The sequence below is a fragment of the Acidimicrobiia bacterium genome, from assembly GCA_040289475.1.
Taxonomy (GTDB): Bacteria; Actinomycetota; Acidimicrobiia; order ATN3; family PSLF01; genus PSLF01.
Map to the genome: position 1 here is coordinate 131,283 of PSLF01000001.1, position 55,562 is coordinate 186,844.

The 55,562-nt window shown below is 55.5% G+C and carries 45 protein-coding genes and 1 tRNA gene; 34 read left to right on the top strand and 12 right to left on the bottom strand.

What is annotated here, in order from left to right; translation table 11 throughout:
- The first annotated feature begins 214 nt into the window (after window positions 1-214).
- Window positions 215-1,594 (top strand): replicative DNA helicase, encoded by a 1,380-nt coding sequence (gene dnaB, locus C4318_00610; protein ID MER3453650.1) that lies wholly within the window; start codon window positions 215-217, stop codon window positions 1,592-1,594.
- Between the two features lie 13 nt (window positions 1,595-1,607).
- On the opposite strand, the gene C4318_00615 is transcribed toward dnaB, so the two are convergent.
- On the bottom strand, window positions 1,608-1,931 hold the full coding sequence (locus tag C4318_00615) for a hypothetical protein (protein ID MER3453651.1): 324 nt from the start codon (window positions 1,929-1,931) through the stop codon (window positions 1,608-1,610).
- A 149-nt stretch (window positions 1,932-2,080) separates the two neighbouring features.
- Between C4318_00615 and C4318_00620 the strand changes: the two genes are divergently transcribed.
- The 4 genes from C4318_00620 to C4318_00635 all read left to right on the top strand — a co-directional run bounded on the left by C4318_00620 (window position 2,081) and on the right by C4318_00635 (window position 5,579).
- Entirely contained in the window at window positions 2,081-3,295 is a 1,215-nt protein-coding gene (locus C4318_00620; GenBank protein ID MER3453652.1) for a hypothetical protein, read from the top strand.
- Window positions 3,043-3,852: a hypothetical protein gene (locus C4318_00625; GenBank protein MER3453653.1), complete on the top strand. Its 810-nt coding sequence runs from the start codon at window positions 3,043-3,045 to the stop codon at window positions 3,850-3,852. Before C4318_00620 ends, C4318_00625 begins: the two co-directional genes overlap by 253 nt.
- 163 nt (window positions 3,853-4,015) lie before the next feature.
- The gene (locus tag C4318_00630; GenBank protein ID MER3453654.1) at window positions 4,016-4,606 is read left to right on the top strand and encodes a phosphoheptose isomerase; all 591 of its coding nucleotides are present in this window, start codon (window positions 4,016-4,018) and stop codon (window positions 4,604-4,606) included.
- A gap of 76 nt (window positions 4,607-4,682) precedes the next feature.
- Window positions 4,683-5,579 (top strand): orotidine-5'-phosphate decarboxylase, encoded by an 897-nt coding sequence (locus tag C4318_00635; protein MER3453655.1) that lies wholly within the window; start codon window positions 4,683-4,685, stop codon window positions 5,577-5,579.
- Between the two features lie 320 nt (window positions 5,580-5,899).
- Here the strand turns inward: C4318_00635 and C4318_00640 are convergent.
- Window positions 5,900-5,970 (bottom strand) — tRNA-Gly (locus tag C4318_00640).
- Window positions 5,971-6,117: 147 nt separating this feature from the next.
- On the opposite strand from C4318_00640, the gene C4318_00645 reads away from it, so the two are divergent.
- Entirely contained in the window at window positions 6,118-6,690 is a 573-nt protein-coding gene (locus tag C4318_00645; GenBank protein MER3453656.1) for a dCTP deaminase, read from the top strand.
- Window positions 6,691-6,716: 26 nt separating this feature from the next.
- Here C4318_00645 and C4318_00650 read toward each other — a convergent pair whose 3' ends face one another.
- The 4 genes from C4318_00650 to C4318_00665 all read right to left on the bottom strand — a co-directional run bounded on the left by C4318_00650 (window position 6,717) and on the right by C4318_00665 (window position 14,226).
- Complete coding sequence (locus tag C4318_00650; GenBank protein MER3453657.1) at window positions 6,717-9,116, bottom strand: hypothetical protein; 2,400 nt, start codon at window positions 9,114-9,116, stop codon at window positions 6,717-6,719.
- 6 nt (window positions 9,117-9,122) lie between these two features.
- Complete coding sequence (gene asnB, locus C4318_00655; GenBank protein ID MER3453658.1) at window positions 9,123-11,087, bottom strand: asparagine synthase (glutamine-hydrolyzing); 1,965 nt, start codon at window positions 11,085-11,087, stop codon at window positions 9,123-9,125.
- 146 nt (window positions 11,088-11,233) lie between these two features.
- The gene (locus tag C4318_00660; GenBank protein ID MER3453659.1) at window positions 11,234-12,055 is read right to left on the bottom strand and encodes a hypothetical protein; all 822 of its coding nucleotides are present in this window, start codon (window positions 12,053-12,055) and stop codon (window positions 11,234-11,236) included.
- The gene (locus C4318_00665; protein MER3453660.1) at window positions 12,052-14,226 is read right to left on the bottom strand and encodes an iron-sulfur protein; all 2,175 of its coding nucleotides are present in this window, start codon (window positions 14,224-14,226) and stop codon (window positions 12,052-12,054) included. Before C4318_00665 ends, C4318_00660 begins: the two co-directional genes overlap by 4 nt.
- Window positions 14,227-14,569: 343 nt before the next feature.
- Between C4318_00665 and C4318_00670 the strand changes: the two genes are divergently transcribed.
- From C4318_00670 to C4318_00690, 5 genes are all read left to right on the top strand, one after another.
- Complete coding sequence (locus tag C4318_00670; GenBank protein MER3453661.1) at window positions 14,570-15,190, top strand: hypothetical protein; 621 nt, start codon at window positions 14,570-14,572, stop codon at window positions 15,188-15,190.
- A 179-nt stretch (window positions 15,191-15,369) separates the two neighbouring features.
- On the top strand, window positions 15,370-16,149 hold the full coding sequence (locus C4318_00675) for a hypothetical protein (GenBank protein ID MER3453662.1): 780 nt from the start codon (window positions 15,370-15,372) through the stop codon (window positions 16,147-16,149).
- Window positions 16,143-16,922 (top strand): glucose-1-phosphate cytidylyltransferase, encoded by a 780-nt coding sequence (rfbF, locus tag C4318_00680; GenBank protein MER3453663.1) that lies wholly within the window; start codon window positions 16,143-16,145, stop codon window positions 16,920-16,922. The genes C4318_00675 and rfbF overlap by 7 nt, the downstream gene beginning before the upstream one ends.
- Entirely contained in the window at window positions 16,915-18,459 is a 1,545-nt protein-coding gene (locus C4318_00685; GenBank protein ID MER3453664.1) for a hypothetical protein, read from the top strand. Before rfbF ends, C4318_00685 begins: the two co-directional genes overlap by 8 nt.
- Window positions 18,452-19,426 (top strand): hypothetical protein, encoded by a 975-nt coding sequence (locus C4318_00690; GenBank protein ID MER3453665.1) that lies wholly within the window; start codon window positions 18,452-18,454, stop codon window positions 19,424-19,426. The genes C4318_00685 and C4318_00690 overlap by 8 nt, the downstream gene beginning before the upstream one ends.
- 54 nt (window positions 19,427-19,480) lie before the next feature.
- Here the strand turns inward: C4318_00690 and C4318_00695 are convergent, their stop codons facing one another.
- A complete protein-coding gene (locus C4318_00695; GenBank protein ID MER3453666.1) occupies window positions 19,481-20,299 on the bottom strand; it encodes a class I SAM-dependent methyltransferase in 819 nt (272 codons plus the stop codon).
- Between the two features lie 208 nt (window positions 20,300-20,507).
- Between C4318_00695 and C4318_00700 the strand changes: the two genes are divergently transcribed.
- Genes C4318_00700 through C4318_00745 form a run of 10 tightly spaced genes read left to right on the top strand, consistent with a single transcriptional unit; the run spans window position 20,508 to window position 31,098 of the window.
- Window positions 20,508-22,340 carry a molecular chaperone DnaK gene (locus C4318_00700; protein MER3453667.1) on the top strand — a complete coding sequence of 611 codons (1,833 nt, stop codon included), beginning with the start codon at window positions 20,508-20,510 and terminating at the stop codon, window positions 22,338-22,340.
- A 2-nt stretch (window positions 22,341-22,342) separates the two neighbouring features.
- Window positions 22,343-22,804: a molecular chaperone gene (locus C4318_00705; protein MER3453668.1), complete on the top strand. Its 462-nt coding sequence runs from the start codon at window positions 22,343-22,345 to the stop codon at window positions 22,802-22,804.
- Window positions 22,794-23,432: a nucleotide exchange factor GrpE gene (gene grpE, locus C4318_00710; GenBank protein MER3453669.1), complete on the top strand. Its 639-nt coding sequence runs from the start codon at window positions 22,794-22,796 to the stop codon at window positions 23,430-23,432. The genes C4318_00705 and grpE overlap by 11 nt, the downstream gene beginning before the upstream one ends.
- Window positions 23,433-23,459: 27 nt before the next feature.
- Window positions 23,460-24,608, top strand: a complete 1,149-nt coding sequence (gene dnaJ, locus C4318_00715; protein ID MER3453670.1) for a molecular chaperone DnaJ — start codon at window positions 23,460-23,462, stop codon at window positions 24,606-24,608.
- Window positions 24,605-25,042, top strand: a complete 438-nt coding sequence (locus tag C4318_00720; protein MER3453671.1) for a hypothetical protein — start codon at window positions 24,605-24,607, stop codon at window positions 25,040-25,042. Before dnaJ ends, C4318_00720 begins: the two co-directional genes overlap by 4 nt.
- Window positions 25,039-26,238, top strand: a complete 1,200-nt coding sequence (locus C4318_00725) for a hypothetical protein (protein ID MER3453672.1) — start codon at window positions 25,039-25,041, stop codon at window positions 26,236-26,238. Before C4318_00720 ends, C4318_00725 begins: the two co-directional genes overlap by 4 nt.
- On the top strand, window positions 26,216-27,442 hold the full coding sequence (locus C4318_00730; GenBank protein ID MER3453673.1) for a hypothetical protein: 1,227 nt from the start codon (window positions 26,216-26,218) through the stop codon (window positions 27,440-27,442). Before C4318_00725 ends, C4318_00730 begins: the two co-directional genes overlap by 23 nt.
- Window positions 27,439-27,633, top strand: a complete 195-nt coding sequence (locus C4318_00735; GenBank protein ID MER3453674.1) for a hypothetical protein — start codon at window positions 27,439-27,441, stop codon at window positions 27,631-27,633. Before C4318_00730 ends, C4318_00735 begins: the two co-directional genes overlap by 4 nt.
- Complete coding sequence (gene clpB / locus C4318_00740; GenBank protein ID MER3453675.1) at window positions 27,615-30,239, top strand: ATP-dependent chaperone ClpB; 2,625 nt, start codon at window positions 27,615-27,617, stop codon at window positions 30,237-30,239. The genes C4318_00735 and clpB overlap by 19 nt, the downstream gene beginning before the upstream one ends.
- A gap of 16 nt (window positions 30,240-30,255) precedes the next feature.
- Window positions 30,256-31,098, top strand: coding sequence for a hypothetical protein (locus tag C4318_00745; GenBank protein MER3453676.1), 843 nt, complete (start codon window positions 30,256-30,258; stop codon window positions 31,096-31,098).
- Here C4318_00745 and C4318_00750 read toward each other — a convergent pair.
- The gene (locus C4318_00750) at window positions 31,095-31,958 is read right to left on the bottom strand and encodes a hypothetical protein (protein MER3453677.1); all 864 of its coding nucleotides are present in this window, start codon (window positions 31,956-31,958) and stop codon (window positions 31,095-31,097) included. The genes C4318_00745 and C4318_00750 overlap by 4 nt on opposite strands.
- A 43-nt stretch (window positions 31,959-32,001) precedes the next feature.
- Here C4318_00750 and C4318_00755 point away from each other — a divergent pair, with 43 nt between their 5' ends.
- The 6 genes from C4318_00755 to C4318_00780 all read left to right on the top strand — a co-directional run bounded on the left by C4318_00755 (window position 32,002) and on the right by C4318_00780 (window position 40,666).
- Window positions 32,002-32,685 carry a hypothetical protein gene (locus C4318_00755; GenBank protein ID MER3453678.1) on the top strand — a complete coding sequence of 228 codons (684 nt, stop codon included), beginning with the start codon at window positions 32,002-32,004 and terminating at the stop codon, window positions 32,683-32,685.
- Window positions 32,682-33,806, top strand: a complete 1,125-nt coding sequence (locus C4318_00760) for a UDP-N-acetylglucosamine 2-epimerase (non-hydrolyzing) (protein ID MER3453679.1) — start codon at window positions 32,682-32,684, stop codon at window positions 33,804-33,806. The genes C4318_00755 and C4318_00760 overlap by 4 nt, the downstream gene beginning before the upstream one ends.
- A 10-nt stretch (window positions 33,807-33,816) precedes the next feature.
- A complete protein-coding gene (locus tag C4318_00765; GenBank protein ID MER3453680.1) occupies window positions 33,817-35,091 on the top strand; it encodes a hypothetical protein in 1,275 nt (424 codons plus the stop codon).
- A 228-nt stretch (window positions 35,092-35,319) separates the two neighbouring features.
- The gene (locus tag C4318_00770; protein MER3453681.1) at window positions 35,320-36,633 is read left to right on the top strand and encodes a hypothetical protein; all 1,314 of its coding nucleotides are present in this window, start codon (window positions 35,320-35,322) and stop codon (window positions 36,631-36,633) included.
- Window positions 36,630-38,378 carry a hypothetical protein gene (locus C4318_00775; GenBank protein MER3453682.1) on the top strand — a complete coding sequence of 583 codons (1,749 nt, stop codon included), beginning with the start codon at window positions 36,630-36,632 and terminating at the stop codon, window positions 38,376-38,378. The genes C4318_00770 and C4318_00775 overlap by 4 nt, the downstream gene beginning before the upstream one ends.
- Before the next feature lie 5 nt (window positions 38,379-38,383).
- Window positions 38,384-40,666 carry a hypothetical protein gene (locus tag C4318_00780; protein ID MER3453683.1) on the top strand — a complete coding sequence of 761 codons (2,283 nt, stop codon included), beginning with the start codon at window positions 38,384-38,386 and terminating at the stop codon, window positions 40,664-40,666.
- Window positions 40,667-40,730: 64 nt separating this feature from the next.
- On the opposite strand, the gene C4318_00785 is transcribed toward C4318_00780, so the two are convergent.
- Window positions 40,731-42,242: a hypothetical protein gene (locus C4318_00785; GenBank protein MER3453684.1), complete on the bottom strand. Its 1,512-nt coding sequence runs from the start codon at window positions 42,240-42,242 to the stop codon at window positions 40,731-40,733.
- Between the two features lie 191 nt (window positions 42,243-42,433).
- Entirely contained in the window at window positions 42,434-45,244 is a 2,811-nt protein-coding gene (locus C4318_00790; GenBank protein ID MER3453685.1) for a hypothetical protein, read from the bottom strand.
- Window positions 45,245-45,634: 390 nt separating this feature from the next.
- Here C4318_00790 and C4318_00795 point away from each other — a divergent pair, with 390 nt between their 5' ends.
- From C4318_00795 to C4318_00825, 7 genes are all read left to right on the top strand, one after another.
- Window positions 45,635-46,915: an adenylosuccinate synthase gene (locus C4318_00795; GenBank protein ID MER3453686.1), complete on the top strand. Its 1,281-nt coding sequence runs from the start codon at window positions 45,635-45,637 to the stop codon at window positions 46,913-46,915.
- A 97-nt stretch (window positions 46,916-47,012) separates the two neighbouring features.
- Complete coding sequence (locus C4318_00800; GenBank protein ID MER3453687.1) at window positions 47,013-48,311, top strand: phosphoribosylamine--glycine ligase; 1,299 nt, start codon at window positions 47,013-47,015, stop codon at window positions 48,309-48,311.
- 56 nt (window positions 48,312-48,367) lie between these two features.
- Window positions 48,368-49,684, top strand: a complete 1,317-nt coding sequence (locus C4318_00805; protein MER3453688.1) for an adenylosuccinate lyase — start codon at window positions 48,368-48,370, stop codon at window positions 49,682-49,684.
- Window positions 49,685-49,724: 40 nt separating this feature from the next.
- Window positions 49,725-50,621 carry a phosphoribosylaminoimidazolesuccinocarboxamide synthase gene (locus C4318_00810; GenBank protein MER3453689.1) on the top strand — a complete coding sequence of 299 codons (897 nt, stop codon included), beginning with the start codon at window positions 49,725-49,727 and terminating at the stop codon, window positions 50,619-50,621.
- 96 nt (window positions 50,622-50,717) lie between these two features.
- Window positions 50,718-52,442 (top strand): hypothetical protein, encoded by a 1,725-nt coding sequence (locus C4318_00815; GenBank protein ID MER3453690.1) that lies wholly within the window; start codon window positions 50,718-50,720, stop codon window positions 52,440-52,442.
- 224 nt (window positions 52,443-52,666) lie between these two features.
- Entirely contained in the window at window positions 52,667-52,882 is a 216-nt protein-coding gene (locus C4318_00820; GenBank protein ID MER3453691.1) for a hypothetical protein, read from the top strand.
- Complete coding sequence (locus C4318_00825; protein ID MER3453692.1) at window positions 52,879-53,172, top strand: hypothetical protein; 294 nt, start codon at window positions 52,879-52,881, stop codon at window positions 53,170-53,172. The genes C4318_00820 and C4318_00825 overlap by 4 nt, the downstream gene beginning before the upstream one ends.
- A 60-nt stretch (window positions 53,173-53,232) precedes the next feature.
- On the opposite strand, the gene C4318_00830 is transcribed toward C4318_00825, so the two are convergent.
- Window positions 53,233-53,766 carry a hypothetical protein gene (locus C4318_00830; GenBank protein ID MER3453693.1) on the bottom strand — a complete coding sequence of 178 codons (534 nt, stop codon included), beginning with the start codon at window positions 53,764-53,766 and terminating at the stop codon, window positions 53,233-53,235.
- Window positions 53,767-53,816: 50 nt separating this feature from the next.
- The coding region (locus C4318_00835; GenBank protein MER3453694.1) for a hypothetical protein at window positions 53,817-55,562 on the bottom strand (1,746 nt) is incomplete at its 5' end.

Here is a 55,562-nt window from a genome sequence, read left to right on the forward strand (position 1 = left end):
ATAAATTCCAAAGTTCTCGTACTAGCGACTCACACTGGTTTCGTGGCATATAAGAAGTGCGAGAAAACTAGGTTCATGCATCTTGCCTCGGAGTAATACCCCTTGATGTCACGGTACCGGTCTACCATGAGTGGGTGTCAGGAATTCGTCTGAGCCGATGCACTATCTCGACGCGCAGGAAGGTAAAGAAAAGAGCTAAGAAAGGCCGCTGATATTGGCAGTAGACACGAGAGGTAGTGAAACAACAACAAGAGGCGATCTATCTCCGCGGATCCCGCCACACAGCCTGGAAGCCGAGGCGTGCGTGCTAGGTTCTATCCTTCTAGACTCCGAAGTACTGGCCGAAGTCGCTCACCTGATCAGAGAAGACGACTTCTGGAGTCCGGCTCACCGAGAAATTTACGCTGCTATGTGTTCGCTCGATCGCAAGTCCGCGCCGGTCGATCTCGTGACGGTTGCCGAGGAACTTCGTCTAGCGGGAAAACTTGAAAAAATCGGGGGAACCGAAACCCTAGCTGCCCTCGTCGAAATGACGCCCTCTCCAGTGAATGCTCCCCAGTACGCAAAAATTGTCGCCGACTATGCAAGACTCCGTCGCCTACTCTCTGCCACTCACCAAATTCAGGAGCTGTGTTACTCACCGGGGGGTGAAACAGCAGATGTAATCGACTACGCCGAAACACTCATATTCGAGGTCACAAAGAGTGAAGGTGCCGAGCTGTTTGCAACGGTTCACGATCTATTGGGCGAGGCCATAGATCGCTTGGAACATCTCTACCAACGGGAGCACTCTCTAACGGGGATCCCATCTGGGTATTCAGACCTTGACCAGATCACGTCCGGCTTCCAGCCCTCCAATCTAGTTGTGGTAGCCGCCCGGCCGTCGATGGGCAAGACTGCCTTCGTTCTTGGTCTGGCGCAAAACGCCGCCCGCCTTACCAGAAAAGCCGTCGCGATCTTTAGTTTGGAGATGTCGAAGTCCGAGCTAATCCAGAGACTCCTGGCGGCGGAGGCGATGATTGACCTCAGTCATATACGCACTGGAAGAATAAGCGACACCGAGTGGAAAAAGTTGATGTCTGCGGCGGGACGACTCGCAAATGACCCGATGTACATCGACGACACCGGCGCCATTACCCTAATGGAACTACGAGCGAAATGTCGGCGTCTCGCAGCGAGAAAAGATCTCGGGCTGATCGTGGTCGATTACATGCAATTGATGGAGACGGGAACCTTTCGACGAGAACACAATCGCCAGCAGGACATTTCTGAAATTTCCAGAGGTCTTAAGCTACTCGCCCGGGAGCTATCGGTCCCGGTGATCGCCGTCAGCCAACTCAACCGAGCTCCAGAGCAACGCAATCCGAAGACGCCGCTCCTTTCCGACCTGCGTGAATCTGGAGCGATAGAACAGGACGCCGATCTGGTGATATTCCTTTACCGGGACTCCTATTACAACGAAGACTCCGCCGAGAAAGGGCAGGCGCAGGTCATAATTGCAAAACACCGCAATGGCCCCACGGCTAAGATCAATCTCGCATTTGTCGAGGCTTGCACTAAATTTGCCGATCTCGCCAAAGTGCAGGTTCACTAGTTAGAAACGCCCGTTATCGCAATAGTGGTTGGCACTCGATGTTGGGAATCGACCGCCTTGTGCCGGAGATCATGCTCGGGGTAGGGCTTGCGGTCCTGAGCGGAAGCTTGCTCGCTTGGGTGAGAGCAGGCAAGGGCAACTCAAAGCCGTTTGCAATGAAAAACCCTTCGTCCAGGCCACGGCAGCAGGAATTCGAGTTGTCGGGGATAACCACGTCCGCCGAGGCAACCAGACCACCACAGAGCCAGCCTATAAATCGCAGCAGGACCTTGTTTTTCATGTTTGCAGGCTTCGTGACCGCGGTGTGGTCGCTGGCAACAATCTTGGGTCGGACCACCTAAACGCGTGGCTCCCCCAACAGCGCGCCTTGCCCGACTTTGTCGCGCTCTTTGACATCGCAATCAGTGCTGTCCGGCGAAGAACGCATCGACAACTTACAATTCGAGTATGAGATCGATTCCCCTTGAATGACGTCGAGGAGCTACCTTGGTCAATCGGACTGCCGCAATACGAGCACGGGCACCTCTTAGGATCTCCTTCGCAGGAGGAGGTACCGATGTACCACCCTACCCAGAGACCGCCGGAGGCTGCGTTCTCTCCGCAACCATAGATTTCTATGCCTACGCCTCTTTGATTCCGGGAGGGAATCGAGACGAGTTCGAAGTAGAGTCTCCCGATCTTGGCACCGTCTTCCGCATGCAAAGCCGCGCCCGAGCGACTTCACCCGACTCCAGAGCACTCTTGGGCGCCACTAACATAGCAGGAAATGCCATCCCCGATGCCGCGCGCCCTAACGATTTCTTTGTATCGACCAGCCGCACATCCAGCAGCGTCGGCTCGCCCGCGCCAGGAATTCGAGCTAGCCGATCCACTGGCTGGCGAGGTGGAGTCAGTTCGGATCGCTGCGAACTAGTAAAGGCTGTCCTCGACGAGTTCCCCCAACATCGAGAGCAACTTCGCCACGGGCGGCTTGTTCTGCACTCCGACGCCCCACCCGGATCCGGCCTGGGGTCGTCATCTGCCCTCATCGTGGCAATGACTGCTACCCTGGCGGAGAAGACCGGCGAGGCCCTGGGTCCTTACGAGATCGCAGCGCGCGCTGCAAAGATCGAGCGCGAAAACATGGAGGTTCCCGGGGGCTACCAGGATCACTATGCGGCCGCTTTTGGGGGTTTCAACTTCATCGAGTTCGATGTCGAAGGCGCCCTGGTGCATCCCCTCGCCTTGAGAGCCGAGACAGTCGACGAGCTCCATGCGAGCTTGGTTTTGTGCTATACGGGAAAGACCAGAATCTCCGGACACATTTTGCAGCGCCAGATACAGGCGTACGAGGCTAAAGAAGAGCGGTCTGTCGAGGCCCTTGAGCGAATCAAACAGATTGCGATCGAAATGCGATCCGCTCTGTTGAAGGGCCGCCTCAGCGACTTCGCAGAGGGTCTGTCGGCGGGATGGGAGGCCAAAAAGCAGCTTGCGGAGGGGATAACAGAAGACGACATCGACGCTCTTTACGAGTTCGGCCTAGACAACGGAGCGGTAGCAGGAAAAGTGCTGGGAGCTGGCGGGGGCGGATACTTTTTGTTTTTCTGCCCCGTGGAGAAAGCTGCTCGCCTCCGAGCGGCCCTAGAGGAGAGAGGGAACAGGGTAATGCCTTTCTCGTTCGAAAGGCGGGGGGTGCAAACGTGGCGCGCGCCGTATTTCTAGACAGAGACGGTACGCTTATCGAAGACCTCGAGTACCTCTCCGACCCGGAAGCGGTTCGAGTTTTGCCTGGCGCGGGAGCAGCGCTCTCCAAGCTCGCATCGGCAGGATTCGAACTAGTTGTAGTGTCAAATCAATCTGCTGTAGCGAGAGGCATCGCTACCCCAAGAGATATCGAAGCAATTGAGCAGCGGATCACCGCGTTGCTGGAGATCGAGAAGGTGTGCATAACCGCTTGGTACTACTGCTTCCATCACCCAGAAGCTCTTGTAGAGGGGTGGCGGGCAATCTGCGACTGCCGGAAGCCTAGACCGGGAATGATCTACAAGGCCGCCGAGGATCTCTCCATCGACCTGCGACAAAGCTTCCTCATAGGTAACATGTGGAGCGACATAGTGGCAGCCAATCGGGCCGGCGTCCGGGGGATTTTGATCGAGAGCACTCCAGCCAAGACTGCAGTCGATCCTTACGTCGAAAGCACGGAAGCGGTCCCGTGGTCGGTAGCCCGCGACCTCTTTGACGCGGCCGAGAAAATCTTGGCCGAAGACGCGCCAAGTTGAAACTGACTAATCGCTACCTGAGCGCCAAGCCTATACGAGATCTAAGAGAGCTAGCATTTTAGGAATGACAGATCAGCAACAATCGGCTCCCGAACAGCCTCTCTTCGACATGACCGAAATAGTCGGAACGAAGCTCGCGTCTCTCAGAGATGCCTTAGCTCAGATGGATCCGCACGAATTGAACAATGCCTCCCAGCCCTCGGGATTCATTGACTCGCTAATCCAAGCGGGGAAGATGGCCGTGGATGCCCTCAAAAGTGGAAACAAGCTTATGGCAGCGGGAAACGGGGGGAGTGCAGCAGAAGCCCAGCACTTGACAGGAGAGATAGTTGGAAGGTTCCGGCGAGACAAGCAGCCGTTGCCAGCTATATGCCTTCACGCTGACACCTCATCGCTCACCGCGATAAGCAACGACTTCGGATACGACACTGTCTTCGCTCGACAAGTTCATGCGTTCGGCAGCCCTGGAGATGTGCTTTTTTTGTTGTCCACTAGCGGCCGATCCAACAACCTCGTCGAGGCTGCTCTGGCCGCTCGCTCGCTCGGTGTTGGCTGTGTGGCGCTGCTAGGCTCGGGCGGTGGGGAGTTGGCGAGCGTCTGCGACGTAGCGGTTCGAGTACCTTCCTCTGACCCTCAAGTCGTCCAAGAGGTTCACCTCTTCGTTGTGCACTGCATAGCCTGGGCCATAGAAGAGGCCTTCACCGGGAGCAACCCTGCCAGCCAGAAAATGGATCTGAGCACCAAAGATTCGTAGTGATCTATTAGTGCTCCGAGTTAGAGTAGCGCCTCAGGGGGGAGCGGGGTGGCTGTCGCCACCCCAGTAGGGGAGGATCGCTTCTAGTGGGGTCGAGCATACTACGAGGCATCTGAGATTGGGTGAAAACCAACCTTCTTTAGATCGATCGGCCTTAAAAAGCAGGGTAATAGTGGCGCTTGACGTCACTTCTCGGCAACAGGCTGCGGAGGTCGTCGAGGCGCTTGGACAAACCTGTGATTTTTACAAGGTCGGGCCGGTTCTTTTTTATCGAGAGGGGCCAGCGATTTTGGAGTGGCTGCGCTCACAAAAAAAATGCATTTTTCTAGACCTCAAAGCACACGACATTCCATCGGTTGTCGAGTCGGCTACTCACGCCGCAGCAGAAATGGGGGTGACCTTCTTTACCGCCCATGTTGCAGATGGCTCGGCAGCCGCAGCCGTCAAAGCCTCTCGCGATGCCGAATCGGTGGTAGGACACAAGGTGTCGGTTCTGGGCGTCACCGTATTGACGAGCACTCGCTCGTCCGATGTACAAGGAAACTCCACCGAGAGTTCCTTCGAGACGCTTTTGTCCTCCAGGGTCGAGCAGGCAGTCTCTTCGGGTTGTGACGGTATTGTCGCGGCTGCATCAGATATTCCTCTCATGGCAGACCTGCTCCCGCAGAGCATGCTGAAGGTCTGTCCTGGAATACGTCCACGTACCCCGCGCCTTCGAACAGAAGACGATCAGGCACGAACAGCTACTCCATCGGAGGCAGCAGCGATGGGAGCCGATTTCATAGTAGTAGGCCGTTCCGTCCTCGAAGCCTCCGATCCGCTCCAAGCGTTCCTCAACATACGCGATGAGTTCGCAAGCCTCCTAGGAACTGGAAGAACCCTCCGATCTTCGCGCACACCCTTCGATAAACCGACCCCGGAAAGGCAGCCCTCAGAGCTGCCCCGGCCCGACTTTCGTCACCTCAAGGAGTAGATGCCCCGTGAATATGGGAATCCAAGGAAAGGTCGCCACAGTCACTGCATCTACAGCAGGGCTGGGATTCGCTTCGCTTCTGCGAATGCGCTCCTGCAAGAAGGGGCTTGCGTCGTGCTCAATGGTCTGCGACGCCTCAAACTTTCGAAGATCCTGCCCCGCTTCTCTTGTTCCCAGCAGTAGATCTCGTCCAAAAAGTGTTTCCCGCTATGAAAGATTTGGGTTGGGGAAGGATAGTCTTTATAACCTCTGGTGCCGTTCGGAAACCGCTATACCCGTAGACGGTGGGCTCCTCTGGGGCCATTTCTGAGTCATGACCGAGCGGATGAGGGGAATCGAACCCCCGTCTCAAGCTTGGGAAGCTTGCGTTCTACCTCTGAACTACATCCGCAATCGTGCTCGCACGTACGTCAAAACTCGGACAACTCTTCAGAGTATTTGCCCAACGCCCGATAGTCCACGACAATTGGGCGGCACAGCCTTTGTATTTCACTTCGGGCCCTTCGTTGTTTGCGGAAAGGTAAGGAGCGGTGAGAGAGTGATCCTCTCCGATAAGTCGATTCTTGAAGCGATCGAGTCGGGACGCATAGAGATCGACCCGTTTTTTAAAGACTGCATCCAGCCCAGCTCAGTTGATTTGCATCTCAGCCCAGCCTTTCGAGTGTTTCATAATGCTCGCAAGCCCTTCATAGACCTGAAGCTACCCCAAGACGATCTCACAGAAGAGATGGTCGTACCCGCTGGCGAAGCCATGATCCTCCACCCTGGGGAGTTCGTTCTGGGATCGACCGTCGAACGCATCCGGCTCCCCGACGATTTGGTCGCCCGGCTGGAAGGAAAATCGAGTCTGGGTAGACTAGGCCTTTTAATTCACTCGACAGCAGGATTCGTGGACCCAGGCTGGAACGGAACTCTTACCTTGGAGCTGTCCAACGTGGCTAATTTGCCCATAACTCTTTACCCAGGGATGAAAATTGGACAGGTTTCCTTCTACGAACTTTCTACTCCCGCGCTCCACCCCTATGGAAGCGAGGAGGCCGGTTCTAAGTACCAAGGACAGACAGGACCGGTCCCCAGCCGGTTCTATCGCGAGTTCAAGCAGGATGGGTAGGCAGAAGGCAAATTGCACCTTCCTGGTCAAAATCCGCTGATCCCGGCATATGCCTTCGATACCGGATAAGGAGAATGTTCTCCGAGGGAAGCACCTATAGCCCAATCGAGAATTACGACGGTCCAAGTCCCATGACTGCGAGCAACAGGGCTGGAAGATATACCTCCGCCCGCTCCAACTCGACTCGCCAGCCTTTTACCGACCAAATCACCACACGCCTTTGCGGCCTCGGATCCCTCTGCTATTAGAACCAATCTCCAGAAAGCAGTTCCCCCCTTCGTCCACCTCCCGCAAAACGCCGCCGGGTACGCAGCAAGGCAAGCTCCTTCGGCAGCCCATGCCGCGCCAAACAGAGACGATGAAGGAACCAGGGATTCCACCCCTAGTGCGTACGGGCCGTTGTGCGCCCGTGCAGATCTATAGGCCTTGCGTAGCTCTGGAAAAGCGCTGTACACCAAAGTTCCTGGGTCGTTCAAGACGGAGTGTCCGTGGATTTGTAGAACTGCAGAGAGCTGGTCAGCGTGTGAGTGTCCGGCCCATCCCCTCTGACCCGGAGGACCACACCTAATTACTGCATACAGGCCGCTGCCTCTGTAGACATACAGCCCGGACTGGGCGTAGCGCCAAAGTCGAGGCGCAGTTTTTGTAAGAGATACTGCGTCGATCAAATCGGCAGCGCCACACAGAGCAGTTCCGAGAAAGGAACCGACCCCAAAAGACACTCCGAGCCCATCACTTCCGAACACCCATAACCTCTTGGACTTTTCCTCGGCGCGGTCCCATCCCTCGCCCAGAAGGCGTATGTGAGGCCAGTAAGCGAATACAGACGCGTTGTTCGGGTCGGACCGAGTGTCGAACAGGATTAGATCGCCCGTGGAAGAAGCAGGGCTTTCATCGCGTGGATCGGAATTCAAGCATACCCACTTCCATTTAGCAGTTGGCTTGGGCCGGCAGTTACCCAGCATGGATCCTGCAACGGCAGCATCTACCGATTCTTCAAAGACGCGGTGCAACCTCGGCGTATATCCAGTCACTCGCGCCAATGCCCCTAAGGCTCCCAGCGAATAAGCTCGGTCCCACATCGACAAGTCGGACTCGGGCAATGCTAGGGAGCGCTCGAGGACGAAAAAACGTCCTCCATCGAAGTCGCCGATAGCGGGTATTCGCCCGAAATCGTCTGTGATTACGTCCACGAACTCACAAGCTTTTGCCAATCTTTCGGTGGCCTCTTCGAGTCCGACAGTGTCCGACGCCCTCCTCCATGCCACCGCAATCCCGTAAGCGGCTGCCTCTGCGGCAAAGAGGTGGTAGCCCGTCGAGCCCTCGAAGTTCGAACCGTCCTCGAAAAACTGGTTGATCACTTGCCGGCAAAGTTCGGTCGTGGCGCCTCGTAAAACGTCCCCGAAACAAAGCTTCCCCAAACGCAAAGACTCATCGAAGACGGCAGATCCAATCACCAAGCCGCAAAGCTGAACCAGATAGTGGTTGTGGGTGAGGAAGCGACGGCGATCTGGGTTCAAGAGGCAGAAGCAAACGTGATCTGTGACGGTTTCGAAGATGGCCTCTAGCTCACCCACCCCAAACTTTGCTCCCGATGCTGAAAAAAGGCACAGCGCAAGAGAAATGTTGGCTAGGCGAATCCCCACTTCCATCCCAGAAACCCAGTGAATCCCAAGACCTGGCGGGTTGGAGCGAGCAAAGTCCTTTACCTCTTCGACAAATTCCGCCACTAATCTCTGCTTGTCCTCGATAGCCCCGGACGCAAATGCGAGTGCCAGAAGTGGCAAGTGCTGCAAGCGGCCAAGCTCCCAGGAGATTCTCGGATCCGCACCCGGGGGGTGGTCGAGTCGCTGCGAAGAGTACCTCCTCGAATCGTCCCAGTTGTAGCCAGTGAATGGATCTCTATGCCACGGTATAGGCTCGTAGCCGGAGAGTGCTTTTTTGTTGTGTATCTCGCGCTGGAGCGCAGTGGTCCGAGCCCTACTCGCACAACTCAGTATTCTCGCTATCTGGTGCTTGGGTAGACCGTCGTGTCTGACACCGATGAGTCCGGGCGGCACAATCTTTTCCGACACAGCTACCGGCTTCTCCCCGCCGAGATCAAAGCGGTGCTCGAGTGTCAAGAGTGCGGTCTTGCGGATCCACTCGCGGTGAGCACTCAGCTGCTTCGGATCGAGAGGGCTGTCTAACAGAGCGTCATGTCTGAAACACTCAGCCGCTTGCGCCACGATATCGAGGAAGGAGGATTGCTTAGAGCCGCGGGATGAGTCGTTGTCATTTTGCCTCAGGAGTCGGCGCCGTCTAAAGCCCAACAATCTTGTTTCGATCAGCTTATCGAAAATGGATTCGGCAGCTGCTCGTCTGGCTAATGGGTTGTGGACGAGCGAGGCCAGGTCGTCAAGGGACGGCAATCGATTCGGCAGCACTAGATGTCAAAACCGTGTTTGAGTCTCTTCCAGCAAGGGTATCCACCGTTCAACATTTATGCTGCGAGATCCAAAATAGATATCCCACCACATAGCCAGTGCCAACAGAAGCCACACCCGCCTCTTGTCGGGGTGGTCAGCAACAGACGCGGCCGTCCCCGTCAGTACACCCGAGTGCTCGGCAAAGCGCGAGATAGCCTCGCGCGCAAGCAGCACAAATGCTGGCATCTGAAGCCATTCGGCTATAGGAACCCTGAATCCCTGTTTGCCTCGCGTTGCAATGCTCACCGGAAGCAGGTCGGACATAGCCTTTCTCAACAGATATTTGCGCTTGAGATGCCTCATACGAATGTTCTCTGGGATACCCATAACCACTTCGACGACCTTGTGATCCAAGAACGGGACTCTGGCCTCGAGGCTAGCGGCCATTGTCATCTTGTCGACGCGCATAAGTAGCAGCTCAGGTACCCTGAACGAAAGATCGAGAAAAGACATCCATTGCAAGGGACCGTTCAGCACAGCGTTCTTCTCGAACCGCTCCCAAAAAGGCTTTATAACCTGCCAGGACGAAAGCCCCTCGGTTGCCTGACGTGCCTCTGGTGAGAGGATGCCTTGCTTCTCCCGGTCTGTGAATCCCTCTGCGCCTCCGAAGAAGGCAGGCATCCCGCGAGACATTCTTTCGAGCCACAACGCAGGTCGTACGTCTCTCGAAGATACCATTCCTCCCAAGCGGGTTCCCAGCCGAAGAAGAGGGTTGGGGAGCCATGCCCCATACCGCTGCAGCGCTAGAAGTACTTGCCAAGATCGATACCCCCCAAAGAGCTCGTCAGACCCCTCACCGAGCTGGCATACAGTAACTCCTTCATTTTTTGCAAGAGAGGAGAGGAAGTAAATCGAAGCCGCTACCGGGTCTCCTAGGGGCTCGTCGAGTTGCTCGATCATCCGGGGAAGAAATGTCAGAAAGTCGAAAGGGGAGATATCCACTTCGTAGTGCCGAGCACCAACTTCTGACGCCATAAGGCGCGCGTGCTCGTACTCGTTTCTGTAGCTTTCGAAACTGCCAGCGTAGCCCAGCGAAAACGTCCTAATCGGCTTCGGCTCACCCTTGGCGAAAAGAGCTGCGTTGATCGAGGAATCCAGACCCCCTGACAAAAACACGCCGACGGGCACGTCTGCGACCTTGTGTAGCCTTACTGCTTCTTCTAAGGCACCCCCCACTGCCTGTTTGTACTCTTCCAAATCCAGGTCGAAGAGTGGCTTCGCAGCAGTTAGCGGATCCCACCACCTTCTGTGACGCACCTCGCCTCGAGAAGAAACCCACAAGCTGCATCCAGGTTCTAGCTTGCTCACTCCATCGAAGACAGTTTTAGGCGCAGGTGCTACGTAAAACGTCAAGTAGTGGTAGAGCGCCTCAAGGTCTATCGCATGGGATATCCGCTGATCCTCGAGGAGCGCTTTGATCTCCGATGCAAAGACCACACGGTGGGCGTCCAGAGCGTAGTAAAGAGGCTTTATACCGAGCCTGTCCCGTACCAACCATAGAGATCTTTTGCGACTGTCCCAGATGGCGAACGCGAACATGCCTCTCAGGCGCCTCAGGCACTCCTCTCCCCACTCTTCGTACGCCCTCAAGACGACTTCGGTATCGGAGTGATCGGTCTTCCATCGATGCTTTCCCGTCGCCTCCAGCTCTCGCCTAAGCTCGGCCGCGTTGTACACCTCACCGTTGTATACCAACACAACGCTTCCGTCATCGTTGATCATGGGCTGAGATGCAGAATCGGAAAGATCCACGATCGAAAGACGACGGTGCGCTAAATGAATACCTGAGGAAAGATCACACCAGTATCCCTCAGCGTCGGGGCCTCTGTGAATCAAGCGATCCGACATCTGGCGGACGGTCTTTTCCGCGCGGTCGGCTAAGTCTCCCTTGGCTTTATCGAAGATAAGGGTCCCCGCAATACCGCACACCTAGAAAGCCCCTTTTATGTTCTTGTATGGACCTGATGAGCATCGTCTATTGTGGCCCCAGTCAACGCTCAAACCGGCAACCAGTTTTTCGTTTCTTTCAGAATAGAGACTCAATCCCAGCCAGGTGTCGGCGGCTTCGCAAATGCCTAGAGGATGCGGACTCGTCCCCCTAGCTCTATCCCCGACTCCCGGCGGCGGACATATAGCTTGCACAGCCTCCCGGTCCGGTGGCCTTGAGTTACAGTGAAGTCTTGCGGGGCCATCCTCCAGTATCGAGACAAAAACGCCGCAAGCGATAACGCTGCACTCCCAGTCCCCGAGTCCTCGTCTATCCCGATCCCGGGGGCGAAAAACCGGGCGGTCACGTCGCCACCTCTTATAGCGAAGCATAGAACGCCATGAGCTGCATCCCCCAGCTCCGACAAAGCAGCCATGTCAGGATCGATCTCGAGCAGCCTTTCTGGATCGGCAAATGCCAGAATCAGGTGAGGATCCCCGTACCCTCCCTTCGCCGACGGCATCCGGGGAGATAGGTCCAAAGCATCGGCCCTCAGTGCATCCAGGATTGAAAAAATGTCTTTCGGGCCAGAAGCCAGCGGTGGTGGGGCGACCCTTATCCAGCCAAAGTCATCATTTGCCCATGCAAATGCTTCCGTAGCTGGAACTCGTATCTTCCATGGTTCCCTCAAGTTGCGTTCAGAGCAGTAGTGGGCTGCGAGCCCCACTAGCGGATGCCCTGCGAAGGACAACTCGGTCTTGGGAGCGAAGATTCTCGCCTGTAGCAATCGCCGCTTCTCCCACTCTGCTGTAGAGACGAAGATCAGCTCGGGATGGCCTGACGCAGAAACCAGCTCCAGACATCGATCTTTCGAAAACGTGCGCACGGGATCATCGGTGTAGACAATGCCAAGCGGATTCCCGCCGCCTTCTTCAGTGCAAAACACGCTGAGGTCGGCGATCGCAGTCACGGGTGTCGCTCTTCAGGTCTCTGCACAGCTGATTGAAGCTGAGGAAGGCCCACCCCGCTTACTGACAGGCTCAACGACTCTGCCAAAACCATCGATATGTCTCCGACCCTGACGCGTTCGCGTTTTCGCTCTTTTACGCCGTCATCGAGCATGATCAAGCAAAACGGGCAAGCAACCGCAATTATGTCAGGATCGGTGGAGAGTGCCTCGTCTGTTCGCTCGAGATTCACCTTCTTGCCGAGCCTCTCCTCCATCCACATCCTCGCACCACCGGCACCACAACAAAAGCTCTTGGTGCGATTGCGCGGCATCTCGACGACTTCTACCCCGGCCAGCGAGCCAACAACGCGGCGGGGTTCTTCGTAGATGTCATTGTGGCGACCCAGATAGCAAGAGTCGTGGTACACGATTTTCTTTCCTGCAAGTCCATCCCCCACTTCGAGGCGGCCCTCGTCAATCAGGTGCTGCAGGAGCTGGCTGTGGTGTATTACTTCGTACTCCCCGCCAAACTGCGGATACTCGTTTTTCATAACATTGAAGCAGTGCGGGCAGTGGACGATGATCTTCTTGACGCCCAAGGAGTTGAGAGTCTCGATGTTTTGCAGAGCCAACATTTGAAAAACGTACTCGTTTCCGGAGCGGCGCGCCGGATCGCCGGTGCACAGCTCCGTGGGGCCAAGAATGGCAAAGTCCACCCCGGCATGTTGGAGCAACACTGCCGTGGAACGAGCGACGCGCCGGTTTCTATCGTCAAAGGATCCTGCGCATCCCACCCAGTACAAGTACTCCGCATCTAAAGAACCCGAGTCGCCTACTATCTTTACCCCCAGATCCACAGCCCATTCAGCTCTGGTGTGCTGACCCATCCCCCATGGATTCGAAGAGTTTTCGAGATTCTTGTAAGCCTGCCCCAACTCGATAGGGAAATCTGACTCCATGAGAGACAAGTAACGTCTCATGTCCAAAATCTTGTCAAGAATCTCGATTCCTACTGGACATGCCTCGTCGCACGCCCTACACGTCGTACACGACCAAATCTCTTCCGACGTTATGCGCTCGAAAACTGAGTCGGCAGAAACCTGTATCTCCCGGTCGAGACCGGCTGGGGTCGATACGGGAAAAGCCGCTAGGCGAGCCGTTCGAGCCATCACCTCGCCCGTCTTGAGCACTATCTCCCGGGGGTCCAGCGGTTTTCCTGTGTTGTTCGCCGGACACACCGCTGTACAGCGTCCACACACGGTACAGGCGTCTGTGTCGAAGAGCTGCTTCCACGTGAATTCTTCTATGGTGTGGACGCCTACTGACTCGACCTCTTCTTCCATCAGGTTGGGCATGGGGCGCATTGCGCCTTTGGGGCGCTCTCTCTCGTGGAGGGCGAGATTTAGCGGAGAAGTCACCATGTGACGGAGCTTGGTCGTCGGCAAAAGCGCCAAAAACATCATGAAAGAAGCGAAGTGGAGTACCCACAGAGACCTGTGAAGCGACGCGAGCGCTTCGGGGGACGACGAGACAAATACTGTCTTGGCCACCAAGTAGCCGACGAAGCTCCATCTTTCGAAAGACGGATCGCCAGCGAGAGCAATACGGGCTCCCTCGACTAGGAATCCAGTGACCCCGATAGTGAACAGTGTAGTGAGAGTTATTGCGTCTTCTGGCCGGGTCTTGACGCGAAGCCTATAAGGGCGAGCTCCGTACCGTCGCGCCACCGACCAGCTCAAGCCCACGAGAAAAGAGATACCCGCAAGCTCGAGTACGAACGAGTAAGCGAGGTAGGTGTTGCCCTTCAAGAACTTCAAAGAGGCAGGTGCCAGATTGTCGATTTCCAACGTGATCGTTCCCGCGAAAAGAATCATGAAGCCGTAGTAAATGAGTGAGTGCATGAGGCCGGCGGAGCGGTCGAGCAAGAGCGTCTTCATCAACACACCGCCCGAAAACTCCCTCAAGCGACGTTGGGTCTGTCCACTCCTATCTTCGGATCGCCCCCGTGCCCAGTTGCGCAGCCTAAGCCCGAACAGATAGCTAGCCAGCCCAACAAAAACGGCGGAGGCCGCATAGAAAAGTGCTTCCAGCGCGAAAGGGATGTTCCCGAATACCTCTCGTCCTACGAATCCCTCCGAACCCCCGCCGGTCGACGCAAGGACCACCGGAGCGAAGCCGGCAAATCCACACATTTCAGATCCACTCCTCCCAACCCGTGGTGCGGGCTTCAAGTCGGGCACTCAGGTTATCTACACCTCAAACACGTGTAAACTCGAAACTGCTCTAGACAAGGCTCGACAATTAGGCCCGCAACCCTTTTTGGTCGCTACGCGCACAGCACACATCGTGACGCTATGGCGTCCCTGCGGACCCTAAGATCAAAGGTGTCGGTACCTGCCTATGGACACTTGCCAATTGACAGATATACACCAATACGCTGCCACAGAGCGTAGACGCCGCCCACCACAGATCATATCTTTGGCCGCCCCTTGGATGGCGCTGGTAATAGCGTTGACGGCGTGCGGGCGCCAAGGCATGGAAAGCCAGGTAAGCGCCACCCGAGCAGACAGGCAAGGTCCGTCCCGAGTCACTGGCAGGGTCACCGCCTCCGACACTTCGGAGCCTGTGCCATACGTGCAGGTAGTATTTTTCGATCTCGAAGGAAATCAGGTTGGACCTCCTGGTAACACCGATCTTTCTGGCTATTACGCGGTAGAACTACCCCCGGGCCGCTACCACGGTGTCGCCAATATAGTCAATCCATCACATCCCCTAGGCTGGAACGGGCTTTCGCCAGCCTGGACAGGGGGGCGTCCCGTAAAGAGTGCACAGGGAGTAATCGAGGTGCGTGCGGAAGAGAACAAGACTATAGACTTCACACTTGCACGCTTGAGAAAGTGCACTGGGCGGGTCAGGGCGGAGGGCGCCTCGGCGATCCCTCCTGGATCTACACTAGCAGTCCTAGACGCCGCTACCGGTGAACACTTCGCGCAGGTTTCTATAGACACCTCGGGTGCTTACGAAATCCTGGTACCTGACGGAGAGTGGTCGTTGGCGGTGACTGTCCCAGGATTCGTCCAGAAGACCATGTCAAAAGTGGTCGTCTATGGCGGGCCCGCTAATTTTCCTGAGCAAGCCGTGATACCGGTCTATTGAGGCGGTTTTTTTATAGCTCCAGAGTTAGAAGTATCTCGCCGGCACTGAGGTCTCATCGGACTCTCAAGATCGCTGTTTTGACGTTGCTCGCCCTCGTCAGCTCTGCCTGCCGTCCCGTCAATCCCCCGAACGCCCTCACCGCAATGCTGAGGGCGGTGCCCCTCATGGGAGAAGGTCCCGTGGCGGCGGTGCGTTTTTTCGACTTCTCTCAGACCCGCAAAGATCTACGTATATCCGCCAGAGGAGACACCAGCCCTCTCCCATTCGCTCTCAAGCAAGCCGCTGAGCGCATCCTAGACTCTCCGCTCGGTAAGGGGGATCTCTTCGATGTGCAGCAGTTAGAGGCCGTCTTGGAGGTCACCCCGACAGGAGCGACGCCACTTTTCATGATCGTCGGCTCTTTCGACAGCACCCGTGCGAGAGAGCTTGCAGACTCGTGGGGTTGGCCAAAAACGCGATCGGGGCTGTTTGAGTTGTACCACGCACCAGACGGCTCTGGGGTTGGAGTCGGCCCCCGACGTCTAGTGTTTTCGCAATCTTTCGCGACTGCCGCTGCCGTAACTGAATTTCGCGGAGGACCGGGGTCGCTATTGGCCCTCGATGGATTGTCGTCTTTATCGATCTCAGCAGGCAGGCCAGCAGCCATCGCTGTTGCCCCCCCGGCCAAAGGGTGTCTCGAGCCCCGCTGGATGGCAGTCGCACTCAAGTACTTGCCAGGCTCTTCGCCTACCGCTGCTTTTGTCGTCCAGTACAAGGACATGGACACCGCCGCCGCCTCTAAAAAGCACGTCCAAGCCGGTCTAGCCTCCTATCTTCACGGGGGCCCTTCTAGAATCGAAGTTGTCGACGTGCGTCGAGATTCGACCGTCGCCTCAGTGTCTTCGGACGATACCGGGGCAGCCGAATTGTTACGCGCTGTATACAGGGGATCACAACTCGAAAGAGCCCTCGAATGCTAAAGGTCGTAATTCTCGCAGGAGGAAAGGGGACGAGGCTCTCTCAAGAGACCGCCACTGTCCCCAAGCCGATGTTAGAGGTGGGGGGATATCCCCTCGTGTGGCACATAATGGACCACTTTTCCTCCTACGGCTTCGAGGAGTTCGTCTTGGCCTTGGGGTACAAAGCCGAGGCGTTCAAGGATTACTTTCTTCGTTACCCCTACCTTCACTCTAACATCACCCTGTCGCTGTCGACTGCAACCGTTGAGATATACGAACCAGAAGCCAGACCGTGGCGCGTTCATTTGGTCGACACAGGACTCGATACCGCCACCGGCGGCCGTCTGCGTCGTCTCAGAGGCCTACTTGAGAAAGAACGTTTTTTCGTCACTTACGGAGACGGCATCTCGGACGTAGATCTAAAAGAAGTCCTCGAACACCACGACTCGCACACGAAGTCCGTGACCATTACCGCCGTCAATCCGCCTTCCCAGTTCGGCGAGGTCATTTTCGACGACGACGGAGTAACTGCACGCTTCGTGGAAAAGCCGTCCCTAGATGACCGCTGGATAAACGGTGGATACATGGTCGTAGAGCCTGACGTCCTAGAAGAAATCCAGTCGGACGAAACAAGTCTCGAGTACGACGTGCTCCAGCTATTGGGACGCCAAGGCCGCTTAGGAGCGTACCGGCACCGAGGATTTTGGATGTGCGTAGACACTGGAAAAGACCTCGAGCGCCTCCGAAAGATGTGGGTCTCAGGAGCCGCACCCTGGACGAGAAAGCATGGCTGAGACATCCGTAGAGAAAGAGGTATTGGCGACGCAAACACCTCAAGCCGCACCCCCGGCTAGAGTCGCAGGCAACACAGGGGCTTTGATATTCGGGCAAGCCATCCAGTTTCCTGTTAGCTTTGTCGCTTCAATCTTCATGGTGCGGTCCCTCGGAAGCGACGGTTACGGAACCATTGCCTTTGTCTATGCCTTCATGGGCCTGTTCGACTGGCTCGCCAGCTTTGGCGTGGAGCAGGTGGTAGTAAGAGAAGCATCTGCAGCAGAGGGAAGGACCGACTCCGAAAAGCGCGCCCTCTCTTTCGGCGGCGAATTGTGGGGAAGCGGAATGGCTCTCACGGCGGCTACTTCGGCGGTGGCCGCTCTTTTAGCCGCAGTTCTGGCTTTCGTACTGGGATATCAAGGCTCGGTAGCGCTCCTATTGGTAATCGCAGGAATAGAAGCAATCGCGCTGGTCCCACCTCGGCTTTTGTCTACGGTGCTTCAAGTTCGGCTCCAGATGTGGAAGGCGGTGGGGATAACTAGCGCTCGTCACCTTGGATGGCTGGTCGCAGTCATGATCATGGCCAAGGCCCATGCCCCGCTGTGGGCCTTCGTGGGAATTCGCTCCACCCTTGCGGCGTGCGAGAGCATGACAATCGCAGCCGTCTCCCTGAGAGAGCTCGGAAGCCGCCTCACTTTCGCTGCCACCCGGGCGACGGAGCTAGCTAAGAATTCCTGGCCCCTAGCTCTCATGTACCTGGCTATCGGTGTCTATTTCCGGATCGACCGTGTCATCATAGAGCGCTTCGTCGGTCCAAAAGAACTCGGCTTTTACGCTGTTGCCGACAACATCGGCGGGATGATCAGCGTGATTCCGCTAGCGTTTTCCAGATCGGTATACCCAGAGATCTGCAAACGCCTCGCCTCCGAGGAGCGTTTTCGCTCGGCCGTCCGCACTTCCTTTAGGGTAACCATCTTCGTTATGGGCATCTTAGTAGTGGCAATGTTCGCTTTGGGTCCGCCCGCCATTAGGTTCATATACGGAGGCGAGTTTTCTTCTTCTGGGCACCTTTTGCGAATCCTTCTGCTAGCCCAGCTGGGTGCAGCATACGGCACGATCCTGGGCGTTGTGTTGTTAGCCCAATCCCTGCAGAGGGCAATGATGGTTGCCACGGCAGCTTCCGCGGTGGTCAACGTTTTAATCAACCTATTTGCTATTCCCCGATGGGGAGCTACCGGGGCAGCGTGGGCAACTGTTCTCAGCTACTGGTTTTCCAGCGCTGTGATGTTCGAGCTCACCAGGCGCACCCGAGAGCTGAACCGGCTGGGCCTCGCCGTATTCGCCCGTGCTGTGCCTGGGTTGGCATTGGGCTTGCTATCGGCTCTGTTGATCGTAAACCCGGTCTTCTCCGCTATAGCAGCACCCTTGTTGTGCGCTACTTTTTTCGTTTTGACTGGATTGATTTCGCGAAGCGATTGGGAGCTCGTCCGGTCGATGTTTCCGTGGAAAAACACCGGAGTGCCTCCACTCTCTCGAAGAGGGACGACCAATGGATGATCGTCACAGTTTGACCGGAGGACTCCGGCTGTTCGCTGTCTACGTAACTCTGAACGACGAGCCATTTATCGAGGCCTCGCTCGAATCCGTGTATCCTTTCGCCGAGAAAATCTTTGTCCTCACGGCCTACGACACTACTTGGGACGGCACTAAGGTCGCCCCAGACCGGACTCTCGAGAACGTCCTGGCGTTCGAAGATCCAGAGAAAAAGATCTGCTGCATAAAGATGTGGTGTCCTGACGAGGCGCTGGCACGGAACTGGGTTATGCACGCTGCCCTTCACTCGATCGAGTACAAATTCATTCCCCACGCCTTTGGAAGAGCCGAGATCGACGAGTGGCTAGAGCCGCCCGACTACTTCTGGATAGTCGATGGAGACGAGATCTACGACCCGGAGTCGGTTCCGCACATATTGCAGTTCGTTAGGAACAGCGGGGTCGGGCACGTGAAGGTGTATGGATACGTGTACTTCAGAACGTGGAACTACCGAGTGCGAGATCCCGAACCTTTCACAGCTTTCGTGCGGCCAGGGCGATACTTGGGATTTGCGCGAGATCCAGTTTATCCTCGGATTTTAGGCTACCTTCAAATGATTCCCAGAATCGGCGCTCGCCTCTTCGACCGCGTAGTGGGCCGCGCCTGTGTCCCTCCCGAGGTAGGAGTGTTTCATCACCCTGCCTATGTGGGCGAGACACAAAGAATCGCCAACAAGCTCGCTCACTCAGCCCATCGTCACCAAGTCGTTGAGGGCTGGATTGAACGAGTTTGGGAACCCTGGACCCCTTCCTCTCGAAACTTCCACCCTACAGATCCGCCCGCCTTCCCTGAGGCAGTGTTCGTCCCCACAGAACAGTTACCCCGCCTAGTTCGTGAGCGGAAGTGGCCCCAAGGATACCTCGGAGAAATCCCCGAACCTGCGTCCCCTAGGCCGCTCGAAAAAGACGAGACTCGCTCGCAATCCTGCTAGATTGCCACACCGTAGAGGCCTCAGTAGATTTACGCAATCGAGTAACAAAAACCTCTAGCTACTAGTAGCTAGAGGGTGGCGGACCTCGAACAAAAACTGGTGGGCGAACGTGTTAGGAAAGCGACGTGTTAGGAACGCATCGGCCCGCCTTAGGATTCGAGGGGCTATCCGCCGCAGAGGTCCGGCCGGAACCCACCCTTGGTGGCGTTCACCAACGATTTCAAAGCCCGCATCTTTGAACAAAGCTCTTGCTGAGTATAAATCGAAGAACCGGAGGTGTGTGCGGTCGAGAATGCCCGAGTCTTCGTACCGAAACCGACCGCGCAGGAAGGCGAGGCGTACTCGAACGAAAACCACGTTGGGAATTGCTGCGAACACCGATCCATCCACGGACAAGATCCTTCTGATCTCCGACATAGTCGCCCAAGGGTCGGCTAGATGCTCCAGAACATGCGAGGCAATGACAATCTTCACGCTTGAATTACGGAACGGCAGTCCCCTAGAGGCATCAGAGACAATGACAGGGATTTCCCTACTACGGCATATCGCAGCTTCTTTGTGCGACAGTGTTACACCAACTCCCCTAATACCGCACGGCGACAATGCCTGCAGGTTGGAGCCAGCTCCACAGCCAATATCTACGACCACGGGATCTTCAAGGTCTCTACCACCGTGCCTGCGGAAGCCAGATTCACAGACCCAGCTAACGAGCGGATCGTTGACAGGACTGTCATACACCTTCGTTTTGACCGAAGCTGAGTCAAAAGCTGTGTTCTTCATCGCCAGGCCACCAGCGGTTCTATAAGACAATTGCCTTGTCGAGCCGTTCTGTCCGTCGAGAGACTCATATAACCTCCCCTCTTTGTACGGCATGGAACAAAATCCCACCCATAGACGGTTTGGAAATCACGATGGCGCAAAGTTGATGCGGCATCGCTAAACTTTAGGCCGCGACGGTTCATTCTGTCGGTAAAGCCAGCACCCTAAAGGGCTGCAGGGCTGCTCTATAGTGGGCAGCGACATCGATTCGCAAACCGTCTTCATTGTGAGTCTGTAAATCTTGACCCGAGGAGTAGAAACTATGGCAAAAGCAGTAGGAATCGATCTTGGTACGACAAACTCTGTCGTCGCCGTACTCGAAGGTGGAGAGCCAACGGTTATTCCCAACGCCGAAGGAAGTCGCGTCACTCCTTCGGTGGTTGCTTTTACCACCACTGGTGAAGTTCTAGTTGGCGAGGCAGCCAAACGTCAGGCAATAACGAACGCAGAACGAACTATTCGTTCCGTAAAGCGTAATATGGGTACCGACTGGACGATAGAGATCGACGGCAAGAAGTACACACCCCAGGAAATCTCTGCCCGGATTCTCATGAAGCTCAAGCGGGATGCCGAGGCGTATCTGGGTGACACTGTAAAAGAAGCTGTCATTACAGTACCGGCCTACTTCAACGACGCTCAACGCCAGGCCACCAAGGAAGCAGGCCAGATTGCCGGCCTGGAAGTTCTGCGAATAATCAACGAGCCCACCGCTGCGGCGTTGGCTTACGGCCTCGAGAAAGAGGCGGCCGAGCAAACCATCCTCGTTTTCGATCTTGGGGGCGGCACTTTCGACGTCTCGATCCTTGAGATAGGGGATGGAGTCTTCGAAGTGAAGGCAACCTCGGGCAATACCCACTTGGGAGGCGACGACTGGGACCAGCGCATCATCGACTGGATGATAAAAGAGTTCAAGAACCAGCATGGCGTTGATCTCTCCGGAGACAAGATGGCACTCCAGCGCCTAAAGGAGGCAGCGGAAAAGGCCAAGATCGAACTGTCGTCGCAAATCGAGACCACTATCAACCTTCCTTTCATCACAGCCACCGACAAGGGGCCGCTTCACCTGGAGATGAAGCTGACTCGTGCCGAGTTTCAGCGGATGACCGAAGACCTTCTGGAAAAGTGCAAAGGGCCGATGGAGAGGGCTATAAAAGACGCCAACCTCGACTTCGACAAGATCGACCATGTGATTCTCGTAGGCGGCTCCACGCGGATGCCCGCCGTGGCCGAGTTAGTCGAGAAGATGACCGGCAAGACGCCCCACAAAGGCGTCAACCCTGACGAGGTCGTAGCTGTCGGCGCCGCTATTCAGGCGGGCGTTCTGAAAGGGGATGTGAAAGACATCCTCCTTCTCGACGTGACCCCGCTCTCCCTGGGCGTCGAAACGAAGGGCGGGATCATGACCAAGCTTATCGAGCGCAACACCACGATCCCGACGAAGAAGTCCGAGATCTTCACTACAGCCGAAGACAATCAGCCATCTGTCGAGATCAAGGTATACCAAGGCGAGCGGGAGATCGCCGCTTACAACAAGTTGCTCGGAACCTTCACTCTGGAGGGAATTCCTCCCGCGCCTAGAGGGGTGCCTCAGATAGAAGTGACCTTCGACATCGACGCCAATGGGATCGTAAACGTATCAGCCAAAGATCTTGCTACAGGCAAGGAGCAGAGGATGACGATCACTGGTGGCACCGCCCTTCCCAAAGACGAGATCGAAAGGATGATACGCGACGCCCAACAGCATGAAGAGGAAGACAGAAGGCGTCGAGAAGAAGCCGAACTTCGCAACAATGCTGACCAGGTGATCTATCAGACCGAGAAACTCCTCAAAGAACAGTCAGACGCGCTGACAGAGAGCGAGAAACAGTCGATCGAATCTGCTGTCGACAAGCTGAAGCGAGCCCTCAAGGAAAACGATATAGGGGCCATCAAGACAAACATCGAGGAAGTACTGAGGGCGAGCCAGGAGTTCGGAAAGAGAGTGTATTCGACGGGACAAAAGGCAGCTGCAGCGGGCGGGGGCCCGAGCACCAGCGGTCGTTCTGGAGGCGATGACGACGGCGACGACGTGGTCGAAGCCGAAGTCGTCGATTGACAATGGCTACGTACAGGCGTCGCCCAGGTGACATACTCGGGTTTCCCGAGGAAATGCGCCGACTCCTCGACATCGCTTGGGAAACTCACGAGGTGGCAGGGAGGCGAGGTGTTTGGGCACCGCCTGTCGATATTTATGAAACGCCCGAGGAAGTGCGCATTTTGATTGACTTACCAGGGCTCAAAGCAGACAGCCTCGATGTCACAATCGAGCGAAACGTCCTAACGGTAAAGGGAGACCGGAGGCTGTCCAACCCTCAAAAGGACGGGAAGTTTCTTCGCATAGAGCGCCCTTCGGGGACCTTTCACCGTGCTATCGGATTGCCCGATGGCGTTCAGTCAGATCGGGTTTCCGCATCGCTCAAAGACGGTGTGTTGACCATAACAGTTCCCAAAGGTTCCTCTGCTAGACCAAGAAAGATAGCGATCGTCACCGACGAAAACAGCGATACAGATGAAGAGTGAGATGGAAAAAACTGACAAAAAAGAAAATTTGGGGAACGCAGATGCCGCCGCCTCCGATCAGAAGAGGGCGGATTCTGAGGCCACCACATCAAGCAGCAAGCCCGAGCCGCGAGAGGAACACGATCCGCTACGCGCCGCAGAAGAAAGAGCCGAGGCAGCGGAGAAGAAAGTCGCGGAATACCTTGAAATGGCCCAGCGCATCAAGGCCGACTATGAGAACTACCGCAAGCGCATGCTCAAAGAGCAAACACTTTACCTCGAGCATGCGGCCCGCAGAGTAGTCGAGTCTCTCCTTCCGGTACTCGATGCTTTCGAGCTTGCCTTGTCCAGTCTTGACCAGATACGAGGTACCCACGACAACATCGCTAAAGGAATCGAAATGGTATATGCAGAATTGATAGCCACTCTCGCAAAGGAGGGGCTGTCCCGGATCGACGAAGCAGGTGTCCCATTCGATCCGCACATACACCATGCCCTCGAACGAGAGGGAATCAGACGTGAAGGAGACGAGGAGTACGTGGCAGCCGTGATACGCCCCGGCTATAAGCTGAAGAGTCAGGTACTCCGTCCAGCCGAGGTAAGAGTTGGGTACCGTACCACACCGCCTGACAGTGCGAGTGAGACCTAAGAGCACCCACGAGTTACTGCCATGGATGTGAGCCCCCAGGACCTCGAAAAAGATCTCTACGCCGTCCTAGGCGTCTCCGAAGGCGCCGACGAAAAAGAGCTCAAGAAGGCGTACCGACGCCTCGCTCAGCAATACCATCCCGACAAACATCCTGGAGACAAAGAGGCCGAGGAAAAGTTCAAGGAGATTTCCCACGCATACGACATCTTGTCGGATCCGGTGAAAAGAAAGCAGTACGACGAGGGTCGGCGTCTTCTACGGAGCGGGGTTGGATTCGGAGGGCCTTTCGTCGGAGGCTTCCCTGAAGGGCTCTTTGGGAACCTCGAAGATCTAGGTTTTTTTTCCGACCTTTTTGGGGCCGGGTTCGGGACTCGCACTCGGAAAACTCGGCGAGGCTCTCGAGGTCGGGACGTGTACACCGACGCCTGGATCGACTTCGAAGAAGCCTTTTTTGGCTCGATCCGTACGCTCTCGGTTCAAACCGAGCAACCCTGCTCTGCCTGTAGAGGATCGGGATCCTCGAGCGGCTCCCCTCCCGATCAGTGTCCTGCTTGCGGAGGGAGAGGTCTTATGCAGTCGAGGCTCGGCGGAGAATTCAGCATAGCCACAACGTGCACACGATGCGGGGGATCGGGAAAAGTCATAAGTGACCCCTGCACGAGGTGCGAGGGAAGCGGTGTGGAAAGCATAACCAAAAAGATAAAGGTGAAGATTCCAGCGGGAGTTGACGATGGGCAAACCATCAGAGTGGCAGGAAGGGGACGGCCAGGGGCTTTCGGCGGCCCTCCTGGAGACCTCTATGTAAGGGTACATGTAAGACCTCATCCTTTCTTCACCAAAAAAGGCAAGGACCTTTACTTGGAACTGCCGGTCACATACCCCGAGCTGGCCCTTGGCGCCGAGATCGAGGTCCCCACTATGACCCAACCCGTAACGATCCGCATTCCGCCTGGTACTCAGAGCGGAAGGACCTTCAAGATAAGAGGCAAAGGCGCCGACACGCCATCGGGAACTGGCGATCTTTACGTGACGGTCCAACTGACGGTGCCCACCAGGCTCACTGCCGCCGAAAAGCGGGCTTTAGAGGCATTCGCCCAGGTGCACAAAGCCTCACCCCGAGCCGAAATCGATGCATACCTTGCGAAAGTTCGAAAGGAGCGTGTGGCAGCCAAATGAAAGACGGCACGCACGACGTAAAGAGACGAGAAGCAAAGAACGAACATGCCCGAGATAATCAGCTGTACTCCATAGGGGCGGCAGCTCGCGTCGCAGGATTCCATCCCCAGACACTCAGGTGGTACGAGAAGAAAGGACTGATCAAACCCATACGCACCCGCGGTAACGCACGGCGCTACACAGCCGGAGACATCGAGCTTCTGTCTAGAATCAAGACTTTATCGAAGAGAGGCATGAGCCTCGAGGCTGTGCGACTGGTACTGTCGCTAGAGAAAGAACGGCAGATGCTTTACGAGCTCGTGGATGCTCTCCGACGCGAGGTTTCCAGGCTTTCCTCGGCTTCCGATCCTTCCTCCCCTCCTCTGCGACCCCATCGTAGATCCACACGTCACAGCGGGTCTTACGAGACAGGAGCAGCGGCGAGCGGCGGGTGAGGATATCTGTTACAGCCGTAGCTGCCAAAAAATCTGGCGGCTCGACTCTCATTCTCGAAAAGCTCATCGAACACCTTCCTAAAGTGGCTGTCAATCATCACTTTCGTTTCTTCCTGTCCGTTCCTTTTGTACGGTCCCTCTTCAATAAACTCGACATTGACGCACCCAAGGAACTAGACGATCCCATAGACATCGCCGACAACGTCGACGTCGTCGCGGTTCCTCCCGGCTCTCAGCTAGAGCGCCTTTTGTGGGACCAGCTTTCATACCCCCGCTTGCTGAAACAGTTCCGGCCCGACGTCAACGTCAACGCATTGGGATTCGGTCCTTTGTATCCGAAAGTTCCCCAGTGCACCTTCCTTAAAGATTCAACTTACTTTTGTCCTATGAGGAGCTACCAGCGCGGTCTGGTGGAGCGTGCTCGTATCGAATTAGGAAGGCTACTTCTTCTACAGGTCATGGCGCGCTCCGAGTGCGTTGTCGTCCCTTCCAAAGCCCTGGCCGAGACAATCACCAGCGCTGCTAGAGGGATAGAGCAGAAGCTCGTGGTACTGCGAGATCCTTTCGAAGCTGATTACAAGGATCCTGACGAACGGCGTGAACAAGGGGAATTATCGCCAGGTGGTACCCCGGTTCGAATCTTGTATCTAAGTCATTTAGAGCCGCACAAGGCTCACTCTTTCCTTCCACTGGTAGCTCTGGAACTCGAGAAGCAAACTTTAAGGAACTTTACTTTTGTTGTTGCCATAGACCGAGCTGACTCGCCTCGCCTCTATGACGCATTCATAGCCGAGATTCGTCGGACCGGTACCGCTGAGTATTTCGAGGTCCACCCGAGGCTTTCGCCGGCCGAAGTTAGCCAAGAATTAGCCTGTGCCGACGTATTCTTTTTTCCGTCGTTATGTGAATCTTTTGGTTATCCCATGGCAGAAGCTGGAGCCGCCGGAATCCCCGTGGTGGCCTCCCACACCGCCATCAACAAAGAGATGCTTGGGGAAGAGGCTATTTACTTCGAGTCGCTGAGGGCCGACAAAGCAGCAGAAGCTTTGAAAAGCGTGATCGAAGACGCCAGCGTGCGCCGCGCATGCGCTCGGGCTATTCAGCGGCACCAGCGATCGCTGTTTTTGGGATGGGAAGAGTATTCTCAGCGTGCGATAAAAATCATCACGGGAATTGTCGATGCCAAAAAAAGATAGTCCTTTTAGGCTCGCTATCGTCGCCCCGCTCCCTGTGCAGTACAACTCACCCTTTTTCAGGCGCTTAGCTGAACAAGATGGAATCTCCCCCACCGTCCTTTATGGAACTCTTGCCCACACTTACGAGTCGTTCGACGAAGGTTTCGGGATTTCGTATTCATGGGACATACCACTGCTCGACGGTTACCGTTACAAGGTCATACCCACGATAAAAACAACGGACCAGGATCGTGGCCTAGCCCTCATCGCGCCAAGGTTGCTTTTCGAACTGAAACGGTCGCGCTACGATGCGGCTCTCATCTATGGGTGGGGGGATTGGTACTCGAGGAGTGCCCTTGTTGCATGCTTCGTCAACAAACTTCCCTTCTTTTTGACCGGAGATGCCACGCCTATCTACCCCGATCCCCCGCTCCGAGGAGCGGTGAGGCACCTTTTGCTATCCATACTGCTAAATCGAGCTGCTGGATGTCTCTATGTGGGAACACTGCAGCGAATCTACTTTGAGCGCTTAGGGGTCGATGATTCGCGTCTTTTCTTTCATCCCTGGACTGTAGACAACGATCGCTTCTTCGCAGCCGCTACTTTTGACACCGAGAAAAAAAACAAGCTAAGAGCGGAGTTTGGCCTTCCCGCTGACATTCCTCTAGTGGTCTTTTGTGGAAAGTTCATAAGTCGCAAGCGTCCGCTGGACATTTTGAAAGCGCTAGCCACCCTCCAGCGTGAGGGCGTCCGATGCGGGGCTGTATTCATCGGCACGGGCGAGCTGGAGCCATTACTCGAGTCGATGGCTATCCGGGAACAGCTAAAAGACGTGTACTTTTTGGGGTTTGTCAACCAGTCGGCACTCCCGGATGCTCTAGCTGCGTGCGATGTGCTAGTCCTCCCATCCGAGAAAGATCCGAGGGCTACGGTTGTGGCTGAAGCTATGGCTACTGGGCTTCCCGTTGTTATCTCTCACCGTGTAGGACTTTGGGGATTCGGTGACATTGTCATCGAAGGTGAGACTGGGTTTGTCTATAGCTGCGGCAGCATCGACCAGTTGTCCGAGGAGTTGAGAGTACTTTTAGTAAACAGCGAGTTGCGTATCCGTATGGGTAAGGCAGCCTTGGAGCGCTTGAAGACCTGGGGGCTGAACGAACGCGTCGAAGGAGTGAAGGAGGCGATTGAGAGCCTTCGCCGACACCGGCGGATTGCGAGCCATTGAACAGCCTGGCCATCTCGCCGACAATCGTAGATCCAGAACGTACGTTGGCGCATCGTAGTGGGCAAGGCCCTCCGGTAGAGCTCGACGCCGTCAACCTCGACGTCGGGTTTTTGTTTGAAATTACTGTGTTCGGAGGAATAACTGGCCCATCGCCGCTCGTTTTTCGGATCCGATGGAACTCGAAAACCTAACCCAAAAATCTAGAGAAGCACTGCTCCAAGCGGTCAAAGCTGCAAAGGAGCGAGACAACCAGTTCGTGGAGCCAGAGCACCTTCTTTACGCGCTCGTAAAGCAGCAGGACACGGTCGTTCACCCTCTATTGCAAAAGTTGGGGGTCGCCCCCTCCGAGCTCGAGGCCAAAACAGACCAGAGGCTGTCGCGGCTGGCAAAGGTGTATGGCCCCGGTACGGAACCGCAACTAAGCCGCGACACTCTCCAGGTGTTGGAGAAAGCTGACAAACAGCGGGAGCTTCTGGGCGACGACTACCTCTCTGTCGAGCACCTTTTTCTTGCTCTCTTGGAGATCGGAGGCGATGCGGCCGAGATACTCCGCTCGACTGGACTGACCCCGGATCGAGTTCTGACAGCGCTGCGGGAAGTGAGAGGAACATTGAGGGTAGATACTCCGGAGCCCGAGTCCAAGCTACAGGCTCTGGAGCGATTCGGACGAGATCTTACTCAACTAGCTCGTCAAGGAAAACTTGACCCCGTTATCGGCAGGGACGAAGAAATCCGCAGGGTCATACAGGTACTCTCGAGGCGAACAAAGAACAACCCCGTGCTAATTGGTGATCCCGGGGTCGGCAAGACAGCCATCGTCGAAGGGCTGGCCCAGAGAATTGCAGCGGGGGATGTTCCCGAAGGGCTGAAGAACAAGCGGTTGATCGCACTCGACATCGGTGCAATGGTAGCGGGCACCAAGTACCGAGGGGAGTTCGAAGAGAGGCTCAAGGCCGTCTTAGAGGAGATTCGTGCATCCGAGGGGCAGATCATTACCTTCATAGACGAGATGCACACAATTGTGGGAGCCGGAGCTGCCGAGGGTGCTGTCGACGCCGCCAACATGCTCAAACCGATGCTGGCGAGAGGCGAGCTTCGAATGATCGGGGCCACGACACTCGACGAGTACCGCAAGTACGTAGAAAAAGATGCAGCCTTGGAGCGCCGGTTTCAGCCCGTTTTCGTAAAAGAGCCATCCGTAGCCGATACCATCGCAATTCTAAGAGGGCTAAAGGAGCGCTACGAGGTACACCACGGCGTAAGAATCCAGGACTCGGCCTTGGTGGCGGCTGCAGTCCTTTCGCACCGCTACATTACCGGACGTTACCTTCCAGACAAGGCAATCGACCTTATAGACGAGGCTGCGAGCCGTCTACGCATCGAAATCGATTCGATGCCGACAGAAATAGACGAGGCAGAACGGCGCAAACGACAGCTCGAGATCGAGCGGGCGGCAGTGGCCAGAGAGACCGATCCAGCATCCAAAGCTCGACTAGAGGCCATCGAGAAAGAGTTGGCTGAGCTGCAGGCCACGCTCGACGAGATGATTGCCCATTGGCAGAACGAAAAAGAGGCGATCACGGCCATCCGCCAGATAAAGGAGCGGATCGAAGAGGCTCGAATCGAAGCTGAAAAGGCGGAGAGGCAGGGCGATCTCGAGAAAGCCGCCCAGCTTAGATACGGGGAGTTGGTCGGGCTCACCAAGGAGCTTGAGGCTCGCCAGGCTCGCCTTGACGAACTACAAAAACACCGCAAGATGCTCAAGGAAGAAGTTGACGACGAGGACATCGCAGAGGTCGTAAGCCGCTGGACGGGCATTCCAGTATCCAAGCTAATGGAAGGTGAGGTTCAAAAACTCATCCACATGGAAGAAAACTTGCACAAACGGGTCGTCGGACAAGATGAGGCGGTCTCGGCGGTGGCAAACGCGATCAGAAGGTCGAGATCGGGTTTGTCCGATCCGAATCGTCCAATTGGCAGTTTCTTGTTCCTCGGACCAACGGGAGTAGGTAAGACCGAACTGGCGAAAGCCCTGGCGGAGTTTCTCTTTGATGACGAGAGGGCGATGGTCAGGATCGATATGTCCGAGTACCAGGAAAAGCACACGGTTAGCCGACTAATTGGTGCACCCCCTGGGTATGTAGGATACGAAGAAGGCGGTCAGCTCACCGAGGCTGTTCGGCGGCGGCCCTACGCCGTTTTGCTGTTGGACGAAGTAGAAAAGGCACACTCCGACGTCTTCAACATCTTGCTTCAGCTTATGGACGACGGCCGGCTCACCGATGGCCAGGGAAGAACCGTCGACTTCACCAACGTCGTTCTCATAATGACCTCCAACGTCGGGAGTGCCTACATCGACCCCGACGTTCCAGAAGAGATCGTGAAAAAACGAGTAATGGATGCGGTCCATCAGACATTTAGGCCCGAGTTTGTAAACCGTATCGACGAGATAGTAGTTTTTCACCGCTTGACCCCAGAAGACATAGCTAAAATCGTCGAGCTCCAACTGGAACGATTGGCTTCTCGGCTCGAAGAAAAGGGGATCACGCTCCGCGCCACTCCAGCCGCTCGTTCGAAGCTGGCAGAGTTAGGCTACGATCCGGTATTTGGCGCCCGGCCATTGAAGCGGGTGATTCAGCGAGAGATTGCGGACAAACTCGCTTTGCAGCTACTGGAGGGTCGCTTCGAAGAGGGTGATACCGTAGAAGTCGACTGGGATGGTAGTCAGTTAATATTCACGAAGACGAACTCTGCCGATACAGCGCCGGTCGCCGCGGCAGTAGGCGACCAACGTTAACAAGGCCGAGGCAGACTTGCCTCGAAGGCTACTCAAGTCTGCAGCCCGCTCCGCAGTCCGATCGTTGCTGCCTCTAGAAGGTCGCCGGCGAGTTATGGGATTCCTGGAGTCTACCCCCATTCCAACGATTCTGGCGCGACTCCTGCCCGCTCGGGTTCACATAGAAGGGTGCGAGTTTCTAGTGTCCGACGCACCTGTCGGCGACCCTCGGACGTTCTTCGAAATGCTGGTGGGGAGCCACGAGTCTGCAGAGCGCAAACTTGCTATCGAGGTATTCAAAGGCGACGCTGCTCTGGTGGATTTAGGAGCAGGATTGGGAACGGTGTCGGTGTGTGCTGCAGCTGTTCACCAGATCCCTTACCTGGTCGCCTGCGAGCCCAACCCCCGGCTATACGGCCTCTTAAGACGAAACTTGGCAATCAATCGCATTGACGGGCAAGCTGTACCCGCTGGAATCTGGTACGCCCAGGCCCCACCGGCGCTGGAGTGCGCAGGCAGCAGTTGGACAACTGGTCGCCTCACCTCCGAGGAGAGTGGCGATAGCCTTCCCACAGTGGTACCCAAGACATTAGCTGCCATCGTCAAGGAGCATCTTGCGGATAGCGAGTTTTTCCAACTCCTCTGCGACATTGAGGGCCTTGAGTGGCAGTTATTCGCTCACGAAAGCACGTTGTTAGCAGAGAGGTGCCTAAGGATGGTTGTCGAGCTCCACTCAGACCTTGCCACTCCGAGCCGTTTTGGAGCTGACACTACCGCACCCGATGAGTTGTTGGGGGCCGCGGACCGCCTCCTAGAGCCTTTGGGATTCATGCGAATTGCCCAGATATCTGTGGTCGCGGCATACGAGAGAGACAGTTAATCGAACTGCTTTTCGACTGCAGCTGCACTTGCGGTACTGTGCTCCGACCGCATCTCGTAAATTTTGGCGGCCGTCAGCAGTGGATACCAGAATTCGTGCAAAAACGCGTAAATGAAACCCTCCCGGCCGTCTAGGAATCCCAGCTTGAAAAAGTAAGAGTAAACGAAGATAAGAAACGGGCGCGCAAGTGGCGGCACGACCCTGACCATTAGCGAATTGAGCAAGGCAGCTTTGCGGTTCTCGGAGGCCGCAGGTATTCGCCTCCCCATCCCGGCTAACTCGTCTTCCGCCTCCCTTGTCGAGTAGAAATCATGTTTTATTATCCAATCCGACAGAGGCTTTCGGTCCTCGTGGATCATAGCCCCGGACAGAACCCCGACAGGTCCGTCAACCCGCGTATACTCGACAGACCGTGTATGCTCGGCAACACGGCTTCGAGGGGGATTTACTAGCCTCAATACTTTGTATCCCTTAGATCTTCCATAGCGGAGGTGCTTTCCCAGGAAGTAAAAGCGGCGCGGTATGTAGTATCCAAACGGTCCTTCAGGCCCAGGAGGTCCTAGGGACTCGAGTTCCACTGCCAACTCGTCGGATATTCGCTCGTCTGCGTCCAAAAATAAAATCCAGTCGTATCCCGCTCCGTAGTTGTCGAGAATCCAGTTCCTCGACCTGGCGAAGGACTCGAAGGGGTGAAACGCTGTCTCTGCACCCATTGACTCGGCAATTTCAACAGTTTTGTCGGTGCTTCCAGAATCCACTACCAGCATCGGACACTTCAGCGGGAGCGCAGAGCCCAGGCATGCGCTGATGTTAGCTTCTTCGTCTTTAGTAAGAACTGCGATCAGAAGTTTCGAGTTCATGCCTGTATTATCTTCGTCGAGCTCACCAAGTTACTAGCATTGAATGCGGCGTTTGATGGAAAAGTATAAGACAACGCGTAAAAAATTCGATTACAAAGCAGAGAGGGACTTCTTCAAGGATGCCATAACCGAGGTAAAGCCTTACGAGTGGCTTGACCGGGACATGAGCCTGTGGATAGAGGGATACCCTGACGTGCTTTCGGAAGCCACGATTCTCGACATCGGAGCAGGTGAGGCACTACAGGGGATTCTGGTCGCCGAGCGATACTCACCCCGATTATTCGTCGCGTTGGAGCTGGTTCCGCAACGCCTGATCGCAGCCTCCCAGCGGGCTGCCACCTTGCCCGGTCTCGCCGTCGTAGCAGGAAATGCTTACACTACTCCTTTCAAAGATAACACCTTTGATGTGGTAATAGGCAACGGCGCCCTCCACCACATGCCCGATACAGAAGCAGTAGCCGCCGAGATAGCGAGGGTACTGAAACCTGGGGGTTTATTCTTCGGAAGAGAGCCCAACTTCTACAACCTAGCTGTCCGCTACAGAGTTCTCCACGGGCCCCATGTATCTCCAAATGAGTGGGCAGTAACAGCCCCGATCATTCAATCCGCTTTTCGAAAAGCGGGCTTTGACGAGGTAGGAGTATCGTACTTTTGGCGGCGATTTCCGATCGTAACTAACCGCTTTCTCGCGGTCTCTCAGAGGATCTTTGCCAGGCTAGGAAGGTGAGAGTAGCCGTACTCGTCGCCGCGCGTCCCAACTTCGTCAAAACCGCGCCCCTAATAAGAGCCCTCGAAGCGCTTGGGGTCGACGCCACCGTAGTCCACGCCGGCCAGCACTACGATAACGTAATGTCGGAAGCTTTCCTGCGGGACCTTGACATTCCGTGGCCTGCCGTGAACCTAGGGGTAGGCTCTGGAAGCCACGGCCATCAAACAGCAGCTACGATCCTGGGGGTGGAACAGTTTTTGTGCGAGTCGACTCCCGATGCAATTGTCGTAGCCGGAGATGTGAACGCCACGATGGGAGGCGCTATAGCGGGCGCCAAAGCGGGTATTCCTGTGGTGCATCTCGAGGCTGGTCTCAGATCGTTCGACAGGTCAATGCCTGAAGAAATCAACAGAGTGGTGACTGACCACTTGTCCCACCTGTGCCTGGCGCCCTCTCGAGATGCGGTAGAAAACCTGGCTCGGGAGGGAATAATCGGAGAGCGAGTGGCACTCGTCGGCAACTGCATGATCGACACGCTCCTCGAAAAATTAGAAGAGGCTCGCGCCCGCAGGGTTTGGGAGAAACTAGGTCTGCGCGCAGAAAAGTACGCGGTTCTCACGCTTCACCGACCTTCAAACGTCGACGACGCCAACAAGATCGCAGAGCTTGTCCAAACAGTACTAGAAGCTGCCACACCTTTTGACGTGGTATTCCCCATGCATCCAAGAACCGCCAAGATGCTTCGTCCTTCCGCCATCAGCGCTTCAAGATCTTCAAGACTTATGAGTATCGAGCCGCTCGGTTACATCGACTTTCTTTCGCTGCTCATCTCGGCAAGAATCGTCTTTACTGACTCTGGAGGGATTCAAGAGGAAACCTCTGTTCTTGGAGTGCCATGCGTAACACTGCGAAACAACACCGAGCGTCCCATCACTATCTCCCTGGGAACCAACCACCTTGGGGGAACGCGGCGTGAGTCGATTTTGCAGGTTTCCAAAGAGGCTCTGGAGTCCCCCTATCCCAACCCTAAGACGATTCCTCTGTGGGACGGAAAATCTGGAACAAGGGCCGCGCGCAAAGTTGTCGAGTTAATCGAGGGCTTGACCGGAAGGCATAACTGGGAGGACTTGCAACAGTAGTCAGCGTGCCATGAGAGTTTGCCTCGCAATCCCGTACTTTCCTCCCGAATTGGGAGCAGCTTCGGTACGTGCCAAGTCAATGCTGTCCGCCTTCGAAAAAGCCGGCCACGAAGTGGTCATAGTAACACCCAAACCGTCCTACTTTCTAGAACATCAAAACTACGGCCACGGAGAGAACCGCTATTGGCGTCCTTCCGATAGCGAGGGGCTAGGTAGCAAAAAAATACAGGTACACCACACACTTTTACCTCTGAGAGCCGGCGGCGACGGCCTCGGAACCAGGCTAATTCTCGAGCTGTTTGCTTCCTTCTTGGCGGTTCCCGCCGTAACAAAGGCGGCACGTGGCTGCGATTTAGTGTTCACATCATCACCTCCTTTGACTTATGCGCTCGCATCGGCTGTGGCAGGCCGCTTAGCGAGAGCGAAAGTTGCCGTAGAAGTACGGGACGTCTGGCCCGACATCATTTTCTCCGCCCTTGTCGAGGAGCGATCTCGTGCCCCCCTCGTTAGAGGGCTGGGCTTTATCGGGCGCTTGCTCTCGCACGTGCTTTACAAGCTTGCCTTTGTGGTCGTGTGCGTAACACGATCAGACACAAGGAGGCTCTCCGGCTCTCTCGGCAACAAAAAGCCCGTTTTATACGCTCCCAACGGCGCCGACGAAGAGGCAATAGCTGCGGGTGAGCTACTGCCGCATTTTGATTCAAACCGGAAAAAACGTTCCCGATTCAAAATTGCTTACGCTGGCCGGCTCGGTCCGGCTCAAAAAGTATCGACTCTGTTGGAAGCAGCTTCTCGAATTGAATACCCAATGGAAATTACGATCATAGGATCTGGACCAGAGCGACAAACAGTTCAACGCATTGCTAATCAACAAAGAAGGCACTTGGTATCGTTGCTAGATCCGTTACCTAGAAAAAAGGTGCTCGAGATCCTCGCCGAGCAAGATGCCATTTATGTTCCGCTTGCATCCAAATCGATCGTATCCTCTGTGCCATCGAAATTATTCGAAGCATGGGCACTAGGTATACCTGTCGTTGCGGCCGCAGCAGGAGAAGCTGCACAGATCGTCAATGAGGTAGCAGGTGGAGTAGTTGCAATGCCAGACAACCCGCACAGCATTGCCCGTGCAATTGAGGCGTTATGTACCGACTTGGATGTCGCATCGAAGATGGGGGCGAACGGTCGAAACAGTGTTTTACAAAAATTCTGTCGTGACAAGATCATGGCAGAACTGGTAAGGACATTGACCGAAGCAGTTGCCGCTGCCGATGCTCATCCCACCTGATATGCGCATTTCCTGTTAGCATAGTTACACCCAAACGTGGCTGGCCGAGCACATCAGAGGTCGACACCCAAAACTTCGTCCTTCCCTCGCTGGACACCGCCGGGCATGCCACGAGGGGCGGCACTGGTTGGGAGAACTCCCAAATCGTGAGTTGAATAAATAGAGCGGGGTAGGCAGGTCTTCGTGTCTCGCAGGTCTCGTGCAATCGCATACTCGCTTCTTGGTTCTATGAACTGTGGGGTGGCTCTCGGCGTACTGGGGGTGCACTCTAGCCTTCAGATTCGCTCTGTGTTCCCTTTGTTTCGGTGGTGGGCGGTCGCTATGGCATTAGTGGCAACGGCCACTGCGTGGCTTCTACAAGTTGGTGACGTCGATCCCTCGACGACTACCCTTCCAAAGCTTTTGTACGGGGGTTTCAAAGTCGGAATCGTAACCTTTGCAGTGATCTCGACTGCTTCTGCAATCGCAGACCAATCGGTTCCCCGCCAGGTAACTCTGTCGTTTTTGGCTGCCTCGCCGTTCGTCGCAGTTTTAGCAGGATGGCCCGCCGCTTTGCTTGCCCGAGCAGCGAATCCGAATAGGTTGCTGGTAGTGGGCTCCTACGACGACGTACACCAACTCCAATCAGAACTTGAAGCTCATCCTTCGGTGAACGCCCGAATAGTAGGGCACGTCAACGGGTGTTCAGATGGATCTAGACCCAGCGAGATCGGGCCTTGGCTGGAACTAGGGCGCGCACGCTTCGTAGAAACAGCCGCTCGACTGAGCCCCGACGTAGTAATTGTGGACGCTCGCTGTTTAGATGAGTACGAGTTGGTATCCCAGATAACCGAGCTTCATGCAAGGGGTATAAAGGTCAGAACTTTCGTGGAATTTTACGAGCATATGTTCGGAAAAGTTCCGGTATCTGCGATCAACGAAGCATGGTTTCTGTTTGACACAGGCGAGCTGCATAGGGCCACGTATCAACGCCTGAAGCAGGTAATGGATTTACTCGGAGCAATATTAGGCACAACAGTTTTCCTGGCACTCTTACCTTTGATCGCGGCTGCCATCAAGTTAGACAGCAAAGGTCCGATTTTTTATCTTCAAGAAAGAGTAGGTAAAAATGGGCGTCGCTTTCGCCTCATAAAGTTTCGGACTATGCGAGAAAATGCGGAAGAGCACGGTCCACAATGGGCGACTGAAAAGGACTCTAGAGTTACGAGAGTCGGTGTGTTTTTGAGACGTTCTCGCCTGGACGAGCTACCCCAATTTATAAATGTACTGAGAGGCGAGATGAGCCTTGTTGGACCTCGTGCAGAGCGCCCCGAGTTTGTTGAAAGTTTGGAAGAAAAAATTCCCTTTTATGCCAGACGTCACTTAGTGAAACCTGGACTTACCGGGTGGGCACAAATCAAGTATCACTATGGATCCAGTGTTGAGCATGCCCTAGAGAAGTTGCAATATGAGTTTTATTACATGAAGCATCAGTCAATCTTTTTGGACATTTCGATAATTTTGAACACCTTGCGAGTAATGCTTTCACTCAAGGGCGTATGAGGAGAGTATTCAGAATCCCAGCTAGTGTAGGTGTGGGCTTCAGGCACGAAAAACCTCGCTTGCGCAAATGGTTAGAGATCGCACGGATCCGCCTCTCGCGCTATTTCGTGGAGGCATTCGAGCCATCGAGCGACGAAGAGGCTGCTCGCATAAGAGCAATGACAGGGGGAGTGGGAGCCCCTATCCTCCTCCCCTCCGCGCTCGTGGTCTCCCAGGCACACCGGGTGGTCCGAGAGCAAGCCGAGTCAAAGCAACGCTACAGTAGGCCCCCTCGGCGCAAGTACGTGCTGGTTCTATCGACGGACTCCAAGACCTACGGGGGTATACAGCGGTACGCCCAGGCCTGGTCCCAGGCTTTGTACGAGCTGGGATTCGCGCCTCGGACGATAGCCCTGTGGCCGAACGGCGTCCGAGAGAAGCCTCTAGGGATATCGCGCAGAGCCAGGTTCGCCGTCACATGCTTTCTCACCGCCCTAGTCAGGCGACCGTCGGCAGTGATCTGTACGCACATTGGTTTGTCGCCAGTCGCGATGATTCTGAAAAGAGCCTTTTCGATTCCGTACGCTGTGTCGCTGCACGGGGACGACTCGTGGGGTTATCCTCGCAATCCCATGGTTGAGGCTGCACTGAGAAACGCCGATTTGTTGGCGTCTGTGAGTCATTTCACCCGAGACGTCGTCTGTGCCAAGTCGGGTATCCCAAAGTCACGGACGTATGTAACGGGTAGCGTTCTCTCCCCCGAAATCGAGTTTCACTGCGCTCTGACAGAGCCTGCTTCCTACTACGAATCGCTCAGGGCTATTTACGGAAAAAACCTCGCTCATGAACAAAATTCGTCATCCGCTACGACTCTGCCGATCCTCGCCAGAGCCGTAGAAACAAGTCTTGCTGGGGAAAAGGAGTCCGGATTGCCAGGCCGACAAGGCAATCCGCTCGTTCTCACGGTTGCGAGGCTCGATGCCAATGCACCCTACAAGCGTCACGATTTGGTGATAAGGGCAGTGTCTGCGCTGCGCTCAAAGTACCCAGGGCTGCGTTACTGCGTAGTCGGGGATGGCTCGTATCGGTCACACCTCGAGGCGCTGACAAAGGAAGCGGGAGTCAGCGACGCCGTAGAGTTCACTGGTAAAGTACCCGAGTCGCAACTTGCCACACTTTACAAGAGCGCAAGTTGTTTCGTTATGCCCAGCCGAATCTCGTTGGATCCGCCCGAAGGGGAAGGATTCGGCCTCGTCTACCTCGAGGCTGGCGTGTGGGGCCTTCCGTCGGTCGCAGCCCGGGGTGGAGGGGCGTCGGAAACTGTTCTAGACGGCGAAACCGGTTTGCTCGCAGAACCTGACTCTTTGGAAAGCTTGATCGAAAAGATGGACACGCTGCTTTCTGATACTGCGCTAAGGGAGAGGCTTTCTAGACAAGCAAAGGTAAGGGCGTTGGAGTTTTCCTACCCTAGATTTCGCAGGCGGTGTAGTGCAGTGATGGCAGCCTTGGAAGCTGCAGAGAAAAGGGGGTGTGAAAACAGCAACGACACCCCAATGCTAGAGCCACGAGCCGCAGCTGTCTCCATAGAACCAGAGTATCCGCGAGACTCGCTCTTTCCAGCAGTCTCTTCTTCCCCCCTACCCCAGACTTATCCTTCCCAAACCGACAAAAACCTCTATAGCTCCCCTGAGCCAGGCAGAGACTGTCACAAGAGCAGCGACATTTACCCCAAAAACGAAGCAGGCCTGCCCGACCCTGTACTCTGATCACCATGAAACAGCTTGTGCAGTACGCATCCGGCGGCGAGGTCTGCCTGATAGATATCCCACGACCAGAGCCCAAGCCAAAACAGGTCCTTGTCCGTACGCTCGCATCTGCGGTGAGTACAGGGACCGAGCGAGGAAATCTTGACTTTGCGAGAGCGAGCATTCTGGAAAAAGCGCGACGGAGACCTGACCTTGTAGAAAAAGTAGTCACCAAGGCTCTTCAAGAGGGCCCTATGAACGCCTACCGTCAGGCTAAGGCTCGCCTGGACGAGCCTTTTCCTTTGGGATACAGCTCAGCGGGAGTGGTTGAGGAGTTGGGTGAAGGGTGCGCGCTTTTTCGCCCAGGGCAACTGGTGGCTTGCTCGGGAGCCAGGTTTGCAACTCACTCGGAGTTCGTTACCGTTCCCGAGACGATGTGCGCACCTATTCCCGAAGGAGTCAGCCTCGAGGATGCCGCTTTCTCTGCATTGGCAGCGGTTGTGATTCATGCCATGAGAAGGGGCGGCGTGGAGGTTGGCTCCCGCGTTGGCATTATAGGTCTAGGACTTCTTGGGCTTATAGGAGTGCAGGTTGCCAAAGCCTGCGGAGCAGTGGTAGTTGGAGCCGATGTGTCACAAGAGCGATGTGATCTGGCTTCTACATTAGGCGGCGACTTTTGTGTCGTGCCAACCGACTCGTCTGCCGAACTAGTGCGCTCCTTTTGCGGACCGACAGAAGGCGTCGATGTCGCCTTGGTGACCGCTACTTCCAAAACCAATGAGCCATTCGTGTGGGCAGCCGAGATCGCCCGGGAGCGAGGTCACCTTGTAGTCGTTGGTAACTTTCCACCCGATCTTCCTCGGCGATACGGCTACGACAAAGAGCTTACGATAGAGTTTTCGCGAGCGTGGGGACCAGGAACCTACGATCCCGAGTTTTATCTCCGAGGCCACGGTGAGGGATACCCGCTTTCGCTGGTGAGGTGGACCGCTCCTCAAAACATGCGTACCTACTTGGAACTAGTAGCATCGGGGAAGGTCTCGGCTCAGCGACTGATAACTCATCGATTCCCAATTGATCGGGCGGTCGACGCTTATCATGCTCTAGAGGATCCTGCCCAATCCCCTCTCGCTGTGCTCATCACCTATCCGACCTTATCTGAACGAGATAGCAGAGAGAGCGAGATACCTTCCCAGGCCTCCTCGAACTCGGCAATCACGGAAGAGGTAGCGTCTCGGCCTAAGCGACCCGAGCAACGTCGCCCTTTCCCTTTCTGGCTCGAATTGATCCGCCGGCGCCAAAAAATCTGCAAGAGCGCCGAAGTGAGCGATGTGAGCACGGTGCGGCTAGGAATAATCGGCGCTGGAAACCACGTGTCATCGTCTCTAATGCCCGCAATCTCTACGGTAGAGAGGGTGCAAGTAGAGGCAGTGTGTGCCCCGTCTGGTCTTAGAGCAGCAGAGCTTGCCAAAAAGTATGCAATTCCCGCTGTCTACTCGACACCAGAAGACCTCCTCTCCGATGAAGACATAGATGGCGTCGTCATAGCAACACGTCATGACACGCATGCCCAGCTTGCTGTGACAGCTCTTAACGCTGGCAAGCACGTTCTTGTAGAAAAGCCACTTTCTCTTACGATAGATGGCATCGAAGCTGTTGAGAAGGCAGCAACTCTGGCGGGTCGCGTCGTGTATGTGGGATTTAACAGGCGGTTTTCTCCCCTGACAAAGCTCGCCGTTGACCATGTCCGGGCCAAAGGTTCGGGCCCTTACTCCGTCTCTATTAGGGCCAATCCCGGCCCTCTCGAGCGAGGTCACTGGGTATTGGATCCAAACGAAGGCGGGGGACGCCTCCTCTCGGAAGGATGCCACTTCTTCGACCTGGCGTGCGCGCTCGTAGGAGAGGCCCCCTTGGCGGTGACCGCGTCTATCACAGAGCCCGAGGGCGAGCCATGGATGCAAGGATTCGGAGCTTTGGTCGAGTTCACCGATGGCTCCGTAGCCTCGATCGTGTACGCAGGGGCAGGGCCGGCCAGCTTTGGTAGAGAGCACTTCGAAATAGTTGGATCCTCCAGGGCGGCCTCGGTACACGACTTTCGCGTTGTCCGTAGGTCGGGGAGGTACAGAACTCGGTCTAATCGAACAGTCACTGCGCACAAGGGCTTCGTCGAGATGATCGCTTCATTTAGGGACGCATGTAGAGGAGGAGCTACAGGCCTTAGGCTCATGCAAGAAATGCTGCGTTCTTCGCGGCTCTCAGTGTCCGCGCAGCACTCGGCCAGAACGGGGGAAAAGGTTCGAGCCCTTTAACGATCTAAGTCATGCACCGCTACCCCGAAACTTCGCTTATAGGCAAGCTGGCTTGGCTTACCAATCAATCTGTAGTTGAATCCGCGAGGGGTTGGCGCACTTCGAAGAACATCAGCCAAGCAACCGCCGTATAAATTATGCTCCTGTGAACTAGGTAGACGATTAACGAGTCGAGGTGCGTGTTACTTATCGAAGCGGCCATGACCGAAGCAACCGCTACCAAGGCGAACTTCTTTTTTCTCGCCTTCCCGAAGAGGCGAGTGAATACGCCGAGAAGTGCTCCCGTCACAAAAGAGCCGAGGAAAACCCCGCCCTCACCAGCTCGCATGTAGAGCTCCCCCACATATCCAGGAGGGGATCCGGTAGTCGCCTTGAATCCTCGGTACACAACGGTCATGTACGCCGCCATGTCGTCTGCAGGCTTGTCTTTCCAGACAAATCTCGGGAACAAAGCACGTGGCAAAGCAGTGAAGTACCAATCTGCTCCTCTGTGAGGTACCAAGGATGGCGTCTTGTACAAAATTAGGGCGGTGTTTTCAAGAAAGTCGGCAAACTCTGCCGTCACAGACTCCCATACGTACACCACAGTTTCAATCGGATCGGAAGCAATGCCCTTGAAGGTGTATCCAACCGAGGTCTCTGCAGCAGTGAAGAAGTCATCTCGAGCAATGAGGCCAGCATTGATGTCTTGGCGGTATAGGAAATTACCCGGAGTTATGATTATTACGGCCAACGCGCCCGCAATGAGCGCCTTGTAAGGAAGTCGCCGCTTCAACCCCCATGCTGCCGCAATCGCCGGTGCGTAAGTCAGTATCGCAAAGCCCTTGAAGCCCATCACGACTACCGATAGCAGCTCAACTAGCGAGATCACCGATAGCAAAATAACTACCCTCGTTTTCTTTGAGCTATCCTTCGTCGTCATAAGCTCTACGACCAATGCAGCGATCGCGACCCAGGAAAACTCATACATATAAGTGAATGTCTGCCTGAATCCGCTCTCAGGCCTCGAGAAATCAGAGATATATCCGAAACGCCCGATTCCAAACAAATATCCTCTGGCAAAAAGTGAAAGGGCCCAAAAAAACACCACAAATACGAGGGACAAACTTCCCTCCAGGAGGCTGTGCTCTCCTCTTCTTTCTTCCTGCGGAATTATCCCTGGCCATACTGCAAAGTAGCCCGCAATGACGACCGCGTTAGCAACCATGACGTTGAATAGCGCCCAGTAAAGGTAGCTTTCGTGACCGATGAGGTCCCAGTGTATGGGCGTGGTACCCAAAAACTTCGGTAAGGAGGCGATGCCGAACGCGAACAACCACCACAGCGTAAGCATCATGATCGGCTGAGGAAACGTCCAAGGGGTGCGAGACCACAGAGGGTTGCGAACTGCAATCGCCATGCCGACATAAAAAGCCAGCATGAGACTGACCAGAAGTAGGTTTTTAGATGCTATCCCGAGAGTGACAATAGCCCCTAAGATGCAGATGTAAAGAAGAGCTTTCCCAACATGCTGGATTTCGGTGCCAGAAAATGATGCGTCGTCAAAGCGGCCTTGGCCTATCGCCAGGGATTTCATATCTAGGGTGCTATCTGCCATTATGACCGCATCCGCTAAGACAACTACAGGGCCGGTGTCTACGGTACTCTAGCACGAATTTTTCGAAGTAAAAGCAGCAGGGCGACCCTTCTTTCTGAGGGTCGCCCGGCGCTACTTCCCTGTGCTCCTGGCTGTCTCTCTCCTCTAGAGGGAGACACCAGCATGCTTCATCACGGCGGAGTATCTTGGTTGATACCAGTCGCCGGAGCGTTCACATTGGTCGCCGCGGTGAAGCTAGTCTGATTCAGATACCACCGCGTCTGCCCTGCGGCGGGAATGAACCTGAGTCGGTACTGATACCCAGATGCCGCGGTGGTTGGCACCTTGGCTGAGTAGTTACCTGAGGCATTGGAGACGACATTCGCCGCGTTGTGTAGGCCATCCTGGGTGTATGCCGTGACCAGCGTGTTGGCTACCGGAGCACCGTTTTGTGTTGCGAGACCTGAGATGTTTCCGGCGTCCCTCAAGCTGAAGTTGGCTGTCCCGGGAGCTGTAACAGACGTTGCCTCTCCATAGGACCATGCGCCGTCGAACCACTGAGACTCCCGCTGTGAGGTACTAGCTGTTAGCACTTTGTAGCTTCCAGCAGGAACCACTAGGTTGTAGCGGCCTCCAGTGTTGGTCGACGTCCACGCCGTGAACGCGCCCGTCGACGCGTTGTATGCATAGACCGGGGCTCCTGGAATGTTGGCGGCTTCGCCTAGACCATCCCCACCTGTGCCTCTGGCCTTTACGTACCCCTGTAGCGTACTCCCCGCAGGCAAGTTGAAGTTTATATTGGACGATGGCGCGCTGACTAGCGTAGCTGTGTTGTAGGAGTCCGCATTGTTGTACCACTTACCCTGTACTGTGCCATCGCCTGGAGCGTACAGCTTGTACAAGTTAACTCCAGTAGCCACCCGAGCACTGTATGCACCGCCAGCGCTGGGGACGGAGGTAGCTACGTAAACCAGCTGACCGTCGGAGCTGCGGTACACATACACCGGCTCTCCCCTACTAGGAACTGCACCGTTGTAAAGGAGCGTTCCCGAAATGCTCGCGCCGGAGGCAAAGTTGGTCGTCACCAGTGATGCTGGCGGCGTCACTGTCGCTCCGGAGCTGAAGTTGGGGGCTGGCGTAGCGGATCCGGAGTACCAACCTACTAGGTCGGGGTTGCCAGCACCGTCGGCCACTTGGAATCGAACCTTCGCAGAGGCTGCCCGTACGTCGACGTTGTACGTCCCGGTGCCTGACAGCATCGTATAAGTCGCCTCAAACTGCGACCCGGTCGAATCCCAGATATAGACACCGCCCGAGTCGGTACCGGCAGTCCAGCCACCGTTGCGCGTTACGGACCCAGTGATCGGATTCCCAGTTGATAGCGTCGTGGTAATGGTGCCTGAGTCGCCAACCGCAAGCGGGGTAGGACCGACCGATGGTGTCCAAACTCCGGCGGTGTTCCAGTCGTTTATCCCACTAGCTGGCGGAGTGCTCGAAGCCCACCTCGAGACGTTCCCGTCTCCCGAGGGCGACGAGACTAGAACCTTGTAGCGGGTGCCGTGATTGGTACGTATGTACCATCGGCCATCGGATTGCAGAGAGTTATGCGGGAAGTCGACCTGGCCTCCTCGCACCCGAGCACACCCGTAGCTCGATACGGCTATCCCTGGGTCAGGCCCTGCAGGAGGTCCAAAGCCGTCATACGGGATAGCTCCTCCTCGGCAGGGTACAGCAGCCGAAGCGGTTGTGTTCTGGCCGTTGGGAGGGGCATTTATCAGCTGACCCGTGTCCGCGTCGAAAGCGTAAACATATGCGTTCTGAAGGGGCCGGCCCGAGCTGTGGGCCACTGCTCCCATGAGTCCGGTGGGACAGTTCGGGTAGCCGATCGTTGGCTTGTCGATAGAGCCCGAGTATATGGCATGGCCGGGTGACGTCACATCGTCAGCCAAAGTTACCCTCATCCGAGCGTTTGAGCAGGCCAAAGGAGCTTGGCCTATACGCTTGTTAGACGAGTAGAAATGGATTGCCGGTGCCAAAGAATAAATAGCAACGCACGGGTTGTCGGTGCCACCACCGCAGTTCTTGTAGTCAGGCGGGGGTGGGCCTCCCGCTCTAGCATCCCAGTTCTGGTAAAGGATCATGTTAATCGCGCCCGGCACCGGATCGTCATGGTAGATGTAGGCGTCCCCATAGACAGCCGAGTCTACAGTAGCAATGCTTATAGTCGCCCTCGCGCAAGCGGCGAACTGGAAGTGGTTATGTGCCCAGCGCATTCTTCTGAAATCGTAGAGGCGGCCTTTAGGATGGGTAGCTCCATTGTAGGGCGGAGTCGTAATGTACCCAGGACCGCTGTCCTGTGTGATAACCGCAATGTGAATCGGGCCTTCCCCTCCGTTAGTACCGAAGGAAGGTTGTTCCCCGTTGGTCCATCCTCTGCACCATCCGCCTAAATTTACGCCAGTGGGGATCGCCCTGGCCCAAGTGCACGCGCTGGCGATGAAAAAGTTGACGCATGCTCTCGCCGTCGCAGTCCCCGCATCGGGATTACCGGATAGGTTCGTTGGGTTCGAACCTGGGTCGCCGGGCCTTCCCCCTCGACCTCCCAGCACAAAACCATTGGACAGCCCAGCTGCAGTGGCCGACAGTACCTGAAAATCAGTGTCGGGAGAGTAGCCCGGCTCCAACGTAATCGTGATTGTGCTAGTGTGTGCATCTGCGCGTCGCATGAAGTTAATCTCGCAGCTAACACCACATCCAACTCTACTTCTAAGAGAGTCGTTCTGGGTGATTATCCTCATCTCGGGAGTGGACCCAGCGTCTAAAGCCCACTGAGGTGACGACGTTGAAGTAACTAGGACCTCTACCGAGTTTAGTAGAGGATCGGCACCTATGGTTACGGCACTCGACTGCTGGGGCGGACTGAGGGCTACGACCAGAGAGTACACGATTGCCGAGACACCTACAACCCCTAAGACCCTGCGCCTTACCGATGCAGCGAGCATGACTCTCTCCTTTTAATTAACCACACCCCGGCGTTACAGCCGACCTCTGCGAGTGCTTGTCACCGCACACTCCCCAAACACAACATAGGTGCGCGCCTTTAGGAAGGACGCGCACCCTGCCACCCGCTGTAAGCTTCGGGAAGATTGTATCATCGCCTCATCAGCCAAGCAAGACGGACGTCTTTACTAAATTATCCGTGGCCATTTCTAACTAGTCATTCCGCCCTTGGTGCCAATGCCGCAGGCTCCGACGGCTTTCGCCGCTATATTGCATGAGCTTCTATATTGCTGTTGCTTGCTTGGGGCCCTTCGCTGTAGGGACTCCCGCTGTAGAGAGAAAACGGAACGAAGAGAATCGTTTTGTGAAGACTTCCAGGAGGTGCCGAGGTAGTGCCTGCGACTGTGATTATCGGTGGGCAGTGGGGCGACGAAGGTAAGGGCAAGTACACAGACCTGTTCGCCGCCGATTCCGACTACGCTGTTCGTTTTCAGGGCGGCAACAACGCAGGTCACACCGTCGTTCCTGCTGACAGAGGCAAGCCCATCCGTCTTCACCTGGTTCCTTCATCTATCAGGCGCTCAAACTGTACGCCCGTCATTGGAAACGGTGTCGTAGTAGACCCGGAGGTTCTCGTTGGCGAGGTGGCAAGCCTCGGCGCCTCTGGATTCGACATGTCGAAGCTAAAACTGTCAGCCAATGCGCACCTGATCATGCCGTATCACAAGGTTCTCGACCGAATGACCGAGCGGTATCTGGGAAAGAACAAGGTTGGCACTACAAAGAAAGGTATCGGCCCCGCGTACGCCGATAAGGCAAGCAGGATTGGGCTGCGAGTTCAAGACCTCTTCGATGAAAAGATCCTCTTGGAAAAGCTGGAGTCTATTCTCAAAGAGAAAAATCAAATCCTAGCCAAGGTGTACAACCAACTTCCCGAGGACCCAACACATGTGGCCGAAGTCTACAGCAGCCTCGGAAAGAAACTTGGCCCCTACGTATGCGATACTTCCGCGCTTTTGAACGATGCACTAGAGCACGGTGCCCGGGTTCTACTCGAGGGAGCCCAGGGGACAATGCTCGACATAGACCACGGGACTTACCCTTTTGTGACCTCGTCAAGCTGCACCGTTGGTGGTGCGTGTTCGGGATCCGGGGTTCCGCCAAAGCACATCGACAAGGTAGTAGGGGTAGTCAAGGCATACGTGACTAGGGTAGGGTCGGGACCGTTCCCAACGGAGGCCGACAAAAAAACGCAGGAGTTTTTGGTGGAAAAGGGCCGAGAGTTCGGGACCACGACCGGCAGGCGGCGCAGGTGCGGATGGTTTGATGCGGTAGTAGTACGTTATTCCTCTCGCATCAACGGTTTTGACGAAATTCACCTAACAAAAGTCGACGTGCTGGGAGGCATGCCTGCAATTCCGGTGGCCGTGGCCTACGAGTTCTCGGGCCGCCGAATCGAGGAGTTGCCATACCACCAGAGCGAAATTCATCACGCTCGACCCGTTTACGAGGAGCTTCCTGGGTGGGACACCGACATTTCAACTGTCCAAAAACCAGCTGATTTGCCGTACCAGGTCCGCCAATTCGTGGATTTTGTAGAAAAGACGTGCAAATGTCACGTCGCCTCGGTTTCGGTAGGGCCTGCTGAAGACCAGACGGTTTATCTCGACTAAAAGCGATGTCGGATAAAACAAAAATGCACAACAGAGCGACAACATCTATGCCTCATTAGGCAGGTGTGCGGCGTGCGGTCAGTAGACGAAAAGGTGGGTGGCAGGCGTGAGCGCTAGTTCGCTATCGGTCATGGTAGTCGGATCCGGTGGCCGCGAGCACGCAATCTGTTGGGCGCTGGCAACAGATGCATCCGTGGAAAAAGTGGTGGCAGTACCGGGAAATCCAGGCATTGCCTCCCTCCAAAAAACCGAGTGCATCGAGGCCAAGATTTCTGACTTTGCCACTCTTGTAGACATCGCTGAGGCAAAGCGAGTAGACGTTACCGTCGTCGGTCCCGAGCTTCCCCTCTGCGAGGGAATCGCAGATTACTTCAGGGCTTCGGGTCAGAAGCTCTTCGGCCCTACTATGGCAGCCGCGAGATTGGAATCCTCGAAGGCCTTTGCAAAACAGCTGATGATTCGTGAGGGAGTGCCCACGCCAAAGGCGCGGATTTTCGATGGATTCGGTGATCTGGAAGATGCCATCCACCACATAGCCAAGTCCGAACCTCCCTGGGTCATAAAAGCCGATGGGCTCGCCGGCGGCAAGGGCGTGCTGGTCACTACCGACGAGCAAGAGGCGATCGAATGGGCGAGAGCCTGCCTTTCCGGTGAAAAGTTCGGTTCTTCCGGTAGCAAGATCCTAATTGAAGAGTATTCTCCCGGCAAAGAAGCATCCGTGTTAGTCGTAACCGACGGCAAAAATCTCCTCCCTCTCCCGGTAGCCAGAGACTATAAGCGCCTTTTGGATGAAGACCAGGGCCCCAACACGGGAGGTATGGGTGCTTTTTCTCCAGTCCCCGAAGTAGACGACAGCCTTCTCGACCAAATCATGGACACCATCTTCGAGCCAGTTTTGGCAGCTGTTAGAAAAGAGTGCGAACCCTATGTGGGCGTGCTTTACGGTGGCTTGGTCCTTAGCGAAGAGGGACCCAAGGTCTTGGAGTTCAATGTTCGCTTGGGCGATCCAGAGGCTCAAGCCGTACTCCCCCGACTAGGACCACAGCTGGCAACAGTCTTAGATGCCACATTATCGGGTGACCTCGACAGAGTATCGATACACCCTGCCCATAACGCGGCGGTCACCGTTGTGCTTGCAGCTCAAGGCTACCCAGAGAGGCCACGTACAGAGGATCCCATCTTCGGACTGGACGAAGCCTCCCAGCACGAGGGGGTTACGGTGTTTCATGCAGGTACTGCCCTTTCTGGAGGGCAACTACTCACGGCTGGGGGCCGTGTACTCGATGTCTCGGCCGTCGGGAACGACCTGAGGGAGGCCAGGAAAAGCGCATACGAAGCACTTTCTTCCATTTATTTCGAGGGAATGCAATATAGAACCGACATAGCACAGGACTGACAGATGGGTGGGCTTAGAATGTTGTACGTCGCAGCAGTACATCTTCGATCATGACCTTGCTGGACCGGTACAGCCGGCCGGAAATGCGGGCTATCTGGAGTGACCAGTCCAAAATCGACAAGTGGCTCCAGGTAGAAGTGGCCGTCGTACAAGCTTGGGCTCGAGAAGGCGTAGTACCGGTCGCAGACGCCGAACATATAAAAGAGCGTGCCTTCGCTAGCCCAGAGGAAGTGTCGCGCAGAGAAGAGACCATCCGCCACGACTTGGCTGCCTTTGTCGACGTGGTCGCCGAGCGATGTGGAGCCGCCGGACGTTGGTTTCACTTCGGGCTCACTTCCTCCGACGTCTTGGATACGGCGCTCGCTCTGCAACTGAGAGAAGCAAACACACTGATAAGAAGGGAAGCGGTCCGCTATTTCAACTCGCTCAAAGCGAGGGCCCTAGACCATGTCAAGACTGCGTGTGTCGGACGGACTCACGGAATACATGCTGAACCCACAACCTTCGGCGCAAAGCTGGCATCACACGCTTTCGAGGCGCTGCGGTTTATCGAGCGGTTCGACGCGGCTTCCGAGGAAGTGCGAGTCGGCAAAATCGCTGGTGCCGTGGGGACCTACTCAACAGTGCCGCCACACCTAGAGGCAGCCGTTTTGGGAGAACTTGGCTTGAAGCCCGAAAGTGCTCCTACTCAGATTGTTGCGCGCGATCGCCTTGCGTTCTACCTGGGCGCCTTGTCCTTGGGAGCTGCGGCCGTTGAACGCTTCGCATTAGAAGTTAGACACCTGCAGCGCACCGAAGTAGCCGAGGTGGAAGAGGCATTCACCGAAACGCAGAAAGGGTCGTCGGCGATGCCCCACAAGAGAAATCCGGTAGGAGCCGAGAGATTGTGCGGATTGGCGCGCGTACTGCGGTCTGCTCACAATGCCGCAGAAGAAAACGTCGCACTATGGCACGAGCGCGACATAAGCCACTCCTCGGTAGAAAGGGTGATGCTCCCACTGGCGACCGCGACGCTCCACTTCATGCTCTCGGAAGCGGCATCGCTGGCTGCAAACATGAAAGTGTTCTCTGAACAGATGATGAGCAACCTTGAGCTCACGCAAGGGTTGGTATACAGTCAGCGCCTGTTGCTGGCTCTCGTCCGCAGCGGTCTGGAAAGAGACAGGGCCTACCGGGCTGTTCAAGCAGCCGCGATACGAGCTTCCGAGACTCGAAAGCCTTTCATTGACACCGCTTTGGAGGACCCGGATATTACCGACGTGCTCTCTTCTGAACAGGTCAGGGAGTGCTTCAATCTCGATTCCGCTCTCTCGAACCTGTCAGTGATATTCGATAGGCTGAGGGACGCGCAACCACCGCCCTCGCCTGATTGATTGGGCGGGGCGGCGAATTCGATGCGACTAAGGAGAGGCTATGCCAGCAATAAAAATCAGGTCGGGAAAAGTTCGGGAAATTTACGAAGCCGGAAATGGGCAATTGTTGATGGTGGCCACGGATAGAGTTTCGGCATACGACGTAGTGCTCCCCGATCCAATTCCCGACAAAGGCAAGGTTTTGACAGGACTCACGGTATTTTTCGCTTCTCGGATCGAAGACATCACCGATACTCACCTCATAACGAGCGATCCCGCCCAATTTCCCGAGGGATGGGAGGATACCGAGGGATTAGACGACCCTATTGGTAGGACCATGCTCGTTCATAAAGCCGAGATGATTCCGGTAGAGTTCGTTGTGAGGGGATACTTGTTCGGCTCTGCCTACGAGGAATATGCGAGATCAGGTAGCGTAGCCGGAATAAAGCTGCCTACAGGCCTCTCGATGGGACAAAAGCTGGAACACCCAATTCTCACGCCTACTACCAAAGCAGAGGTCGATCACGACGAGCCTCTTACCCACGCCGAAGCAGCAGAGGTGTGTGGCACGGCAGTTTTTGAAGAGGCTCGGGACAAAGCAACAGCTGTTTTTGAGCGGGCATCGAAGATTTGTGAGGATGCGGGATTGATATTGGCCGACACTAAATTCGAGTTCGGCTTCGTGTCGGGAGAGCTGGTTTTGGCAGACGAGATACTTACTCCTGATTCCTCCCGCTTTTGGTCAGCAGCGGAGTACGAGATTGGCAAATCTCCTCCCAGCTACGACAAGCAGTTCGTGAGAGACTATCTTGACTCTATAGGGTGGGACAGAAAGCCTCCCGCTCCCCGGCTTCCTGAAGAAATCGTTTATGCGACGCGGCGTCGTTACCTTGAAGCATACGAGAAACTGACAGGAGAGCCTTTTAGCGAGTACCTGAACAGATACACCGCTGGATAAGGACCTTCTCTAGGCACAAGAGTCGAGAGGGCGCGGCCAACGGGGTTTATCTGGCTTTGCTGGGATGAGTCGAACTATGTGGCAGCAGGAACAAACATGGAAGAGCAACGGCGAGCATTAGAGCTACGTGATTACATAACTATCTTAAAGCGGCGCAAGTGGTTCATTATCGTTCCTGCGACTTCGATCGTAGTAGCTACACTCATAGCTTCGGTTTTGACGACGCCGATATATCAGGCCTCTACCGACATCATGATTACCCTCAATCCTCAGGCCGCAGCTGTGGCCGATATATCAGTTCCTGCGGTCGACGCGCAACGGGAGTTACAAACCCAGATACAAGTAATTCTTTCGAAGCCAGTCGCAGAAGAGGTCGTGAAGAGACTAGGACTGCAGTCTGGCCCCGAAGCCGTGCAGTCAAAGATAAGCGCGCAGATTCTGGGCCAAACCAACATAATACGAGTCTCGGCTCGGCATCCCTCACCGGCCATGGCCCGCGACCTTGCTAACAACGTCGCCGGAACTTACATAGACCTTAGGCGAAAAGCAGCTTTGGACAACTACGCAAAACAGGCCGCTGAGATTCAGCAGAAACTGGACGAGGCCACCGCTGAACTCAAAAAGTCCGAAAACGAGTTGAATGCGGCGATTGCGGCGGCAAAGGGAGAGAAGACGCCCGACATTGCCCAACAAGCCGCCGTACAGGCGATCGCGAGTCGACGGGACCAGGCAGCAGCCGTCCAGAACTTTTGGAAGACCGCTTTAGACAAGCTTCAGATACAGAGTGGTTTGCAGAATATGGCTGCAGAAATCGTCTCGCCGGCGGCCCTGCCGACCTCCCCTGTAGAACCAAAGCTCGGCCGCCAAATGGCATTTGCACTTGTAATCAGTTTCCTACTAGGTACTGGCCTAGCTTTTGCCGTCGACTACCTAGACGATTCGATACGCTCCAAGGAAGAAGCAGCCAAAGCATTCGGGGCCCCGATCTTGGGGATGGTGCCCCGGGCACAGAGTTGGACCGACCGATCAGAGGCGATGCTCATATCGCTGAGAGATCCCGCCTCCACTATCGCCGAGGCATATAGATCGATTCGGACCAACCTACAGTTCTCGCTCCTCGACAGCGAGAGGCGAGTGCTCATCGTATCGAGTGCGTCGAAGGGCGAGGGCAAGACCGCAACCGTTTCTAACCTTGCGGTCGTACTGGCACAGTCAGGAAAGTCGGTCATCGTGGTTGACGCGGATCTTAGGCGTCCTCGAATCCATCGATATTTCCACCTGGGAAACAGCCAGGGACTCACGACCGCGATTCTCGCAGAACGTCCTCTGGCTGATTTACTCCAGCGTCCCAGGCTTGCCGGATCCCCACCAAACTTGTTGATCCTTGCCTCGGGCCCCAAACCACCCAATCCTGCCGACCTTTTGGGATCGCAAAGAATGTCCGACATCCTAGACAGCCTCGCAAAGCTGGCCGACTTTGTCCTTGTGGATACGCCGCCAATAATCCCGTTGTCAGATGCCGCTGTCTTGGCACCAAGGGCCGACGGCGTGATTTTGGTTTCTCGAGCTATAAAGTCAAGCCGGAGGACAGCCCGATTCACAAAAGAACGAGTTGACGCCGCCGGTGGACACGTTGTCGGAGTCGTTCTAAACGAAGTGACCCCGGCCTTCGGAGAAGCTGGCTACTACTATTACTACGACTATTACTACTATATGAACGAGCATTACACACTAAGCACCCGGCCTAAGGCGGGCATATCCGCATTAATTCCAAGAAGACTACGCCGATCCTCTGCTGGCGCGCGCGCTGCCACTGGATAGCGCTGGATAAAGACTGGCTGCATTTTCTCAGGTGCTGGTACCTCTAGCTTTTTAGGGTCTGGTCGAAGCGCAGACTATACAGAGGAGCACTTTGCGTCCCGATATCTAAATTTGCCGGCAGACACTCTTGCGCTCGAAGAAAGCCTACTCGGTTGGAAAGACTGAGCCAAAAGCCCGATTCATAGGAGGTTTCATGGGCTGGTGCTACACCTTTGGCGTGCGTTGTGGAGCTGGATGCAACGATCCGATGGTGGTACGAGAAGGCTCGAGCACCTGTGGGTGTGCTTCATGCGGAGCTATCTGTCGAGGTCAGTTCTCCAACTGTCACGAAATCGTGTTCCGTCCCGGGGGCCTCGACTTTCAGTTACGGTGCTTGCCCGATGAGGTACTCGCGCATCTCGGCCAAAGCCTCTCGAGCTCGCGTCGGAATGAGACGATGAAAAACGCTCACCTTGTCATCAGAGATTCGGGGGCTCGCTCTGATACGACACCCTCCGCAGCGCAGCGGTTGTCATCACAGAAAGTGTCAGCTAACCTCTCGCCGACTCCTCCTGTCTCCACCCTCTCTTTAGGGGAGCTTCACGCCGGGTTCGTAAAGCTCATCGAGACAACTGCAGCTATCAATCTGTCCGTGGCTAAACTAGAGGCCGAGGTTGCATCCCTAAGAAGAGATCTCACTGCCCTTTCCGCCGCTGTCCTTGACGGAGGCTTACAACACCGAGCTGAATAGGTTTCGGCGATTTATGGTTTCTATGGCTTTGCCGTGAGTGATCCTAAAAGCGATCGCAGATCATAATTCTTCGGCCCTGCGCCGGGCATAAACTAGCAGCAGTCCTCCTGTAGCTACCATGAGCATTCCGCCTACCACGAGTTTTCCAAGATTCTGGCTTCCCGTGAACGGAAGTTGGCGACCGGGTACGGGCGCTGCAGCACCAGCGACCCTCACCGTAATCGTGTTGCAGAGCTGCTGAACAGTCTCGGACGGAGTCATTCCAGTAAAGCAAACAGTGTATGTCCCAGGATCTGATGGGGCGACCAAAGACGCGAAGCCGCACCCGTCGGGCCCTGCCGAGATGGATGAGACCGTGGTCCCTGCGATCGTGACATCTATAGCGGTTCCGGGAGCGAAGCCGCATCCCTTAGCTGTAAAAGGACCGCTGGGGGCTGGAAAATTGGTGCTCAGCTCCAAAACGTTGGGAGAGGGCGGTGTCGGCGTATACACCTGAGCAAGAGCCAACGGACCCAGCGCCGCGTACGCAAGCGCGGATAGCGCCAAGGTCGACACCACCTTTACAATCCCGCGGCTCGGTTTTTTATGTGCCATATTCTTCGTTATATCCACGCCTCTTACTCCACCTCCCCGATCACTTACCCCTACCCAGAGAATCGAACTGCAGCTTCCAGATGGATTCTGGATGGCGGCGAGTTCGAATAGTATAGCCTGCCTTTGCTCGCTTCGCTATAGCCACTTGTTGGTTCGAGACTACCCTTCCCCTCTAAGACCACCTCCGAACTGAACTGGTCTGCTCTAATTCTAGGCTGTGGGACGTACTCGAGCGAGTATGTCATCCTCCCGGCAGCGTCTATGAAAAGGTGGTTATCTGGCAGTTTGTAAGTAAAGGTAAGCGTCTCTTTGGAGCCCGGAGGAACCTTCACTAGCCAAGAAAAGGCCGCCATCCCTCCGTCGGGAAGATCGCTTTGTACTCTAAACTCCCCACTGTCTAGAAGCTCGGAACCGAATGGGGCATACCAAGTTAGGTAACCCAGGTACTCTCCTTTTTCTCTCTGAGCCTGCCCGGGACCTGTGGCACCGCCTACATACTCCGGCAGATCTACGGGTGCGCGGTTTTCGATGGTAAATGACACCGTAGCGCGAGCTCTCCCGCCGGAGTCGATCTCGAGCCTGTGAGAAATTGAGTTATTCACGTAGTAGTCGACCTTGTTCCCGCCTAGATTGATCAACGAGTAACTGGCTACATCGCTCGAGCGCGCCTCTGAAATGCCTTGCTGGTCGCCGACCCTTGATTGCTCCGCGTTCGTCAAAATCCTTCCCCCTAGAGAAACCTTTATGAGCTTCTTCTCCACAGCGGTGTCCGCGACCCACATCCACAGCCTCCTCTCAGCCGTGGCCTTGGCGATCGAGCGAGCTAGCTTTTCGGCGGCGGAGCCTCGAATGTTAAAGGAAGCCCCAATTGCCTTTGCGGCTGCTTCTACTAAAAACTCCTTCCGCTGTGCCTGATTGCCGAAGTAAAAGTAAGCTTTGTTCATGGTGTAATCGGCAAAGTTCGATGCATCGAGCCGCACATTAGGGTTTTCGAAATCGAGCGGGCCTGTGGCCGATAGCAGGTAGCCCACGGCGACACCGTCCATATAGACCACCCCGTCGACAGTGCGACCGGTCTTCGCTCTATACATAGCCGCCATCGAGGATCCAGATGCCTCGGTATCGACGGATACGTTCGTGCGCTGCCAGGCGAAAGTTGGGTTTGCCCAAGACCAACGAGCGTGGAAGCCAGGCTCCAACGGTACCGGGACTGGCTCAGAGAGCTGAAGCTCGGTAACCGAGCCGAAGTGGCTCCAGCTCAAGGCTCCTCCTGTAACATCCAAGATTCCGTACGCAAGCACCATGCCGTTCGAGTTCATCTCCGCATTGTTTCCGATAGCCACTAGGTAAGTACGCCTTCCCCTTGCTCCGAACAGTTCGGGCGCGACATCGAGATAAACAGAGGCCTCCTCAAGCCGGTTTCGGACATCGCCTACGCGCTCGAGAAAATCCATCCGAGCCTTTGCCACAGTCCCAATCAACATCGAGCGCGGCGACTGTTCTACTGCGTAAACACCCTCTGCCACCGCAGAGGTAGCTCTTGCTACGGGCTCTTGTAATACTTCGAGTTTGTCAACGTCTACTCGTCCGTTTTCTATGGGAAAGCGAAGGTGGCCTCGCTCATCTTCAAGCACTTGTGCTTGATCGAGAACAACTGCCCCCGCGTCGCTAACCTTCGTTCCGGCTACCGCCAGTGCTGTGGCAACTTTTACGTTCGAGCCCACCACGGGAACCTTCCTTAAAACTTTGATCTCGAGGGAACTGAGGAGGTTCCTAGCCCTAACGAACTCGTCAGT

What these genes read in the sequence shown, in the direction of transcription:
- C4318_00705 (MER3453668.1), top strand. Translation starts at nt 22,343, where the DNA reads ATGGCTACGTACAGGCGTCGCCCAGGTGACATACTCGGGTTTCCCGAG.
- C4318_00720 (MER3453671.1), top strand. Translation starts at nt 24,605, where the DNA reads ATGAAAGACGGCACGCACGACGTAAAGAGACGAGAAGCAAAGAACGAA.
- C4318_00810 (MER3453689.1), top strand. Translation starts at nt 49,725, where the DNA reads ATGCCAGCAATAAAAATCAGGTCGGGAAAAGTTCGGGAAATTTACGAA.
- C4318_00765 (MER3453680.1), top strand. Translation starts at nt 33,817, where the DNA reads ATGAGAGTTTGCCTCGCAATCCCGTACTTTCCTCCCGAATTGGGAGCA.
- C4318_00665 (MER3453660.1), bottom strand. Translation starts at nt 14,226, where the DNA reads ATGTGTGGATTTGCCGGCTTCGCTCCGGTGGTCCTTGCGTCGACCGGC.
- C4318_00770 (MER3453681.1), top strand. Translation starts at nt 35,320, where the DNA reads ATGAACTGTGGGGTGGCTCTCGGCGTACTGGGGGTGCACTCTAGCCTT.
- C4318_00825 (MER3453692.1), top strand. Translation starts at nt 52,879, where the DNA reads ATGAAAAACGCTCACCTTGTCATCAGAGATTCGGGGGCTCGCTCTGAT.
- grpE (MER3453669.1), top strand. Translation starts at nt 22,794, where the DNA reads ATGAAGAGTGAGATGGAAAAAACTGACAAAAAAGAAAATTTGGGGAAC.
- C4318_00750 (MER3453677.1), bottom strand. Translation starts at nt 31,958, where the DNA reads ATGAACTCGAAACTTCTGATCGCAGTTCTTACTAAAGACGAAGAAGCT.
- C4318_00790 (MER3453685.1), bottom strand. Translation starts at nt 45,244, where the DNA reads ATGCTCGCTGCATCGGTAAGGCGCAGGGTCTTAGGGGTTGTAGGTGTC.
- C4318_00780 (MER3453683.1), top strand. Translation starts at nt 38,384, where the DNA reads ATGAAACAGCTTGTGCAGTACGCATCCGGCGGCGAGGTCTGCCTGATA.
- C4318_00830 (MER3453693.1), bottom strand. Translation starts at nt 53,766, where the DNA reads ATGGCACATAAAAAACCGAGCCGCGGGATTGTAAAGGTGGTGTCGACC.
- C4318_00685 (MER3453664.1), top strand. Translation starts at nt 16,915, where the DNA reads ATGGCTGAGACATCCGTAGAGAAAGAGGTATTGGCGACGCAAACACCT.
- C4318_00625 (MER3453653.1), top strand. Translation starts at nt 3,043, where the DNA reads ATGGGAGGCCAAAAAGCAGCTTGCGGAGGGGATAACAGAAGACGACAT.
- rfbF (MER3453663.1), top strand. Translation starts at nt 16,143, where the DNA reads ATGCTAAAGGTCGTAATTCTCGCAGGAGGAAAGGGGACGAGGCTCTCT.
- C4318_00630 (MER3453654.1), top strand. Translation starts at nt 4,016, where the DNA reads ATGGATCCGCACGAATTGAACAATGCCTCCCAGCCCTCGGGATTCATT.
- C4318_00695 (MER3453666.1), bottom strand. Translation starts at nt 20,299, where the DNA reads ATGCCGTACAAAGAGGGGAGGTTATATGAGTCTCTCGACGGACAGAAC.
- C4318_00775 (MER3453682.1), top strand. Translation starts at nt 36,630, where the DNA reads ATGAGGAGAGTATTCAGAATCCCAGCTAGTGTAGGTGTGGGCTTCAGG.
- C4318_00785 (MER3453684.1), bottom strand. Translation starts at nt 42,242, where the DNA reads ATGAAATCCCTGGCGATAGGCCAAGGCCGCTTTGACGACGCATCATTT.
- clpB (MER3453675.1), top strand. Translation starts at nt 27,615, where the DNA reads ATGGAACTCGAAAACCTAACCCAAAAATCTAGAGAAGCACTGCTCCAA.
- C4318_00815 (MER3453690.1), top strand. Translation starts at nt 50,718, where the DNA reads ATGGAAGAGCAACGGCGAGCATTAGAGCTACGTGATTACATAACTATC.
- C4318_00670 (MER3453661.1), top strand. Translation starts at nt 14,570, where the DNA reads ATGGAAAGCCAGGTAAGCGCCACCCGAGCAGACAGGCAAGGTCCGTCC.
- C4318_00700 (MER3453667.1), top strand. Translation starts at nt 20,508, where the DNA reads ATGGCAAAAGCAGTAGGAATCGATCTTGGTACGACAAACTCTGTCGTC.
- C4318_00755 (MER3453678.1), top strand. Translation starts at nt 32,002, where the DNA reads ATGCGGCGTTTGATGGAAAAGTATAAGACAACGCGTAAAAAATTCGAT.
- C4318_00690 (MER3453665.1), top strand. Translation starts at nt 18,452, where the DNA reads ATGGATGATCGTCACAGTTTGACCGGAGGACTCCGGCTGTTCGCTGTC.